Origin of the sequence: Mixta sp. Marseille-Q2659 (assembly GCF_940807255.1) — a bacterium.
Classification (GTDB): Bacteria; Pseudomonadota; Gammaproteobacteria; order Enterobacterales; family Enterobacteriaceae; genus Mixta.
The window spans coordinates 1-57,671 of sequence record NZ_CALNWY010000025.1 but is presented as its reverse complement, the minus strand read 5'-3'; the positions used below and the strand labels follow the sequence as shown (position 1 = coordinate 57,671).

43 protein-coding genes and 6 pseudogenes (1 of these 49 running past the window's edge) are annotated in these 57,671 nt (G+C 56.4%); 28 read left to right on the top strand and 21 right to left on the bottom strand.

Annotated elements, in window-relative coordinates; translation table 11 throughout:
• Positions 1–153, top strand: a pseudogene (gene pntB, locus P3C52_RS16015) (Re/Si-specific NAD(P)(+) transhydrogenase subunit beta); it begins 1,240 nt to the left of the window's first position.
• A 78-nt stretch (positions 154–231) separates the two neighbouring features.
• On the opposite strand, the gene uspE reads toward pntB, so the two are convergent.
• Together uspE and P3C52_RS16005 are read right to left on the bottom strand one after the other, a co-directional pair.
• Positions 232–1,182 carry a universal stress protein UspE gene (gene uspE, locus P3C52_RS16010; protein ID WP_275555946.1) on the bottom strand — a complete coding sequence of 317 codons (951 nt, stop codon included), beginning with the start codon at positions 1,180–1,182 and terminating at the stop codon, positions 232–234.
• Positions 1,183–1,300: 118 nt separating this feature from the next.
• Complete coding sequence (locus P3C52_RS16005; protein WP_275555945.1) at positions 1,301–2,053, bottom strand: FNR family transcription factor; 753 nt, start codon at positions 2,051–2,053, stop codon at positions 1,301–1,303.
• A 386-nt stretch (positions 2,054–2,439) separates the two neighbouring features.
• Between P3C52_RS16005 and smrA the strand changes: the two genes are divergently transcribed.
• Positions 2,440–3,003: a DNA endonuclease SmrA gene (smrA, locus tag P3C52_RS16000; protein WP_275555944.1), complete on the top strand. Its 564-nt coding sequence runs from the start codon at positions 2,440–2,442 to the stop codon at positions 3,001–3,003.
• 104 nt (positions 3,004–3,107) lie between these two features.
• Here smrA and P3C52_RS15995 read toward each other — a convergent pair whose 3' ends face one another.
• Complete coding sequence (locus P3C52_RS15995) at positions 3,108–4,031, bottom strand: LysR substrate-binding domain-containing protein (RefSeq protein WP_275555943.1); 924 nt, start codon at positions 4,029–4,031, stop codon at positions 3,108–3,110.
• Positions 4,032–4,355: 324 nt separating this feature from the next.
• Between P3C52_RS15995 and P3C52_RS15990 the strand changes: the two genes are divergently transcribed.
• The 5 genes from P3C52_RS15990 (at position 4,356) to P3C52_RS15970 (ending at position 10,834) form a co-directional block, all read left to right on the top strand.
• Positions 4,356–5,663, top strand: a complete 1,308-nt coding sequence (locus P3C52_RS15990) for an aromatic acid/H+ symport family MFS transporter (protein WP_275555954.1) — start codon at positions 4,356–4,358, stop codon at positions 5,661–5,663.
• A gap of 140 nt (positions 5,664–5,803) precedes the next feature.
• On the top strand, positions 5,804–7,138 hold the full coding sequence (locus P3C52_RS15985; protein WP_275555942.1) for a VOC family protein: 1,335 nt from the start codon (positions 5,804–5,806) through the stop codon (positions 7,136–7,138).
• A gap of 13 nt (positions 7,139–7,151) precedes the next feature.
• On the top strand, positions 7,152–7,424 hold the full coding sequence (locus P3C52_RS15980; RefSeq protein WP_275555941.1) for a hypothetical protein: 273 nt from the start codon (positions 7,152–7,154) through the stop codon (positions 7,422–7,424).
• The gene (locus tag P3C52_RS15975) at positions 7,414–8,931 is read left to right on the top strand and encodes a carboxylesterase/lipase family protein (protein ID WP_275555940.1); all 1,518 of its coding nucleotides are present in this window, start codon (positions 7,414–7,416) and stop codon (positions 8,929–8,931) included. The genes P3C52_RS15980 and P3C52_RS15975 overlap by 11 nt, the downstream gene beginning before the upstream one ends.
• Positions 8,932–9,169: 238 nt before the next feature.
• Complete coding sequence (locus P3C52_RS15970) at positions 9,170–10,834, top strand: methyl-accepting chemotaxis protein (RefSeq protein ID WP_275555939.1); 1,665 nt, start codon at positions 9,170–9,172, stop codon at positions 10,832–10,834.
• Positions 10,835–10,884: 50 nt separating this feature from the next.
• Here the strand turns inward: P3C52_RS15970 and P3C52_RS15965 are convergent, their stop codons facing one another.
• Positions 10,885–11,745, bottom strand: coding sequence for a LysR substrate-binding domain-containing protein (locus P3C52_RS15965; RefSeq protein WP_275555938.1), 861 nt, complete (start codon positions 11,743–11,745; stop codon positions 10,885–10,887).
• A 124-nt stretch (positions 11,746–11,869) separates the two neighbouring features.
• Here P3C52_RS15965 and P3C52_RS15960 point away from each other — a divergent pair, with 124 nt between their 5' ends.
• Positions 11,870–13,039: a methionine aminotransferase gene (locus tag P3C52_RS15960; RefSeq protein WP_275555937.1), complete on the top strand. Its 1,170-nt coding sequence runs from the start codon at positions 11,870–11,872 to the stop codon at positions 13,037–13,039.
• A gap of 18 nt (positions 13,040–13,057) precedes the next feature.
• Positions 13,058–13,840 carry a transporter substrate-binding domain-containing protein gene (locus P3C52_RS15955; RefSeq protein WP_275555936.1) on the top strand — a complete coding sequence of 261 codons (783 nt, stop codon included), beginning with the start codon at positions 13,058–13,060 and terminating at the stop codon, positions 13,838–13,840.
• Positions 13,841–13,870: 30 nt separating this feature from the next.
• On the opposite strand, the gene pepT is transcribed toward P3C52_RS15955, so the two are convergent.
• Complete coding sequence (pepT, locus tag P3C52_RS15950) at positions 13,871–15,097, bottom strand: peptidase T (protein WP_275555935.1); 1,227 nt, start codon at positions 15,095–15,097, stop codon at positions 13,871–13,873.
• 124 nt (positions 15,098–15,221) lie between these two features.
• Here pepT and P3C52_RS15945 point away from each other — a divergent pair.
• From P3C52_RS15945 to P3C52_RS15925, 5 genes and pseudogenes are all read left to right on the top strand, one after another.
• Positions 15,222–16,804: pseudogene (locus P3C52_RS15945) on the top strand (ABC transporter substrate-binding protein).
• A 174-nt stretch (positions 16,805–16,978) separates the two neighbouring features.
• Positions 16,979–17,299, top strand: a complete 321-nt coding sequence (locus P3C52_RS15940; RefSeq protein WP_275555934.1) for a PTS sugar transporter subunit IIB — start codon at positions 16,979–16,981, stop codon at positions 17,297–17,299.
• Positions 17,299–18,627, top strand: coding sequence for a PTS sugar transporter subunit IIC (locus tag P3C52_RS15935; RefSeq protein WP_275555953.1), 1,329 nt, complete (start codon positions 17,299–17,301; stop codon positions 18,625–18,627). Before P3C52_RS15940 ends, P3C52_RS15935 begins: the two co-directional genes overlap by 1 nt.
• A 12-nt stretch (positions 18,628–18,639) precedes the next feature.
• Positions 18,640–20,004 carry a glycoside hydrolase family 1 protein gene (locus tag P3C52_RS15930; protein ID WP_343252028.1) on the top strand — a complete coding sequence of 455 codons (1,365 nt, stop codon included), beginning with the start codon at positions 18,640–18,642 and terminating at the stop codon, positions 20,002–20,004.
• Between the two features lie 48 nt (positions 20,005–20,052).
• Positions 20,053–20,976 carry a LacI family DNA-binding transcriptional regulator gene (locus tag P3C52_RS15925; protein WP_275555933.1) on the top strand — a complete coding sequence of 308 codons (924 nt, stop codon included), beginning with the start codon at positions 20,053–20,055 and terminating at the stop codon, positions 20,974–20,976.
• Positions 20,977–21,062: 86 nt separating this feature from the next.
• Here P3C52_RS15925 and aldA read toward each other — a convergent pair whose 3' ends face one another.
• Positions 21,063–22,499 carry an aldehyde dehydrogenase gene (gene aldA / locus P3C52_RS15920; protein WP_275555932.1) on the bottom strand — a complete coding sequence of 479 codons (1,437 nt, stop codon included), beginning with the start codon at positions 22,497–22,499 and terminating at the stop codon, positions 21,063–21,065.
• Between the two features lie 397 nt (positions 22,500–22,896).
• On the opposite strand from aldA, the gene rhaT reads away from it, so the two are divergent.
• A complete protein-coding gene (gene rhaT / locus P3C52_RS15915) occupies positions 22,897–23,931 on the top strand; it encodes an L-rhamnose/proton symporter RhaT (protein ID WP_275555931.1) in 1,035 nt (344 codons plus the stop codon).
• A gap of 304 nt (positions 23,932–24,235) precedes the next feature.
• On the opposite strand, the gene rhaR is transcribed toward rhaT, so the two are convergent.
• Complete coding sequence (rhaR, locus tag P3C52_RS15910) at positions 24,236–25,108, bottom strand: HTH-type transcriptional activator RhaR (protein ID WP_275555930.1); 873 nt, start codon at positions 25,106–25,108, stop codon at positions 24,236–24,238.
• 12 nt (positions 25,109–25,120) lie between these two features.
• Positions 25,121–25,945 (bottom strand): HTH-type transcriptional activator RhaS, encoded by an 825-nt coding sequence (gene rhaS / locus P3C52_RS15905; protein ID WP_275555929.1) that lies wholly within the window; start codon positions 25,943–25,945, stop codon positions 25,121–25,123.
• 298 nt (positions 25,946–26,243) lie between these two features.
• Between rhaS and rhaB the strand changes: the two are divergent.
• From rhaB to rhaM, 4 genes and pseudogenes are all read left to right on the top strand, one after another.
• Positions 26,244–27,715 (top strand): annotated as a pseudogene (gene rhaB / locus P3C52_RS15900) (rhamnulokinase).
• A complete protein-coding gene (locus P3C52_RS15895; protein ID WP_275555927.1) occupies positions 27,712–28,968 on the top strand; it encodes an L-rhamnose isomerase in 1,257 nt (418 codons plus the stop codon). The pseudogene rhaB and the gene P3C52_RS15895 overlap by 4 nt, the downstream one beginning before the upstream one ends.
• A 10-nt stretch (positions 28,969–28,978) precedes the next feature.
• Entirely contained in the window at positions 28,979–29,821 is an 843-nt protein-coding gene (rhaD, locus tag P3C52_RS15890) for a rhamnulose-1-phosphate aldolase (protein ID WP_275555926.1), read from the top strand.
• Complete coding sequence (rhaM, locus tag P3C52_RS15885; RefSeq protein ID WP_275555952.1) at positions 29,811–30,125, top strand: L-rhamnose mutarotase; 315 nt, start codon at positions 29,811–29,813, stop codon at positions 30,123–30,125. The genes rhaD and rhaM overlap by 11 nt, the downstream gene beginning before the upstream one ends.
• A gap of 168 nt (positions 30,126–30,293) precedes the next feature.
• On the opposite strand, the gene P3C52_RS15880 is transcribed toward rhaM, so the two are convergent.
• The gene (locus P3C52_RS15880) at positions 30,294–31,475 is read right to left on the bottom strand and encodes a sugar transporter (protein WP_275555925.1); all 1,182 of its coding nucleotides are present in this window, start codon (positions 31,473–31,475) and stop codon (positions 30,294–30,296) included.
• Between the two features lie 233 nt (positions 31,476–31,708).
• Positions 31,709–31,966, bottom strand: a complete 258-nt coding sequence (locus P3C52_RS15875; RefSeq protein ID WP_275555924.1) for a hypothetical protein — start codon at positions 31,964–31,966, stop codon at positions 31,709–31,711.
• Positions 31,967–32,516: 550 nt separating this feature from the next.
• On the opposite strand from P3C52_RS15875, the pseudogene P3C52_RS15870 reads away from it, so the two are divergent.
• The 6 genes and pseudogenes from P3C52_RS15870 (at position 32,517) to P3C52_RS15845 (ending at position 37,453) form a co-directional block, all read left to right on the top strand.
• Positions 32,517–33,710: pseudogene (locus tag P3C52_RS15870) on the top strand (MFS transporter).
• Positions 33,711–33,881: 171 nt separating this feature from the next.
• Positions 33,882–34,367 carry an Rrf2 family transcriptional regulator gene (locus tag P3C52_RS15865; RefSeq protein ID WP_275555923.1) on the top strand — a complete coding sequence of 162 codons (486 nt, stop codon included), beginning with the start codon at positions 33,882–33,884 and terminating at the stop codon, positions 34,365–34,367.
• Between the two features lie 468 nt (positions 34,368–34,835).
• The gene (locus P3C52_RS15860; RefSeq protein WP_275555922.1) at positions 34,836–35,189 is read left to right on the top strand and encodes a helix-turn-helix domain-containing protein; all 354 of its coding nucleotides are present in this window, start codon (positions 34,836–34,838) and stop codon (positions 35,187–35,189) included.
• A gap of 137 nt (positions 35,190–35,326) precedes the next feature.
• A complete protein-coding gene (locus P3C52_RS15855; RefSeq protein ID WP_275555921.1) occupies positions 35,327–36,655 on the top strand; it encodes a glycoside hydrolase family 28 protein in 1,329 nt (442 codons plus the stop codon).
• Between the two features lie 64 nt (positions 36,656–36,719).
• Entirely contained in the window at positions 36,720–37,163 is a 444-nt protein-coding gene (locus tag P3C52_RS15850) for a ribonuclease domain-containing protein (RefSeq protein WP_275555920.1), read from the top strand.
• A gap of 14 nt (positions 37,164–37,177) precedes the next feature.
• Positions 37,178–37,453, top strand: coding sequence for a barstar family protein (locus tag P3C52_RS15845; protein ID WP_275555951.1), 276 nt, complete (start codon positions 37,178–37,180; stop codon positions 37,451–37,453).
• A 227-nt stretch (positions 37,454–37,680) separates the two neighbouring features.
• Here P3C52_RS15845 and P3C52_RS15840 read toward each other — a convergent pair whose 3' ends face one another.
• Genes P3C52_RS15840 through P3C52_RS15830 form a run of 4 tightly spaced genes read right to left on the bottom strand, consistent with a single transcriptional unit; the run spans position 37,681 to position 44,427 of the window.
• A complete protein-coding gene (locus tag P3C52_RS15840; RefSeq protein WP_275555919.1) occupies positions 37,681–40,083 on the bottom strand; it encodes a virulence factor SrfC family protein in 2,403 nt (800 codons plus the stop codon).
• Positions 40,084–40,088: 5 nt separating this feature from the next.
• Positions 40,089–43,064, bottom strand: coding sequence for a virulence factor SrfB (locus tag P3C52_RS15835; RefSeq protein ID WP_275555950.1), 2,976 nt, complete (start codon positions 43,062–43,064; stop codon positions 40,089–40,091).
• A 2-nt stretch (positions 43,065–43,066) separates the two neighbouring features.
• Positions 43,067–43,576 carry an SrfA family protein gene (locus tag P3C52_RS20955; RefSeq protein WP_343252027.1) on the bottom strand — a complete coding sequence of 170 codons (510 nt, stop codon included), beginning with the start codon at positions 43,574–43,576 and terminating at the stop codon, positions 43,067–43,069.
• Positions 43,510–44,427 carry an SrfA family protein gene (locus tag P3C52_RS15830; protein ID WP_343252026.1) on the bottom strand — a complete coding sequence of 306 codons (918 nt, stop codon included), beginning with the start codon at positions 44,425–44,427 and terminating at the stop codon, positions 43,510–43,512. Before P3C52_RS15830 ends, P3C52_RS20955 begins: the two co-directional genes overlap by 67 nt.
• A 666-nt stretch (positions 44,428–45,093) precedes the next feature.
• Between P3C52_RS15830 and P3C52_RS15825 the strand changes: the two genes are divergently transcribed.
• Complete coding sequence (locus tag P3C52_RS15825; protein WP_038626107.1) at positions 45,094–45,276, top strand: general stress protein; 183 nt, start codon at positions 45,094–45,096, stop codon at positions 45,274–45,276.
• 442 nt (positions 45,277–45,718) lie between these two features.
• On the opposite strand, the gene P3C52_RS15820 is transcribed toward P3C52_RS15825, so the two are convergent.
• The gene (locus P3C52_RS15820; RefSeq protein ID WP_275555918.1) at positions 45,719–46,909 is read right to left on the bottom strand and encodes a benzoate/H(+) symporter BenE family transporter; all 1,191 of its coding nucleotides are present in this window, start codon (positions 46,907–46,909) and stop codon (positions 45,719–45,721) included.
• A gap of 84 nt (positions 46,910–46,993) precedes the next feature.
• Here P3C52_RS15820 and P3C52_RS15815 point away from each other — a divergent pair, with 84 nt between their 5' ends.
• Complete coding sequence (locus P3C52_RS15815) at positions 46,994–47,572, top strand: XRE family transcriptional regulator (protein ID WP_275555917.1); 579 nt, start codon at positions 46,994–46,996, stop codon at positions 47,570–47,572.
• 78 nt (positions 47,573–47,650) lie between these two features.
• Here the strand turns inward: P3C52_RS15815 and pqqU are convergent, their stop codons facing one another.
• Complete coding sequence (gene pqqU, locus P3C52_RS15810; protein WP_275555916.1) at positions 47,651–49,795, bottom strand: TonB-dependent receptor PqqU; 2,145 nt, start codon at positions 49,793–49,795, stop codon at positions 47,651–47,653.
• 360 nt (positions 49,796–50,155) lie between these two features.
• Here pqqU and P3C52_RS15805 point away from each other — a divergent pair, with 360 nt between their 5' ends.
• Positions 50,156–51,025 carry an NAD(P)-dependent oxidoreductase gene (locus P3C52_RS15805; RefSeq protein ID WP_275555915.1) on the top strand — a complete coding sequence of 290 codons (870 nt, stop codon included), beginning with the start codon at positions 50,156–50,158 and terminating at the stop codon, positions 51,023–51,025.
• Between the two features lie 80 nt (positions 51,026–51,105).
• Here the strand turns inward: P3C52_RS15805 and P3C52_RS15800 are convergent, their stop codons facing one another.
• From P3C52_RS15800 to P3C52_RS15780, 5 genes and pseudogenes are all read right to left on the bottom strand, one after another.
• On the bottom strand, positions 51,106–51,450 hold the full coding sequence (locus P3C52_RS15800; protein WP_275555914.1) for a hypothetical protein: 345 nt from the start codon (positions 51,448–51,450) through the stop codon (positions 51,106–51,108).
• Positions 51,451–51,513: 63 nt separating this feature from the next.
• A pseudogene (locus tag P3C52_RS15795) lies at positions 51,514–53,723 on the bottom strand (sugar-binding domain-containing protein).
• A complete protein-coding gene (locus P3C52_RS15790) occupies positions 53,720–55,840 on the bottom strand; it encodes a response regulator (RefSeq protein WP_275555913.1) in 2,121 nt (706 codons plus the stop codon). Before P3C52_RS15790 ends, P3C52_RS15795 begins: the two are co-directional and overlap by 4 nt.
• Before the next feature lie 13 nt (positions 55,841–55,853).
• A pseudogene (locus tag P3C52_RS15785) lies at positions 55,854–56,414 on the bottom strand (PAS-domain containing protein); the annotation flags it as partial.
• A gap of 33 nt (positions 56,415–56,447) precedes the next feature.
• Positions 56,448–57,671: DUF3131 domain-containing protein (locus P3C52_RS15780; protein WP_275555912.1), on the bottom strand; the 1,224-nt coding region annotated here is incomplete at its 5' end.

Sequence of the window (57,671 nt, the reverse complement as noted above, 5' to 3'; positions counted from 1 at the left end):
GAAGTGTGGAAAGCGCAAAATGTGGTGGTGTTTAAGCGTTCCATGAACACCGGCTATGCGGGCGTTCAGAATCCGCTGTTCTTTAAAGAGAATACGCAGATGCTGTTCGGCGACGCAAAAGCGAGCGTGGAAGCTATTCTCAAAGCACTTTAAGCGCGTTAAAAAATAAAAGGCTGCCGACATATCGTCGGCAGCCTTTTTTACGCTCGCTCTTCAGATCAGCCTTCGTCGTTAATCATCCTCATCGTCATCCAGCTCAATCGCCGACGTGAAGTTATCGGGCTTGATCACCAGTAGATCGCAGCGCAGATGATCGATAACCTGCTCAGCGGTATTGCCCAGGAAAGCCGCCGACAGACCGGTACGCCCTATGGTGCCTAATACCACCACGCCCGCATTTAAATGCTCGGCTAAATCCGGGATAACCTCTTCCGGCAGGCCCTTGGCGACGTGGGTGAATTTCTCATCAATAGAAAATTTTTGCCGCAGCGCCTTCATGGCGACCAAATGCTGGCCGCGAATCGCATCGTTATACACGCTGGGATCGAAGTCAGGCAGTTCAATGGCGATATTGATGGGCGTCACCGGATAAGCGCCGACCAGATGCACTTCGGTATGATTCACCATGGCGGCCAGTTCGGTAGTTTCGCGGATTAGCTTCTGATTCAGCCCGTCATGATGCGGCTCCTCGCTGGCCAGGTTCACGGCAACTACCGCTTTACCTTGTTCCGGCCAGGGCTGATCTTTCACCATCCAGACCGGGCAGGGGCACTTGCGCAGCAGATGCCAGTCGGTTGGAGTGAAAATCACCGCTTCCAGCCGATCGTGCTGGTGCGCCATTTTCAACACCAGATCGTGTTGGCCTGCCAGAACTTCCTGAATAATCGCTTCAAAGGGTCGATTATGCCAGACCACTTTGATTTCAATATCCACGCCCGCTTCCAGATAAGCATGCGCCTGTTCGCGAATCCATTCTGTCCGTTGGCTGATCACCCCTTTGCGCATGGTCGTGCGTTCATCGGGTGAAAGAAGGGTAGTCATTTCGTAAGAAAAATCATAGATAGGCAAAAATGCCTTAATTTTCCCGCCGATACGCTGGTTGAGATAGACGGCCCGACGCAGCGCTGGCTGATCGTCTTGTTCAGGATCTATCGCGACCAGAATGTTTTGATACTTAACCATAACGGCATCTCCTAACACCAGAGCGTGTCAGCTAAAGATAGCCCATTAACAGGTCGGGAAAAAGGGGAGAAGTTCTAGCCGGATCAATAAAATAACAAATAGTGATCCGGCGTGCTTATCATGCGGCGCCGCGGCTTTGACCTGCCAGCTCGGCCAGCATCGAATGGTTTTCAATCGTAATGTATTTGCCTTTTACCGCCAGCATTCCGCTCTTCTGGAAGCGGCCCAGCAGACGGCTGATGGTTTCTACCGTCAGGCCCAGATAGTTACCAATATCACCACGCGTCATCGTCAGGCGGAACTCACGCTGGGAGAAGCCGCGCTGGCCGAAACGGCGCGCCAGATTCCAGATAAACGCCGCCAGGCGTTCTTCTGCATTTTTCTTCGACAACAGCAGAATCATATCCTGATCGCCTTTGATCTCGCCGCTCATCAGGCGCATCATCTGCTGGCGCAGGGCGGGCATTTTACCGGAAAGATCGTCCAGGGTTTCGAAAGGAATTTCACAGACCATCGAGGTTTCCAGCGCCTGAGCAAAGCTGGGATGATGGCCGGAGCCGATCGCATCAAAGCCGACCAGGTCACCCGCCAGATGAAAACCGGTGATCTGCTCATCGCCCTGTTCGGTGATGGTATAGCTCTTGATGGTACCGGAGCGAATAGCGTAGAGCGAACGCAACTCATCACCCGCTTTAAACAGAGCCTGGCTTTTCTGAATCGGCTTTTTACGCTCGATAATGTTGTCCAGCTGGTCCAGCTCATGTTCATTTAGCGTGAACGGGATACAAAGTTGACTGATGCTACAGTCCTGGCAGTGAATCGCGCATCCACCAGACTGAATACGACGAATGCTTCGTTTTTCCGGGATCATAATACATCCTCGACGATAATTGACTGAGGTCAATTTTAACATCCTTCATGCGCGAAATGGAATGCATTAGCGCACTTTTAACCGCATAAAAAACAGGGATGTTATCTATTAATAACATCAATGTAATTTTATGGGTAAATATTGCGCATTGTTTTGTTAATTAAGGGCGTTAAACAACTTTTCTTATTACCGATACACGGCGAATTATTTTTAACACTTAACTAACATGACAAAAATCAATCGCTAAGTTGAATGAAAAACAGGCAGTCACGGCTTGCGCATTTTGGCTTTTGGCAACGCCCGGCCAATCGGTTAAACTTGCCGGGACGTTCAGTCATTTTCTTCTTCGTGCATTGCCACGACATATCAGGCGTGAGGTAAGCCCCATGAACCTTGACGATAAAGATCTGTTTCGTGACGCCATGGAAGATGTCACCCCGCTGAAAAATTGCGCAAATATTCACTGGCTGAAAACGCCGACGCCCAAAGCGCCGCGCCAGCCGGCTAATGAGGAAATGGAAAACTTCCTTACTAAAGGCTACCTCGATATTGTTCCGCTCAGTGAACCGCTGGAATATAAAGCTGAAGGCATTCAACAAGGCGTGCTGGATAAGCTGCGTCTGGGTAAATATAAGCTGGATGCCAGCCTCAACCTGCTGCGCCAGCCGGTAGAAGTCTGCCGCCAGTCGCTTTTTGCCTTTATGATGGAGGCGCGCAAAGATAATTTGCGCAATCTGCTGATTGTTCACGGCAAGGGCCGGGAAGATGAATCGCACGCCAACATTGTGCGCAGTTATCTGGCACGCTGGCTTCAGCAGTTTGATGATGTACAGGCTTTTTGCATCGCTCAGCCGCAGCACGGCGGTAGCGGCGCAATCTATGTCGGGATGCGCAAAACGGAGCAGGCGCGCATGGATAACCGCGAGCGGCATGCAAAACGCAGTCGCTAATGGGTCATTTGAATCGGCAATAATATTTTCGGGCTGGCGTTTGCCAGCCCGTTCTTTTTTCACCTGCTAAATTATCTCAGACTTAAATGCGCTGCCACACCTTATTATCCTGAATGGCATTTACGAATAGTGGCGAGCAGAATTTCCGCGCTCAGACAGAGCGGATTACCGGAGCGGGTAATAATGCCCACCGGTTCGCCAGGGCCATGCGAAGCAATCGGCAGAGCCGCCAGCGAGCTGTGCAGCAGGTCTTCTTTGACGGCGCCGGAAGGCACAAACCAGACATAGTCGTAACGTAACGCCAGCTGACGCGCCAGCGAAGTAGAGGAGGTTTCTACGCAGCTTGGCGGCAGTTTGCATCCCTGTTCATCCATCATCGCCTGCGCAATGCGCCGCGGTGCCGTCCCTTCCGGCGAAATTACCACCGGCCACTGCAATGCGCGCGAAAGCGTGACGTTGTCACTTAAAAGCGGGTGTTCCGGCCTGACGACCAGCCTTAACGATTCCAGGAACAGCAGTTCATAAGTCAAACCGGACATCATTTCAGTATCGGCCATGCGGCCAATACCGATATCAAACTCGCCCGCCTTCAGGCCCGCCAGCAGTACATTATTATGCAGCGTTGCCACCTGAACCGTGGCCTGAGGCTGTTGCTGGTGAAAGCGATCGAGGATCTGAGGCAACATACCCATTGCGGCGGTCGTCAGCGCGCCGAGACGGATTACTACCGGGCGGTCGCCGACCGGATTCGCGAACGACTGTCCGGCATGATTTAGCGCATCCAGCACCTTTATCGCGTGCGTTAAAAACTGCTCACCGATGGTGGTCAGCTGCGCGCCGAGGCGTCCGCGTTCAAACAGGCGGACGCCGGTCAGCTCCTCCAGCTCATTCAGCGTTTTGGAAAGCGCCGGCTGGCTCAGGCTGAGCGTTTCCGCGGCACGGCCCAGCGTACCTTGCTGTGCGACCGCAACGAAAGTGTGGAGATGGCGCAAGCGGATGCGCTGATTAAACAGATAGTTTTTGTCCATGGGAAGAGAGTAGAAAGGCTGGCTGAATTAACGCAAGCGGCATGCTGTGATTTTGTTAACTTTATTGCAAAATAAATTTAACAATATTGCCTTTTGTTCAGGAAACAGGCGGCGTCAACGTCATCAGAAGTAATCAATGCTACCCGCAGCATAACTTTTCAGCATAGATCATGCTGGCTTGCTGAACGTCCGGCGCGTGGCCTGTTGAGAAAATTTCACTATAGCGCAAAGTCATAGCCGCAGCGCATAGCGTTTCGCTATGATAAAACCGCTTTTATGATTGCCGCGCTTATCCGTTGTTAACAGCCGCAGGGAGCTACTTTTCTGAACAGCATACAGGCCATTGACGTTCGCCAGCTTATTAACCAACACCGCTTAAGCGCCTTCCAGCGGCGTATTATTGCGCTCTGCTTTATTATTGTGGCGCTGGATGGCATGGACATCGCGATAATGGGATTTATTGCCCCAGCGCTGCGCAGCAGCTGGCTGATTTCAAGCCATCAGTTGGGCATGGCGATCGGCGCCGCGCTGGTCGGGCTGGCGCTGGGCGCGATGTTTGCCGGCCCGCTGGCCGATCGTTATGGGCGGCGCTGGATTATTATCAGCAGCGTATTCTTTTTCGGCGTGTGGACGCTGGCAACGGCGCTGGCGCAGAATATCGAACAGATGATGCTGTTTCGTCTGTTGACTGGCCTGGTTGGTGCCGCGATGCCGAATGTCGGCACGCTGGTTTCGGAATACGCGCCGGAGCGCCAGCGCGCTTTTCTGATTACCGTGGTGTTTTGCGGCTTTACCTTCGGCGCCGCCAGCGGTGGGTTCGCCGCCTCCTGGCTGATTCCCGCTTTCGGCTGGCATGCGGTGTTGCTGATGGGCGGCATCCTGCCGCTGCTGCTGCTACCATTGCTGTTGCGTTATCTGCCGGAGTCGGTGCGTTTTCTGCTGGCGCAGCAGGCGCCGTTCTGGCGTATTCGGGCTATCGTGGAAAAGATGTGGCCGGGTTCGACCACGCCGCACAGTACCTTTCTCTATCCTGCTTCGACGTCCGGGACGGGCGCGGTTAGCACCGTACTCTCCAGTCAATACCGCTTCGGCAGCCTGATGCTGTGGGGCGGCTACTTTATGGGCCTGTTCCTGGTTTACCTGATCGGCAGCTGGATGCCCGCCTTGATTGGCGATTTGGGGCTGAGCGTTACCGCTGCCGCGTTGATTACCGCCATGTATCAGGCGGGCGGAACGCTGGGCTCGTTGTTTGCCGGCTGGCTGATGGATCGGGTCAATGCCAATCTGGCGCTGGCGGCAATCTATTTCGGCGGCGCGCTGGCGACCATTCTGCTTGGCTGCGCGCCAGCTCAGCCTCTGCTGATGGCGACCATCGCCTTTTGTTGCGGTTTCTGCTTTAACGGCGCCAATACCGGCATGAATGCGCTGGCCGCCAGCTATTATCCGACTCAGGCGCGCGCCACCGGCTCCAGCTGGATGCACGGCGTTGGCCGCATCGGCGCGATTCTCAGCGCATTTGCCGGCGCGCAGATGCTGGCGCTCGGCTGGCCGTTCAGTCAGATATTTTTACTGCTGGCGCTGCCAGCGACATTAACCAGCCTGATGCTGCTGGCCAAACAGCGCTGGGGCTGAATCCGGCCCGTCTGTAAATACAACGTGCCAGCCTGCGCCGCGTCGCTTTCACCAACGCGATCACAAATTTAACACCTTTTTTCCGTCCGCCTGCGGCTTGCTCTACAGTGGCTGCAGAGTGGCGAAAAAAGGGTGGAATCATGCAAAAGTTTGTCAGCGCAGATGCGCTGCGGGAACAATTTTCTCAGGCGATGTCGGCGATGTATCAGCAGGAAGTGCCGCAATACGGCACGCTGTTGCAGCTGGTGGCAGAGGTCAATCAGCAGGTGCTGGCGCAGGATAAGGAACTTGCCGAACGGCTGGCAGCGGCTGATGAGCTGTCGCGCCTGAGCGTAGAACGCCATGGCGCCATTCGCGTCGGCAGCCCACAGGAGCTGAACACGCTGCGGCAGCTGTTCGCCATTATGGGCATGTATCCAGTGGGCTATTACGATTTGGCGCCAGCAGGCGTGCCGGTGCATTCCACGGCTTTCCGTCCGGTAGAAGGGGACGCGCTGCGCCGTAATCCGTTTCGGCTGTTTACCTCGCTGCTGCGGCTGGAGCTAATCGAAGATCGCGCCATGCGCCAGCGGGCTGAAGCCATTCTTGCTGCGCGCCAGATTTTTACCCCACGTTGTCTGGCGCTGATTGAACAGCATCAGCAGCAGGGCGGCTTTGATGACGCCACCGCCGCTGAGTTTGTTCGTGAGGCGCTGGAGACATTTCGCTGGCACCGACAAACCACCGTCGATCGCGCCACTTACGAAGCGTTGCACCAGCAGCATCGGCTGATTGCCGATGTCGTCTGTTTCCCCGGCTGCCATATTAATCACCTTACGCCGCGCACGCTGGATATCGATCGCGTTCAGGCGCTGATGCCGGAACATGGCATTACGCCCAAAGCAATCATCGAAGGGCCGCCGCGCCGGAACGTACCGATTTTGCTGCGTCAGACCAGCTTCAAAGCGCTGGAAGAGCCGGTCATTTTGCCGACGGCACGCCGCAGTCATACCGCACGCTTTGGTGAGATCGAACAGCGCGGCGTTGCGCTGACGCCAGCCGGACGACAGCGTTACGACAGCCTGTTGGCGCAGGCAGGCAGCGGCACCGATAACCAGCAACACCAGCAACATCTTACTGAGGTATTCCAGGCGTTTCCCGACAGTGAAAAAGCGTTACGCCAGCAGCAGCTCGCCTGGTTTGACTATCGCCTGACGGAAAAGGGCAAGCAGCAGGCGATCGCACCCGATGCCGATCGTGAAGCGCTGATTGCGCAGGGACTGCTGGTGGCCGATCCGCAGGTTTATGAAGATTTTCTGCCGGTCAGCGCCGCCGGTATTTTTCAATCCAATCTGGGCGAACAGGCGCCGGAAAAATTTTCTGCGTCGGCAAGCCGAACCCGTTTTGAAGAAGCGTTAGGCTGTGCCGTAACCGATGAGATGACGCTCTATGCGGCGCGTCAGGCGGCCAGTCTGCAACGCTGCGGCCTGAAATAAACAGCTAGCATTCATGCGGGCTGGTAAAGCCAGTCCGCATAAAACATTTCAGCTTCTTATCATTTTTATGCGCGCTTTTCCGTTGCTGGCGCGCCGCCGCACACGCTGTTTTCCCCTGAAAATACCCTTTTTACCCTCTGCAACGCCGTGTATTTATCCGAAAAGCCGTCAGAAAGGCCAATATCTCATCGGTATATTCTGCAAAATGGCCGCCACCATAGACAATAAAAGTGAGCCTGCGAATAATAAGCCCGTGCTTTACGATGGAAAATATAATGAAAAATGAACCTTTGAGAATACACACGGCAGAGGGTGCATTACGCGGCGCGATTGATGAAGGCATTTTTGTTTTCAAAGGTATTCCTTATGCAGCGCCGCCGGTTGGCGCATTGCGCTGGCGCACGCCAAAACCGGTCACGCCCTGGAAAGAGGTGCGTGATGCAACACATTGGGGCAACGCCAGCTGGCAACATCGTGAACAGTGCGTGCTGGCAGGTGGCGGCGATCCCGGTCATCTCAGCGAGGATTGTCTCTATCTCAATGTCTGGTCGCCGGAAATTCAGCCTTCGCGCCCGCTGCCGGTGATGGTCTGGATCCACGGCGGCGGATTTACCATCGGCGCGGGCAGCCTGCATCCTTACAACGGTAAGGCGCTGGCGGCACGCGGCGTGGTAGTGGTGACGCTGAACTATCGGCTGGGTCACCTCGGCTTTTTTGCGCACCCGGCGCTGGATGCGGAGTATCCGTCCGGCGAAGTGGTCAATAATTTCGCGCTGCTGGATCAGATTGCCGCCCTGCAATGGGTACAGCGCAACATCGCCTCCTTTGGCGGCGATCGGCGCAACGTGACCATTTTCGGCGAATCGTCCGGCGGCCGCAGCGTGCTGTCGCTGTTTGCCTCGCCGCTGGCGGCAGGCCTGTTTCATAAAGGTATCGTGCAGAGCGCCTACAGCCTGCCGGATAAAAAGCGGCAGGACGCGCTGGCCAGCGGTGTAGCGGTGGCGCACCATTTTGGGCTGGAAAACGCCAGCGCAGAGGAGTTGCGCGCGCTGCCTGCCGACAGCTTCTGGTCGCTGCCTGTGCGTCTCGGCAACGGCCCGGTCGCGATCGCGGGCGATCGGGTCTTGCCGAAACCGGTGGTGGAGGTGTTTGCCGCAGCGCGTCAGCATCGGTATCCGCTGATGATTGGCTACAACAGCGATGAAGCCAGCGTGCTGGAATATTTTGGCGTCGATCCCACCGCAACCATAACCACTTTACGCCAGCGACGTCCGCTGCTCCTGAAGCTGATTAAATCGCTCTACGATGAACATGACGATCATCGGCTGGGACGTAAAGTGGCGCGCGATATGGCCTTTGGCACGCTGACCTGGCTGGCGGTGCATGCGCAGCATCAGCGCGGCGTACCGGGCTGGCGCTACTACTTTGATTACGTCTCGGAAAACTCGCGCGATCTCTGTCGTTACGGCAGCTGGCATGGCAATGAAATTCCCTACGTGATGGATACGCTCACCGCGGAAAATGTGCAGATGGCGGATCGCCCCTTTACCGATAACGATCGCCAGTTTGCCCGTCGTATCAGCGAATACTGGTTGCGGTTTGCGCATGACGCCAGCGAGTTTTCTCATCAGCTGCAGGGTGAGGTCATCTGGCCCGCCTGGCATCCGGGCGCCGATGTCACGTTGCGCTTTGGTATCAAAGGCGAAGCGGCGATTGTTACGCAGCATCGATTTATGCGTTTACGCCTGCGACTGCTGCGTTTACTGATGCGCGCCATGGTAAAACTGAAATAATTGCTTTGGGGAATTGTTACATGGCGCGATAAATATCAGCATTATTTCACTATCTAAAAGTTGAAAAGCGTTGCGCGGGCAAGGACTTAGCCCGGCGCCCTTTCAGATAACCGTCTGAAAGGTAAGGATTACTGTTGCGATAAAACGGTATAACTTTCGCGAACGCTGCCGATAACAGACGATAAGCCCGCCAGCGACGGCGGAATATCCTGGGGTTATTGACCAAACTGAGGCAGCTATGCAGCTATTAAAAAACTTCACCATACGCGCCGTTATGCTTTCTATCCTTGGCCTGTTCTGTTTGCTCTGGTCAGCGGTGGGCATGTACAGCGTCCATTCGTTGAACGCCCTGAGCGAAGGTAACAACATCGATCGCCAGCTGGTATCGCAGATGGCCATTCTGAGCAAAGGCAACGATCAATATTTCCGCTTCGTCACGCGTCTGTCGCGGGTGATGGAAGTGCGCGCCTCAGGCGGCACGCCGGATGCGGCAGCCTTCGCCAGCGTACAGAAGGCACTTGACGGCATGACGCAACAGCTGGCGCAGTTTAAAGCCGCCGCGCCAGGGCCGATGGATGCGGCAATTTCCACCGCGGTGGAAGAGAGCTGGACAAAGCTGCTGGAGCAGGGCGTCAGACCGCAAATGCAGCTGGCGCAGCAGGCCTCGCTGGAAGAGTACCGTCGCCATGCTAACGGCGTCACGCCAGCCCTGAGCCGTGAATTTGGCGCGGTCGCGGAGAAATATAATGCGGCGGCGGGCGTGATGCTGGATCAAACCCGCGTTACCGTTGACAGCATTACCATTATTACGCGCGTGACCATTATCGCGGCGGTGATTTGCGGACTGCTGATCCTGCTGTTTACCGATCGTTATCTGGTCAGCATGCTGGTGCGCCCGCTGGAGCAGATCCGTGGCCACTTCCGTAAAATTGCCGAAGGCGATCTCAGCCAGCCGATTGAAGATCTGGGGCGCAACTGTGTTGGAAAACTGGTGCCGCTGCTGCGCGCCATGCAGGAAAGCCTGCGCGACGCGGTCAGCGCCATTCGCGGCGGTACCGAGAATATCTGGCGCGGCGCGGCAGAAATCTCTATGGGTAACAACGATCTCTCTTCGCGCACCGAGCAGCAGGCGGCGGCGCTGGAGCAGACCGCCGCCAGCATGGAGCAGCTTACCGCGACGGTAAAACTTAATGCGGATAATGCGCGTCAGGCCAGCGACCTGGCAGATAACGCCTCGCTGACCGCCGGACAGGGCGGCAAGCTGGTCAGTGACGTGGTGCAGACCATGTCCGGCATTTCCGACAGCTCGAAAAAAATCGCCGAAATCACCAGCGTGATTAACAGCATCGCCTTCCAGACCAATATCCTGGCGCTGAACGCGGCGGTAGAAGCGGCGCGTGCAGGCGAGCAAGGGCGCGGTTTTGCGGTAGTCGCCAGTGAAGTGCGTAATCTGGCGCAGCGCAGCGCCGGCGCAGCCAAAGAGATCGAATCATTAATTGGTGATTCTGTTGCCCGCGTAGAGAGTGGCTCGAAACTGGTTAGCGAAGCTGGCAGCACCATGAGCGCCATCGTGAAAGCGGTCAGCGACGTGACCGAAATCATGAAGCAGATCGCCGCCGCCTCTGAAGAGCAGAGCAAGGGCATTGAGCAGGTCGGCACCGCCGTGGCAGAAATGGACAGCGTCACCCAGCAAAACGCCTCGCTGGTGGAAGAAGTTTCCGCCGCGGCGACGGCGCTGGAGCGCCAGACAGAAGATTTACAGCGTTCGGTGGCGAAATTTCGTCTGGCGGCTGAAGATGAGCCACGCCCGGAGCCGGTAAAAACGCCGGTACTGAAAGGCGCACCGCGTCAGAAGAGCAGCCCGGCGGCCACCAGCGCCGCAGATGAATGGGTTTCCTTCTGAGTCAGTGTGGCAAAAGGGGCGACTCAGCGGCCATCTGCCGCTGAGTCGTCTTAGCAATGTGTTTCAGGCTGCGAGAGCCACGCCACCAGCGTCGTCAGATGCGGTGGCGCTTCTTTTTCCTCGCGGCTAATCAGGCTGTAAACCGCGCCGGTGGTGACGCTCTGTGCAAAAGGTGCCACCAGCCGCGCCGCTTCCAACTCGCTTTTCACCAGCGTCACATCCGCAACGGTCACGCCAAATCCTTGCATCGCCGCGCCAATCGCCAAATCCATCGTCGCAAAGTGCTGATTGCGCCGCATGGGCAGCGTAGCGTTCTGCGCTGCCAACCATAACTGCCAGTCGCGATCGTCATGGGACGGATGCAAAAAGGTAAAACGGGCGAGATCGGCTGGCGTCAGCGGCGTATCGCTCAGCAGGCTTCCAGCTAACACCGGCGTCAGCCGCTCCTCAAACAGCAGGACGCTGTCTGCCGGAGCGATGCCGTAAACAATTGCCGCATCAAAATTTTCCAGCTGCGGGTTATGGGCCAGCGTGGTGGTCAGCTGCACGTGCAGATCGGGATACTGCTGTTCCAGCTCCATCAGTTTTGGCAGCAGCCAGCGCATCGCGCAGGTCGGCGCACGCAGCCGCAGCGCATTATCAGGCTGTCGCGCCTGTTCTGTGGCGCTCAACATCAGCTCATAGCCCTGTTTCAGCTGCGGCAGCAGCGCAGCGCCGCGCGCCGTCAAATGCAGACCACGCGCGTGCCGATCAAACAGATGAAAGCCCAACCACTCCTCCAGCGCGGCGATTTTACGACTGACGGCGCCCTGCGTCAGACAAAGCTCATCGGCGGCGTGGGTGAGATTAAGATGGCGAGCGGCAACCAGAAAAGCATGCACGGCGTTAAGCGGCAGCGGCTGATGAACCATAGCGTATTTCCTGAGCGATGAATTTTTTGCATGGCTATTATGATAACAATTCGCTTGCCGCTGCAAGCCAGCTCCGTTTGAATGCTTATATAACAATTATGGATATTTATTCACTGGGGGCGAAATGAGCATGGCTTCAGCGGTAACGCGGCGTACAAAACTGCCGGATGTCGGCACCACCATTTTCAGCGTGATTGGGCAACTGGCCGCCCAACATAACGCCATTAACCTGGCGCAGGGCGCGCCCGGCTTTCCCTGCGATGCTGCGCTGATAGCGCGCGTAAATCAGGCGATGCGCGACGGACACAATCAATATGCGCCGATGACCGGCTATCTTCCGTTAAAAGAGGCGCTGGCGGAAAAGATAGCTAACCTTTACGGCCAGACCTACGATGTCGCCAGCGAGATCCTGATCACCGCCAGCGCCAGCGAAGGGTTGTACGCCGCGATCGCCGCGCTGGTTCACGCTGGCGACGAGGTGATTTTCTTTGAGCCCGCCTTTGACAGCTATGCGCCGGTTATTCGACTGCAGGGCGCAACACCGGTGGCGCTGAAGCTGAAGGTGCCGCAGTTTGCTATCGACTGGGATGAGGTGCGCGCCGCAATTACGCCGCGTACCCGCATGATCGTGATCAACACGCCGCATAATCCTTCCGGCCAGGCGTTGAGCGCCGAGGATCTGACGCAGCTCGCTGCTTTGACGCGGCACAGCGACATTATTGTGCTGTCCGATGAGGTTTATGAACATATCCTGTTTGATGGCCGCCGTCATCACGGTATGGCGACGCATCCTGAACTGGCGCAGCGTAGCGTGATTGTCTCTTCCTTCGGCAAAACCTTTCACGTTACCGGCTGGCGTGTCGGCTACTGCGTCGCGCCCGCAGACTTGATGGATGAAGTGGTAAAAGTGCATCAGTTTTTGATGTATGCCGCCGATACGCCGATGCAGGTCGCCTTTGCCGAATGGCTGCGCGAGCCGTCTCACTATCTTTCTCTATCGAATTTTTATCAACAAAAGCGCGATCTGCTGGCTTCACTGCTGCAGGAGTCGCCGTTCCAGCTGCTGCCAACTGCCGGCTCCTTTTTTATGCTGGCCAGCTATGATCATTTCAGTGATGAAAGTGACAGTGACATGGTGAAGCGGCTGATTACCGCGCATGGCGTCGCCGCCATCCCGCTGTCGGCGTTTTATACCGACGGCACCGATAACCGGCTGATCCGTCTCTCCTTTGCTAAAGATGAAGCGACTTTGCAGGCGGGCGCGCAGGCGCTCTGTCTGTTAAAGGCGCGCTAACCACCACGAGGAATAATAATGAAAAAACTAAGCATCTTTTGGCTGACGCTGGGACTGTTCGCTTCCGCACAGGCGCTGGCGCAGAATACGCTGCGCTACGGCGTGGAATCGCAATATCCGCCGTTTGAAAGCCGCAATGCGCAGGGCGAGCTGGAAGGATTCGATATTGAGCTGGGCAAAGCGATCTGTCAGGCAGGAAACCTCTCCTGTAGCTGGGTGGAAAGCAGCTTTGACGCCTTAATTCCCGGCCTGATGGCAAAGAAATTCGATGCGATTAATTCCGCCATGAATATCACCGAGGCGCGCATGCAAAGCATCGCCTTTACCCGGCCCATTTACCGTATTCCCAGCATGCTGGTGGGCAGGGCGAACAGCGGATTGCAGCCTGCTGCCGCTGGTCTGAAGGGGAAAAATATCGGCGTATTACAAGGCTCGATCCAGGAAACCTATGCAAAACAGCACTGGGAGCCGAACGGCGTTACCGTTACGTCTTATCAGGATCAAAACCAGGTTTACAACGATATGCTGGCCGGACGGTTGGACGGCACGCTGGTGATGTCCGCCGCCGGACAGTCCGGCTTCCTGAACAAGCCGCAGGGCAAGGGCTTCGCCTTTATTGGCAACGCGGTAGAGGATGACAAAATCCTCGGTTCCGGCATTGGCTTTGGCCTGCGTAAAGATGACGTGCAGCTGAAACAGACGCTGGATGCCGCCATCAGTAAAGTGCAGCAGGATGGTACGGTGCAAAAACTGGCGGAGAAATATTTCCCTGGTATTGATGTCAGGGTCAGCAAGCCCTGAGAAAAGGGTCACCTGTGGGTGACCCTTTTTTTATCGCGCCGCCAGATAACAGAGCTTTTCCGCAACCAGGTAGGATTTGACAAAAGAGGGCACCGGCAGGAATTCAAAGCGCGAATGAAAGTTATGTGCGCCGGTAAAGAAGTTCGGCGTCAGTAGCCCCTTCGCCGACAGCGCCGCGCCATCGGTGCCGCCGCGCATTGGCACCACCTTCGGCGTAATGTCCAGTTCAGCCAGCGCGGTAAAAATCAGATCGATGGCGCGGCGATCGTCACCGATGGCGTTGCTGATATTGCTGTAAATATCGCTGACCGTGACCGCCACCTTGCCGGTGGGATAGCGTGCGGCAATCTGCTGCACGACTTCCTGAATTTGCTGCTTGCGCTGATTGAAACTCGCCAGATCGAAATCGCGAATCGAGGCTTTCAGCCGCGCCTCGCTGGCGTTGGCGCTGATTTCATTAAACCAGATATAGCCTTCGCGTCCGGCGGTATGCTCCGGCGTCTGCTGGCGATCGAAGCAGGCAATAAAGTCGTGCGCCATCAAAAGCGGATTGACCAGCACGCCTTTTGCCGACATCGGATGCGCCGGTACGCCGGTAAAGAGAATTTCTGCCGCCGCGGCGTTAAAGTTTTCATAAACCACTTCGCCCAGCTCGCAACAGTCGATGGTCCAGGCAAAATCGACGTTAAAGCGCTTTTCCAGATCCAGCACCTTGGCGCCGCGCAGGCCGATCTCTTCATCCGGCACAAAGGCGACCACTACATCGCCATGATCGCCGCTGAGGTTTTCCATCAGCGTCATCACCACGCTGACCGCCGCCTTGTTGTCTGCACCCAGCACGCTGGTGCCGTCGCTGAAAATAATCTCTTGGCCTTTATAGGGCAGGATCTCAGGATGCTCGCTGACGCGCAGCCAAATATCCTGCTGCGCATTCAGGCAAATATCGTCGCCGTTAAAGGGCAGCGTTTGCGGATGAATATGCGGCGACAGGCCGACATCAACGGTATCGATATGGGTAATAAAGCCGATGCGCGGCGCGCCGGGCCGGTTGCCGGGCTTAACGGCGGTCACCGTGGCATGTTCGTCGATTTCCACATCGCGCAGCCCAAGTGCTTCCAGCTCTGACGCCAGCAGGCGCGCCATTTGATGCTGTTCCGGTGTGCTGGGCAAGGTGGTAGCGGCAGCGTTGCTTTGACTGCTTACGGCGAGATAGCGGTAAAAGCGGTCGGTTAACTGGCGGGCCAGCCTGTCGGTCATAGCGCTTCCTTATTAAGAGTTATTTATTGTTCAGTGGGGGCGGAAAAGATGTTATTTATTAACAAGATGTTAAATTGTTTTACACATCACCAGCGGATTAAGTCAACCAAAAGCGAGGACGGAGATGAAAAAACTAACGGGCGTAGCGCTAATGATGCTGTTCAGTACGGCGGCGGCGGCGAAAACGCTGGTTTATTGCGCCGAGGATCGCCGGAAAACTTTAACCCTCAACTCTACACTTCCGGCACCAGCGTTGACGCCAGCGCGGTGCCGATCTTTAACCGGCTGGTGGAGTTTAAAACCGGCACCACCGAGCTGGAGCCAAGCCTGGCGGAGCGTTGGGAGATCAGCGAAGACGGCACGGTCTATACCTTCTATCTGCGCCAGGGGGTTCATTTTCACAGCAACAAATATTTTAAGCCGACGCGCGATCTTAACGCCGACGACGTGATTTTTTCCTTTATGCGTCAGATGGATGAAAACAATCCTTACCATAAAATTTCCGGCGGCACCTATGCCAACTTCGAAAGCCTGGAATTCGGCAAACTGATTAAAAAAATCGAAAAAGTGGACGATCATACGGTGCGCTTTACGTTGGCTCATGCCGAAGCGCCGTTCCTCGCCGATCTCGCCTGGTATTTCGCCTCGATTCACTCCGCCGAATATGCCGACAAGATGCTGAAGGCGGGCACGCCGGAGCGTGTCGATCGCGATCCCATCGGCACCGGTCCGTTTCAGCTGATGCAGTATCAAAAAGACTCGCGCATTCTCTATAAGGCCTTCGCGGATTACTGGCAGGGCAAGGCGAAGCTGGATCGGCTGGTGTTTACCATCACGCCGGACGCCTCGGTGCGCTATGCCAAACTGGAAAAAAATGAGTGCCAGGTGATGCCTTTTCCCAATCCGGCCGATTTGCCGCGTATGCGGGAAAACCCGGATCTGGTGCTGATGCAAAAATCGGGGCTGAATACCGGATTTCTGGCCTTTAATACGCAAAAGCCGCCGCTGGATAATGTGAAGGTGCGTCAGGCGCTAACGATGGCGATCAATAAACCGGCGATTATTGAGGCGATATTTCACGGCACCGGCAGCGTAGCGAAAAATCTGCTGCCACCCGATGTCTGGAGCGCTGACGGTAAGCTGCAGGATTATTCGTGGGATCCGCAGCAGGCCAAACAGCTGTTGCAGCAGGCGGGCATTAAGCCAGGCACTACCATCGATCTCTGGGCGATGCCGGTGCAGCGGCCCTACAATCCCAATGCGCGCCGCATGGCAGAGATGATCCAGGCAGACTGGGCGAAAGTGGGCATTCAGGCACGTATTGTCAGCTATGAGTGGGGCGAATACCTGAAGCGGGTGAAAAACGGCGAGCATCAGGCGGCGTTAATGGGCTGGACTACCGCTACCGGCGATCCCGATAACTTCTTCAGCCCGCTGTTCAGCTGTACCTCGGCCAACGGCGGCTCGAACTCGGCAAAATGGTGCTACCAGCCGTTTGAAACGCTGATTAACCAGGCGCGCGTCGAACAGGATCATAACAAGCGCATCCAGCTTTATCAGCAGGCGCAGCAGATCATGCATGACCAGGCGCCGGCGGTAATGATCGCCCATTCCACGCTGTTTGAACCGGTGCGTAAGGAAGTGACCGGCTATCAAATCGATCCCTTTGGCAAACATATCTTTTATCAGGTCGATATTAAACGCTGATCCTCAGGGCGGCGCAGGTCGCCCGTTTGATTAATATTCGTGAACAATCTCACAGCCATCTCTTTTTCCTTCGTTCGATTCTTGAGCTTCCTCGCAATTTAGTTTGCCCGCTATGGAAACCGGTTTCCGTTTTGTTTCCTATAGGCAGGTCGAAACCGTGAGAAGGTAAAGGTCATGTATAAAATTATGCTTTGCTGTTCCGCCGGAATGTCCACCAGTATGCTGGTGAGAAAAATGCAGGATGAGGCGCAAAACCGTGGGATGGAGGCTGAGATAGCGGCTTTTAGCGCCACCGAGTTTGATGAGCGTTTCGCCCATTACGATGTGGTGCTGCTGGGGCCGCAGGTCAAATATATGCAGGAAACCCTGGCGGCAAAAACCGTTAATGAGGGGATTCCGGTCGCCACCATCAACATGATGGATTACGGCACCATGCGCGGCGATAAAGTGCTGGATTACGCCCTGCAACTGATCGAGCAGAAAGGGGTGGCATGATGGCTTCACTTTATCAGGGCTTAATTAATATCATTGAGCGCAAGATTACGCCGCTGGCCGGCGCCGTCGGTCAGCAGCGCCATGTGATCGCTATCCGTGACGGCTTTGTCGCGGCGCTGCCGTTTATGATCATCGGCTCCTTTATGCTGGTGTTTATCTTTCCGCCCTTTGCCGCCGACAGCCAGTGGGGCTTTGCACGCGGCTGGCTCGATTTCTCGCTGCGCCACCGCGAGCAGCTGATGCTGCCGTACTATCTCAGCATGGGGGTGATGACCTTTTTCATTTCGGTCGGCATCGGCGCCAGCCTCGGCCGTCATTACAAGCTCGATCCGGTGATGACCGGGCTGCTGGCCTTTATGGGCTTTCTGCTGGTGGCCGCGCCTTATCATGACGGGAAAATTTCCACCGACTACTTCTCCGGCCAGGGCATCTTCACCGCCATCCTCACCGCCATTTACACCAGCGAGATCTATGCGCTGCTGAAGCGGAAAAATATCACGATTCGCCTGCCGAAAGAGGTGCCGACCGGCGTGGCGCGCTCGTTTGAAATCTTGATCCCGGTAATTGTGATTGTCGCCACGCTGCATCCGCTGAATCTGCTGATCGCCTCCTGGACCGGGATGATCATTCCGCAGGCGATAATGCATCTGCTGCAGCCGCTGGTTTCCGCCTCGGACACCTTACCGGCGGTGCTGCTGTCGGTGCTGATTTGTCAGATTTTGTGGTTTGCCGGCATTCACGGTGCGCTGATCGTTACCGGCATCATGAACCCATTCTGGCTGACCAACCTGGCTGCCAACCAGGCGGCGCTGGAGGCGGGGCAGACGCTGCCGCACACCTACCTGATGGGCTTCTGGGATTTTTATCTGCTGATTGGTGGTGTGGGATCGACGCTGCCGCTGGCTTTCCTGCTGCTGAAAAGCCGGGCGGCGCACCTGCGTACCATCGGCAAAATGGGCATCGTGCCGAGTTGCTTTAATATCAACGAACCGATCCTGTTCGGCATGCCGATTATTATGAACCCGCTGTTTTTCCTGCCATTTATTCTGGTACCGATGATCAATGCGGTGTTCGCCTGGACGGCAACCAAACTGGGCTGGGTGGCGCAGGTGGTATCAATGGCGCCCTGGACCACGCCCGCGCCGATTGGCGCCTCCTGGGCGGCGAACTGGGCCTTTAGTCCGGTGGTGATGTGCCTGTTTTGTATGGTGCTATCGGCGTTGATGTACCTGCCGTTCGTCAAAGCCTGGGAGCGTAGCCTGTTACAGCAGGAAGCGCAGGCGAAAGAAACGTCTACGGTGCCTGGCGCCGGATTGCAAACCCCGTAAAGGAGCAGCAGCATGCACTACTCATTTCCCGCCGATTTCTGGTGGGGCAGCGCCAGCAGCGCGCCTCAAACCGAAGGCGAAAGCCTGAACTTTGGTAAAAGCGAAACCGTCTGGGATCGCTGGTTTGCCGAGTCGCCTAACCGTTTTCATCAGCAAATCGGGCCGGCGCACACCTCGACCTTTTATCAACACTGGCGCGACGATATTGCGCTGCTGAAACAGCTGCGGCACAACACCTTTCGCACCTCCATCTCCTGGGCGCGCTTGATCCCGGAAGGACGCGGCGCGGTTAACCCGGAAGCGGTGCGCTTTTATAACCAGGTTATCGATGAAATGCTGAAGCAGGGCATCACGCCCTTTATTAACCTGTTCCATTTCGATATGCCAATGGCGATGCAGAAACTGGGTGGCTGGGAGAGCCGCGAGGTGGTTGAAGCTTATGCGGCCTATGCGCAAACCTGTTTTCAGCTGTTCGGCGATCGGGTAACGCACTGGTTTACCTTTAACGAGCCGATTGTGCCGGTAGAGGGCGGCTACCTGTATGATTTCCACTATCCTAACGTAGTCGATTTTAAACGGGCGGCGACCGTGGCCTATCACACCATGCTGGCCCATGCGTGCGCCGTGCAGCTGTTCCGCGACGGTGAATATCCGGGGGAGATCGGTATTATTCTTAACCTGACGCCATCCTATCCGCGCTCGGCAAACCCGGTCGATGAGCAGGCGGCGCAGATTGCTGACCTCTTTTTTAACCGCAGTTTTCTCGATCCGGCGCTGCTCGGTCACTATCCGGCGGAGCTGGTGACGCTGCTGGAAACGCATCAGCAACTGCCAGAGCGTCAGCCTGGCGACAGCGCGCTGCTGGCTGCGGGGCGCGTCGATCTGCTTGGCATCAACTATTATCAACCGCGTCGGGTAAAATGCCGTGATGCGCAGGTGAATCCGCACAGTCCGTTTATGCCGGAGTGGTTTTTCGATCACTATGCGATGCCGGGACGTAAGATGAACCCGTATCGCGGCTGGGAAATTTATGAGAAGGGCATTTACGATATCCTCACTAACCTGCGCCAGCACTACGGCAATCCGCGCTGCTTTATCTCGGAAAACGGCATGGGCGTCGAGGATGAGCAGCGTTTTGCGCAGAATGGCCAGATTCAGGATGATTACCGCATCGACTTTGTGCGCGACCATTTAATCTGGCTGCATCGGGCATTGCAGGAGGGATCGCACTGTCTGGGGTATCATATGTGGACCTTTATTGATAACTGGTCATGGAGCAACGCCTACAAAAACCGTTATGGTTTTGTGCAGCTCGATCTCGACAGCCAACAGCGTCGGGTGAAAAAAAGCGGCGAATGGTTTGCGCGTGGCCAGTGAAAACGGATTTTCGTAAAACAGCGACAGAGCGGAGAGAAAAGCAATCCTATGGCGAGTATTAATGATGTTTCGCGCCTGGCTAACGTATCGAAAGCGACCGTTTCCCGCGTGCTGAGCGGCAGTCGCGGCGTTAAAGAAGAAAGCCGTGACGCCGTCCTGCGCGCCGTGGAGAAGCTGAACTATAAACCGAACGCGATCGCTCAGTCGTTAACGCGCCAGAAAACAAACTGTATCGGGGTGATTTGCGCGACCGAGCATGTCCAGCAGGCCACCGGTTATCTTCAGGCGTTGGAAAAGGCGCTCAGCCAGGATAGCAAACATCTTCTGCTGCGCTTTGCCAATAGCGCACCGGCAGTGGCGCAGGCGCTGGAAGAGCTGGGAGCGGGGCGCTGCGATGCGGTGATGGTGGTCGGAGCGCGTTTTGCGCTGCCGGAAGAGGCGAAGCAGGCGGTGCTGATCGATTGTCTTGACGGCGGCGAAGGACCGCAGCTGGCGATTGATTACCAGTTCGCCAGCCAGACTGCCTGTCATTACCTGTTTAGTCAGCAGCGCCGCAAAATCGTGCTGTTTAATTTCAGTCACGGCGAGGCGGCAGAGCAGGTGCTGGCGGGCTACTGCGATGCGCTGGAAAGCGCGGCGTTACCTTATAACCGTCAGCTGATTTGCGGACAGGAGGAGTCGGTCAGCGTGGCGCTGCAAACGCTTATTAATCGTCATATCGCGTTTGATGCGCTGCTGGTGACCGACTATATAAAAAGCCGTGAAGCGATGGCGCTGCTGCGGCGCTATCAGCGGCAAGTGCCGCAGGAGGTAATGGTATTCAGCCTGGACGGCGCCGTACCGGTGGTAGGCGCGCCGGAGATGCCGCAAATGGCATGGCCGCTGGATATGCTGGCGCAGCGGGCGCTCCAGCTTATCAGCGGCGAAAACAGCGATTTTCCTCCATTACGCGGCAGCCTGATTGCGCCCTGAACGCTTTGTAATGGTGACCACGTCACTTATTCAGGGCTGCGATCGCCCTGAATCGCGCTTATAGTGACGTTGTCACTTAGTCACGCTTAACCAAACTGCAAATAGGCTACATGGGTTTGCAGATATTCTTCTAATCCGTGGCGGCCATCGGCGCCGCCGACGCCTGATTTACGCCAGCCCGCATGAAAACCCTGCATCGCTTCGAAATTTTCACGGTTGATATAGGTTTCGCCAAATTTTAACTGGCGCAGGGCGATCATCGCAGTATTAAGATTTTGCGTATACAGCGAGGAGGTCAGGCCATATTCGCTGTCGTTAGCCAGTGCAAGCGCCTCATCCAGCGTGCGGAAGGTGGCAACCGGCAATACCGGCCCGAAAATCTCCTCCTGCATAATCGCCATCTCCTGCGTGACGCCGCTGAGAATGGTGGGCTGGAAAAAGTAGCCGGTGTCGCCTGCGCGTTTGCCGCCGGTCACCAGCTGCGCCCCCTGTTGCAGCGCCTGCGCCACCTTATCTTCCACGTGCTTCAGGGCGGCCGCATTAATCAGCGGACCCATATCAATCTGCTGTTGTTCCGCCGGGTTGCCCCAGCGGATAGCGCTGAAGGCCGTGGTCAGGCGCGCCATAAAGGCGTCGTAAATTTCTTCCTGCACATAAACGCGCTCTGCGCAGTTACAGACCTGACCGGAATTAATCATGCGCGAGCTGACAATGGCGTTGACCGCCAGATCGAGATCGGCATCCGCCATAACAATCGCTGGCGCTTTGCCCCCCAGCTCCAGCGACACTTTGGTGACGTTTTGCGCCGCTGCCGCCATAGTCTGAATCCCGGCGTTAACGCTGCCGGTCAGGCTGACCATGCCCACTTTCGGGTTGGCGGCCAGCTCCTGTCCTACCACCGGGCCATAGCCGAAAACAATATTAATGACGCCTTTCGGCAGGCCGACCTGCTGTAAAATTTCCGCAAAGATCACCGCATTGAGTGGCGTTACTTCACTGGGCTTCAGCACGATGGTGTTGCCGGTAATCAGTGCCGGTGCCGCTTTGCGCGCAATCAGAAAGAAAGGGAAGTTCCACGGCAGAATGCCGGTAGTGACGCCAATCGCCTTTTTAAACACGAAGATATTTTCATTAGGGCGATCGCTCTGGACGATCTCGCCTTCATAACGGCGCGCCCACTCGGCCATATAGTCGAGATAGTCAGCGGTAAACAGCACTTCAGTTTGCGCCAGGCTCTGCGTTTTACCGCCTTCGGCCACGATGGTGGCGGTCAGTTCCGCTTCCCGCTGGCGGATCGCGTTGGCGATTTTATGCAGCCAGATGCCGCGTTCTACCGCTGGTAGCGCTTCCCACTGCGGCTGCGCCGCTTCTGCCGCGTCGATAGCGCGGCGCGCATCCGCCACGCTGCCTTCCGGCACCTGCGCAATCACCGCTTCCGTCGCCGGGTTGATGACGTCAATCCATGCGCCCTGATGAGACTGAAATTCACCGTCGATATACATCTGTTTTTGATTGAGGGTCATGCGCCAGGTCTCCGTTATTAATTCTGCTTCTTATGGTTAATGAAAAGATATGGAATTGTTTAATGTTGTTACCTTGGCCTGGCAAAAATGGATTCACCTTCCTGTGGCTGCCAGGGCGGATGGCGCTTTGGCAAAAATACAAGGATTAGCCTGACCGGACAGGCATAACCGTAAAATACGCTTTAACAGCAACAAGTTAGCCGTTCAGACATGGCTGCCGTCGTTAAGCAAGCAATGTAATAGATTTGTGATCGTTATCGAGGTCATCTGCTCATTTTTGCCACAGACAGGCAGAGACGGGCAGCCAGCGAAAGGCTGGTGAGGAAATGAACTCTTTAGACTCGCGGTAACCGGGAGAGCGTTCTCCTGCAGGCCTCAACCTTACTAAGGAATAACGATGAACAACGCAATCCTTGCTGGTATTTTCTGGCATTTGGTCGGTGCCGCCAGCGCCGCCTGCTTTTATGCCCCCTTTAAACGGGTCAGACACTGGTCATGGGAAACGATGTGGTCAGTCGGCGGCATCATGTCATGGTTGATTTTGCCGTGGGCCGTGAGCGCGGTGCTGCTGCCCGATTTCTGGGGTTACTTTCAGCAGTTCAGCCTGTCCCAACTGCTGCCGGTCTTTCTGTTCGGCGCGATGTGGGGGATCGGCAACGTCAATTACGGGCTGACGATGCGCTACCTGGGCATGTCGATGGGCATCGGTATCGCCATTGGTATCACGCTGGTGGTCGGCACGCTGATGACGCCGCTGCTCCAGGGACGTTTTATGGTGCTGTTTAGTTCAGCAGGCGGACGGATGACGCTGCTGGGCGTGCTGATCGCGCTGATTGGCGTCATTATCGTTTCACGTGCCGGTTTCCTGAAAGAACGCGCGCTGGGCATCAGCGCCGAAGAGTTCAATCTGAAAAAAGGACTGGTGCTGGCGGTGCTGTGCGGAATTTTCTCTGCCGGTATGTCTTTTGCGATGGACGCGGCGAAACCCATGCATGAGGCCGCCGCTGCTGCGGGTATTAATCCGCTCTACGTGGCGCTGCCAAGCTATGTGGTGATTATGGGCGGCGGCGCGCTGGTTAACCTGGCCTACTGTTTTGTCCGTCTGGCGATCAAACCCTCGCTTTCGATCAAGGCGGATTTCTCGCTGGCGAAGCCCCTGCTGGGCGCAAATATCGCCTTTGCCATGCTCGGCGGGCTGATGTGGTATTTGCAGTTCTTCTTCTACGCCTGGGGACACGCCAATATTCCGGCGCAATATGACTTTGTCAGCTGGATGCTGCATATGAGTTTGTATGTGCTGTGTGGCGGCATTGTCGGACTGTTGATGAAAGAGTGGCATGCGGTCGGACGCCGTCCGGTGCGAGTGCTTTCGGTAGGTTGCCTGGTGATTATTCTGGCGGCGAATGTCGTCGGCATGGGAATGGCGGGTTAAGCAGCAGGGCACAGAATTTTACTAAAACGCCTGATAAGCAAAATAACAGCGGCCTGACTTTTATTGAGTCAGGCCGTTTTAGTTGGTTTGATTCCGCATAATCGGTACATATACCAGCGTTTCGACTGCGCAAGCATACTGCACAGGATACGCTGCATACCGCGAACTTTAAACATGCTAAAAATTGTGCAATTGGCTCTGTGCAGGCCACGAACCGGCTGCAGCAGAAAATGCAAGGAAGGTCTGCAGTTTATTCAGTCTGTCACGCTGTTTTGCCGTTCCGCATGAAGCCGGGTTTTTATGTTTACTCTTTTTGCTGTTCCGTCTGTGGCTGGCTTTTGCTGGCGCGTTCAAAGCGCTGACGCCAGGCGCTGGGCGTGAAGTGGGTTTCGCGGGTAAACACTGCCGAAAAATAGTTGCTGTCGTCAAAACCACAGCGGGCAGCCACTTCGCCAATCAGCAGCTCGGTATTGCGCAGCAGATACTTGGCCTGACAGAGCTGTAGCTGACGCAGGTAGTGACCAATCGTCATGCCGGTTTGCTGGCGAAACAGCTGCTTTAGCGCGCGCTCGCTCAGCCGGTTATGCTGGCAGAAGGCGGCAAGATCGAAGGGGCGGGCGGTGCTGGCCTGAATCGCCGACATCAGCAGATCGAGCTGCTCGCCCTCCGGCAATTCTCCGGCACGCTCAGCCACATAGCGGTGGCGACGCAGAATCAGCGCCAGCTGCAAAAACAGCGCTTCCGCCAGCTGCATAGAGAGCAGATCGGTTTTACGACTCTCCTGCTCCAGCTGTAAAATGACGCCGCGCGCCAGCGCCATGCCGCGCGTGGTCAGGCGCCAGTGGGCGCGATAGTCGGCATCATCCAGCGGCAATAGCTGCGACCAGTCCAGACCGAGACGAAAACGCTCCGGGCAGTAAAGGATATTATCCAGCACCAAATCGTTAACCGACTCATAGCTGTGACAGTCGCTGTGCTGGATATAAAACAGATCGCCGCAGGTCACCAGCCAGGGCCGATCGTTAAGCACATGCAGGCCGTTACCGCGCCAGACGATAACAATCTCGCTAAATTCATGGCGATGAGGCGGAAATGTAGGCTGCGGCGCCCGATCGGCAACCGCAACCGGCATCGCCTCAGAAGGGAAGTAGTCCGCTTTCGCCAGTATTAACGCCATGCTGTTCTCCTGTTACAACATCTGTTGCCGCTCCGCCCGCGGCGCGCAGCCAAATTCACGGCGAAACAGCGTTGAAAAATGATTGCTGTCGCCAAAACCACATTGAAAAGCAATATCCGTAATGCGCATTTCGCTGTGGCGCAGCAGATGACGCGCCTGAAGCAGCCGCAGCCGGTTCAGATAGCGCTGCGGCGTGCTGCCGGTCTGCTGCTTGAGCTGCCGGTGCAGCGTGCGCAGCGACAGCGAAAAACGATCGGCCAGCGCATCCCAGTCAACGTCTTCACTGTAGTGATCGTTCAGCCAGTCGAGTAGACGTAAGAGGCGCGCCTCCTGCGCATCGCTTTCCTGCTCGCGGCAGCCCTGACGCAGCAGCACCAGCAGCTGCATAAAGGTCAACTCCTGGCGCACGCGCTGTTCGGTGGCGTCGCAGCCGTCCGCTTCCTGAAGCTGTGCCACCAGCGTTTTGGCCTGCGCCATTACCCGATTGCTGATGCGCCAGTGGGACGGATAGCGGCCTTCCTGTTCCTGCGGCAATAAATCCTGCAGGCCGGTGAGAAAACGAAATGCCTGCGGGCCGCGCCACAGAACATTAGTCAGGTATAAATTTTCCGTTTGTTCATAGAGATGACGATCGTGATCGCGCACGAAGCAGACGCAGCCGCCGCACAGCGACTGAGGCTGGCCGTTAAAGATATGAATACCGGCACCCTGTTCCACCAGCACAATCTCATGAAAATCATGGTGATGTTCCGGGAAGACGCCCTGCGGCGCACGCGGTTCAATCGCCACCGGCAGATCGCCATTTGGGAAAAAATCAGCGCTATGTAATACGGTCATGATGCGTCCTCATTTACCTCAGTGCGACCGATACTAGCCAGCGCGGGCTTAACTTACCTTGAATTTTGCACCGCAAAACAGGCTTAAGCGGTTAATTTTTCAAGAAACAGCTGGAAATCTTCAGAATTGCGGCAAGTGTCACATCGTCAGAATGAAACAAGGAAACGCGGATTTGTGAGCTGCTTCACGTGCTTCTTGACGCCCCTGCCAGCCGGTTAAAAACAATGGCACTGTCAGTAAGGTGCAGAATTCGCGGAATTTTACACTGGTGAGCATGTTTCATCAGGAAGCGAATCTTATGACGCATCGCAATTTTGTTGCCATCGATCTTGGCGCCTCCAGCGGCCGCATTATGCTGGCACGCTACCAGCCGGAAACGCAGAGGCTCACGCTGGAGCAGATTAGCCGCTTCGCTAATCAGCGTCGCCAGCGTGAAGGCTATGACTGCTGGGATATTGACGCGCTGGAGCAGGCTATTCGCGACGGCCTTGAGCAGCTACTGGAGAGCGGCATCGTGCCGGATAGCATCGGCATCGATACCTGGGGCGTGGATATGATCATGCTGAACCAGGCGGGCGAACGCGTAGGGCTGCCGGTTTCCTATCGCGACAAGCGCACCCATGGCGTAATGGCGCAGGCGCAGCGCGAGCTGGGCCGCGACTTCATTTGGCAGCAGACCGGCATTCAGTTCCTGCCTTTTAATACGCTCTATCAGCTGCGCGCTTTTAGCCAGGCCCATCCTGAGCTGCTTGATGAGATAGCGCACGCCCTGATGATCCCGGACTATCTGCAATACCGTCTGACCGGCGTGCTGAACTGGGAGTACACCAACGCCAGCACCACCCAGTTGTTAAATCTCTCTACCGGCGAGTGGGACAGCGAGTTGCTGAGCTGGGCGGGGGCGCGGCCAGAATGGTTTGGCAAACCGCGCGCGCCGGGCACGCCGGTCGGCGAATGGCAGAGCCGCAGCGGCATCCGTATTCCGCTGGTGGCCGTAGCGACGCACGATACCGCCAGCGCGGTGCTGGCGACGCCGTTAACGGGTGCGGACGACGCTTATCTCTGTTCCGGCACCTGGTCGCTGCTGGGCTTCGAGAGCCGGACGCCGTTCAACAATAACGCCGCGCTGCACGCCAATATCACCAATGAAGGCGGCGCGGAAGGGCGCTATCGCGTACTGAAAAATATTATGGGGCTGTGGCTGTTGCAGCGTGTTTGCGATGAGCTGCAGATCGCCGATCTCTGCGCGCTGATTGATGAAGCGGCGAATTATCCCGCCTGTTTGTCGATTATCGATGCCAACGATGCGCGCTTTATTAATCCGGCCAGCATGGTGCGCGAAATACAGGACGCCTGCGTCGAACAAGCGATGCCGGTGCCCCACAGTCCGGTAGCGCTGGCGCGCTGCATTTTTGACAGCCTGGCGCTGCTTTACCGCCAGGTAACGGAAGAGCTTTCCACGCTGCGCGGCGGCGCTTTTAGCCGCCTGCACATCGTTGGCGGCGGCAGCCAGAATCCGTTGCTGAATCAGCTGTGCGCCAATGCCTGCCAGTTGCCGATCGGCATCGGCCCGGTTGAGGCTTCCACGCTGGGGAATATCGGCTGCCAGCTGATCGCCTGCGGCGAAATGGCCGATGTGAACGCGTTTCGTCGCTGCGTGGCGCAAAATTTTCCTCTCATCTTATTCAACCCATCTCAGACAGCGCGCTAACCGACGGCTGGTCGCGTTTTCAGGCGCTGAAACAACCGCGTAAGGAATTGTGCTTATGACCAGGCTTACAGAACAGGCTTTTGAACTGGCGAAACAGCGATATGCCGATAACGGCGTCGATGTCGAGGCCGCAATAGAACAACTGGATCGCATTCCGGTATCGATGCACTGCTGGCAGGGAGACGACGTACGCGGCTTCGAAAATCCACAGGGCGCGCTCACCGGCGGCATCCAGGCCACCGGCAACTATCCGGGCCGTGCGCGCAACGCTACCGAGCTTCGCGCCGACGTCGACCTGGCCTTAACGCTGATCCCAGGCCCGAAGCGTTTCAACCTGCATGCTATCTATCTGGAAAGCGATCGACCGGTAGATCGCAATGAAATCGAGCCGCAGCATTTTGCCAACTGGGTAAGCTGGGCCAAAGAACGCCAGCTGGGACTGGATTTCAATCCGACCTGTTTTTCCCATGCGCTGAGCGCCGACGGCTTTACGCTGTCGCACGCCGATCAGAGCATTCGTCAGTTCTGGATAGATCACTGTAAGGCGAGCCGTAAGATTTCCGCCTCGTTTGGCGAGCAGTTGGGCACGCCGTCGGTAATGAATATCTGGGTACCCGACGGCATGAAAGATCTGACGGTCGATCGTTTTGCGCCGCGTCAGCGGCTGATGCAGGCGCTGGATGAGATCATTAGCGAGAAACTGAATCCGGCGCACCATATCGACGCGGTGGAGAGCAAGCTGTTTGGTATCGGCGCAGAGAGCTATACCGTTGGCTCTAATGAGTTCTATCTCGGCTACGCCACCAGTCGCCAGACCGCACTAACGCTGGACGCTGGCCATTTCCATCCTACCGAAGTGATTTCCGACAAAATCTCTACCGTGATGCTCTACGTGCCGCGTCTGTTGCTGCACGTAAGCCGCCCGGTACGCTGGGACAGCGATCATGTGGTGCTGCTGGATGATGAAACCCAGGCCATCGCCCATGAAATCGTGCGGCAGAAACTGTTCGATAAAGTGCATATCGGCCTCGATTTCTTTGACGCTTCGATTAACCGCATCGCCGCCTGGGTTATCGGCACGCGCAATGCCAAAAAAGCGCTGCTGCGCGCGCTGCTGGAGCCGACCGACAAGCTGCGTGCGCTGGAAACCGCAGGCGACTACACCGCGCGCCTGGCGCAGCTGGAAGAGCAAAAATCGCTGCCGTGGCAGGCCGTCTGGGAAAGCTACTGTTTGCGCCACGATGTACCGGCGGATGCAGGCTGGCTGCGCAACGTACGTGATTATGAAGAACAGATCCTCAGTCAACGGTAAGGATGACACTATGCAATCAATTCTCTCTTCCTGGTTTGTACAGGGGATGGTGAAAGCCACCAGCGATATGTGGCTGAAGGGCTGGGACGAGCGCAACGGCGGCAACGTGACGATGCGCCTGCTGCCCGAAGAAGTGGCCGCGTTTGCGCACGATTTTGTCGCCGAGCCGCGCTGTATTGAACTGAGCCGTCCGGCACCGGGGCTGGCGAATGACTGGTTTATCGTTACCGGTTCCGGCAAGTTTTTCCGCAACGTACAGCTCGATCCGGCGGACTGCCTGGCGCTGCTGCAGGTGGATGAAAAGGGGCTCTCCTATAAAATTCACTGGGGGCTGGTGAATGGCGGCGTGCCGACGTCTGAACTGGCCTCGCATTTCCAGTCGCACAGCGTGCGCAAACAGCTGACTAACGGCGCCGACCGGGTGATTATGCACTGCCACGCCACCAATTTTATGTCGCTAAGCTATGTGGTAGAGCTGGATGCGGCGCGCTTTACCCGCCTGCTGTGGGAAGGCAGCACCGAATGCCTGGTGGTGTTCCCCGATGGCGTCGGCATCGTACCCTGGATGGTGCCCGGCACCGATGAAATCGGCGATGCCACTGCCCGGCAGATGCAGTCGCACAGTCTGGTGATGTGGCCTTTCCACGGCATTTTCGGCGCAGGCCCGACGCTGGATGAAACCTTTGGCCTTATTGATACCGCAGAAAAATCGTCGGAAGTGCTGGTGAAGGTGATTTCCATGGGCGGTATCCGCCAGAGCATTACCACCGAACAGCTGATTGCGCTGGGCAAACGCTTTAACGTTAACCCGTGGCAGGCAGCGCTGGATGTGGGACCAGCCAATGTTGCGTAAAGCCTTTGTAATGCAGGTTTACCCGCAGTGTCACGAAGCCTATCAGCAGCGCCATTCGCCCATCTGGCCGGAGCTGGAGCAGACGCTGAAGGCGCACGGCGCGCACCATTACAGCATCTTCCTTGATAAGCAGCGTAACCTGCTGTTTGCTTATGTGGAGATCGAATCGGAGGCGCGTTGGGACGCGGTTGCACAGATGGAGGTTTGCCAGCGTTGGTGGGCATCCATGCGCGAGCTGATGCCATCGAATTCCGATAACAGCCCGATCAGTGAGCCGCTGAAACCGGTCTTTTATCTGGAGTAGCGTCGCGGCCGTGCAGCAGTTAGCGGCGATGTCAGATGATGAAAGAACAGGGCGGATAAAGTTATCCGCCCTGTTTCTGTTGGCACGCGGCAAATGAGCAAAGGTAATTGAGGCTGTTCAGCTCAGCATAACAACGGCGCGGGGCTGAGAAACATGGCGTCCTGCCGGTTAACCGTTGCTGCGCAATTGCGGATAGCGACGGAAAATAAACACGCACCAGAACAGCGCCAGCAGGCCGAGGATCGCGCCGACATTGCCGACATCGGCCATTTTAAAATGCAGGCTGACCTGATTACCCAGCAGCGCGCCCGCACCAATGCCGATGTTATAAATACCGGAAAAGAGTGACATCGCCACGTCAGTGGCGTCCGGCGCCAGCGACAGCACGCGCACCTGCATCGCCAGGCCAATAGTCATCATTCCCATTCCCCACATCACGCACAGTACGGAAACCGCCACCGGATGGATCGCGGCGAACAGCAGCAGGCCCATGCAAAGCGTTATCAGGCCAATCGCGCACAGCAGCAGCGCGGAGGGGAATTTATTGCCCAGAATGCTAAAGATAATGCTGCCGACAATGCCAGCCGTACCAAAAATCAACAGCAGGAAGGTGGTGAAATTCTCGCCCTGCGAGGCAATAACCTGCATAAAAGGCTCAATGTAGCTGTACGCCGTGTAGTGCGCGGTGACCACCAGCGTCACCAGCAGATACATGCTGACTAACGCCGGACGGCGGAACAGCATCGGCACGCTGCTGAGCGAGCCGGTATGTTCGCTCGGCAGCTTAGGCAGCAGCTTAATCAGCATCAGCATCAGAACCAGCGCCGATGCGCCGATCATGCCAAAAGTAATACGCCAGCCCAGATATTGACCGATGATGCGACCAATCGGCACGCCTAAAACCATCGCCAGCGCGGTGCCAGTAGCCAACATGCTAAGCGCCTGCGTTTTCTTACCGGCAGGCGCGACGCGAATCGCCAGCGAGGCGGTTATCGACCAGAAAATAGCGTGCGCCAGCGCGATGCCGATGCGGGAAATCACCAGCACCCAGAAATTCCAGGCCATCAGCGAAAGAATATGGCTCAGAATAAACAGCAGGAAAATGGCACTCAGCAGCAGGCGACGCTCTACATTGCGCGTTGCCAGCATCAGCGGCAGTGACATCAACGCCACAACCCAGGCATAAATGGTCAACATGATACCGACTTCCGGCGTTTTCATGGAAAACGAGGCGGCAATGTCGGAAAGCAGGCCCACCGGCACAAATTCGGTAGTGTTAAAGATAAAGGCTGCCACGGCCAACAGGACAACGCGTAGCCAGGCCGTTTTACGAGAAACAGGTGTTTGCATGGGAATAAATGAATGCCAGAAGGATAAACAGTATTGATGCATCCATCACCAAAAGGTGACTTGCATCACATTTGTTCTCTATTGTGGTCGATTTATAGCAGGAGTGAAACAGGGGAGTAAAAAAATTATTCGCAGCGTCCTGTGGGAGCTTTCAGTAAGCAGGGCACCTCCGTTACAGCACGATGCTTGTAGAGGGGCTGTAACGGAAGGTTTTGGGTGCTGTGTAAAAAATATCAATAAATCAACTGTGCAGTGGCAGAAGTCTGCGTTTTACTGTTTTTGCGTTTTTTTAACGGCGTTGGACAGCAACGCTCGCAGCCTGTGGCCTGAGGGTGAAATTTTTTGGCCTGTTTGATGGCGTCAAGCGGTGCATAGAACGTACCCAGAAAAGTGCGATTTTCTAAGGCAGGAAGCAATGGACAGTCTCCCGTATGTACCAGCTGAATCCGTGATGAATTAGCGCTTTTATTAACATAATAAAACTTTCCCATACTATTCTCCTTCTATGTAATAAATTGCAACATAGCCATTTAATATAATGGATTTTGCAGGAAATCAAATCTTGAAAGAAGGTCTGTGGAAAGTATTAGCGCAGAAGAAAGATTATTTGGATATTATTTTATAAAATTATTTTTTAAATCAAAAAGTTAAAATAAATCAGTCTTTTCTGGAGAGTCAATAAATAGCGTTTACCATATGGAGAAGGGAAAATGTTCGTAATTTATTTTTTGCGAATCAAATTTGTTGAATAACATATGGTAATAACTTCAGTATTTATGATGCAGCCAGTAAAAACAGTAAGTCAGCTTAATTATCGCCAGGCGAAATAAAAATCAGCCATCACTGCTAAAAGTTAAAATAAATTTCTCATTTGCAGACGTGAGCAGGAGGCTGCGGCAAAATAAGGGCATTTGGCTGTCGTCACGCAATCGGCAAGCGGTGTACTGAGATGGCGTTTGCCCGCTGAACGACATTCCTGACGGTATCGCCAGCGCAACAGCGCGGCGTATCATTACTTTCTAACCCACTGAGAACAAAGGATTGCAACAGAAACTCCCTTATCCCGGCCTGCATGGCATCCTGTTATTAGGCATTGTACAAATCATTGCCTGGGGCGGATCTTTCTACATTATGGCGGTGCTGGCGGCGCCCGTGAGTCGTGAAACCGGTTGGTCGCAACAATGGATTTATGGCGCGCTTTCGCTGGCGATTCTGTTGTCAGGGCTATTAGCGCCGCTGGGCGGACGGATTATTGCCCGAACCGGCGGACGTACCATGCTGGCGGCCAGCGGCGGCGTGATCGCTGTTGGACTGACGCTGGTTGGGTTGAGCCATACGCTGTGGCTCTTTTTACTGGCATGGGCCATTATCGGCGTCGGCATGGCGATGGGGCTTTATGACGCGCTGTTCGCCACGCTGGGCACGTTATATGGCGCAACGGCCCGCCGCGCCATTACCAGCATTACGCTTATTTCTGGATTTTGTACCACGCTGGTATGGCCGTTTTGCGCGCTGTTAATTGAGTGGCTGGGCTGGCGTCATGCCTGTTTTGCCTATGCTGCACTGCTGCTGATAAGCGTTTATCCCGCCTGTTTGATTGCTTTACCGCCGGGCGGCGGACGAAAAAACACGTCTGTTAATAAAACGGTAGCTCATCAACAAAACGCGATACCGACGCCGCTTTTTTGGCTGCTGTGTGCCATTTTTACGCTGGCTTCGGTGATTATGACGGCGATTTCGGTTCAGCTAATTACGCTGTTGCAGCATCAGGGCTATACGCTGGCCGGCGCGCTGGCGATCAGCGCGGTATTAGGGCCTTGCCAGGTTGCTTCGCGCGTAGTGGATATGGCGTTTCGTCGCGGCCATCCGGTCTGGACGACCTTATTTTCCGTAGGGCTGGTTGCGATCGGGCTGGTGATGCTGGTGCTGTTTCCCCATATGGCGCTGCTGAGTATGTTGCTGTATGGCGCGGGCAATGGTCTGCGCGCCATCGTGCGCGGGACGCTACCACTGGCGCTGGTAAAGCCGGAGGATTACGCCGTTATTGCCGGACGTATGGCGCGACCGGCGCTGATTGGTTAGGCACTCACGCCGCTGGCCGGCGGCTGGGTTTTCCAGACTTTCGGTGCGCAGGCGACGTTGATCATACTGTGTGCGCTGGCGTTGATTAATGTACTGCTTACCCTGGTATTAAAAATGCGGCTGTCGCCACAGCCGGCGAGCCATCCTGAATAGCAGCGGTAGGGCAGGTGATCGCGCCGCCGAAGGGCGCGGAATTGTGAATATGTGCCTTGCGCCAGAGGTCATCTTCAAAGAGGCACCGGTGTTTGTTATATTATTGCGCATTGATTCTTCACAGCCGCGGTGCCAAAAAGAATAAGATTCACCGCAACTCAGGATGATGAAATGTTAGATTACCGCTTCCCGACAGCTTTGCAGATGGTCTTGAGCGTAGCGATGGCGGAGCAATCGGGCAAACGTTCCACCAGCGCCATTTTGGCATATGGTCTGGAAGCTAACCCAAGCTTTATTCGCAAGCTGATGGTTCCGCTGACGCGCGATGGCATCATTGTTTCGACTTTAGGCCGTACCGGTTCCATCCATCTTGGCCGTCCTGCCGATCAAATAACGTTACGTGATATTTATGTTTCGGTGATCGAGGATAAAAAAATCTGGGCATCGCGCCCTGAAGTGCCTGCGCGTTGCGTGGTTAGCGCAAATGCCTGCTGGTATTTTAAAGCGATTGCGCAGGAGGCCGAAGAAGCCTCGCTCAAGGTGCTGGCTAAACGTACCGTCGCCGATGCGCTGGAGGAGCTAAAAACCAGGGATACCAGCGGCTGTGAGGCCGTACCTGAACCCGAGCCGGAAGCACAGTGTAAAAAGAGCCGCTAAATGCGGCTTTTTTATGGCGGGGAAATAACGCATTTGACCCGTTACAGCATCCCTTATTAGTTACAACATACTTAAACGGTAATCAAAACTACAAACATCAACAAAGTGCAAAAGCTATGCAGGGAAGAGCGATCGGGGACCGGCCCGCCTGAAAGAGGATACGCAGGTTTTGTGCTTTTTTAGCGCACTAAATTTCTTTTATCTGGAAGCAGCGAGCGACCCTTTTTCTGACAGCTATGGCCTATCAGTGGTATTGGTAGAGATAAGGAATAACATCAGTCCAGGAGGTTATTTTATTTATTATCAATAATTTATGATGTGTTTTTCATAATAAAATCCTTCCCTGATGCGCAGTCTGCTGCATTTAATGTATCAATATAGTTTGCAATTTCCGGCAAATTCAGTCACCGTTAAAGTGTAACTGCAATTGATACTGATACCATTAGCGCTGGCGACGGGAGAGAGAAGATGAGAAGCGACGCGTTTATTCACGATCTGATTAACTGGATTGATAACAATATCGAAGGGCGACTGGATCTGGATACCGTTTCTGAGCGCGCTGGCTATTCGAAATGGCACCTTCAGCGCATGTTTAAAGAGCATACCGGCTATCCGCTGGGCGAATATATCCGTTCCCAAAAGCTGAAAAAATCAGCGGATCGCCTTACCAGCAGCAATGAGCCGATCCTGAATGTAGCTATCTCATTAGGGTTCGATTCCCAGCAGTCATTTAACCGCAGCTTCAAACGACAGTTTGGTAAAGCGCCGGGCGCATGGCGTCGCAGCGTAAGCCAACAGCACGTTAAGTCATTACAAAGCTGAGTGAGCGGCAGGGCCGGTTTTTCCGGCCCGCGTTGTGAAACATCTCACGTTTCACGCCTCTTTAGTCATTTCTGAAATAGCGTTTCAATATAATCTGTGTTGGGATTAGCGCATCGTTTTCTTGAGGAAATGCGCCGATGCTGATTTCAATGGACGATTACCATCCTCACGCCGATGGCACTACCGCCGACACTGCCTGTTTCCAGCGCGCGCTGGATGCCATTGCCGCACGCGGCGGCGGCACGCTTTACATTCCTCCCGCCCCTTATCTGATTGGCTCGCTGCTTTTGCCAGAGAACTTAACGCTGCATCTGGCCGCTGGCGCAACCCTGATCGCCAGCAGTCAGCCGGAGGATTACCTCACAGAGGCGCAAAGTCAGGCGGAATGCTCCTCGCGCGTGCTGCTTTATGCATCCGGCAAGAAAAACATCACCATCGAAGGAAAAGGGCGCATTGATGGTAATGCCAGTGCCTGGTTCGCCGCTGAAGCGGATGAGATGGGTTATCGGCTGCCGTTACCGCAACGGCCGCGCATGCTGGTATTGGAGAACTGTCGTCAGGTCACGCTGCAGGACTTTACCATTGAGCAGGCGCCGATGTGGACGGTGCATCTGGTTAACTGCGAGCAGGTCAGAATCAGCCGTCTCTGTATTGATAACGATCTCTCCATGGCGAACACCGACGCGCTGGACATTGACAGCTGTCGCTATGTCCACGTCAGCGACAGTTATTTTAGCGCGGCAGATGATGGCATCTGTATTAAAACCACGCGCAAGCCGCTGGCGCTGCGTGGTCGGGCCGCTCATATCACCATTACCGGCACCATTCTGCGTTCTAACAGCTGCGCGCTAAAAATCGGTACCGAAACCCATGATGATATTGAAGATGTGGTGGTGACCGGCTGCACCATCCTCGATTCGAACCGGGGAATCGGTCTGCTGAGCCGCGATGGCGGGAATTTTCGTCGGCTATCTTTCAGTCATATCACTTTTAACTGTATCTATGCGCCGCCGGTCCACTGGGGCAAAGCGGATCCGGTATTTATCTCTGTGCGCCCGCGTCACCCCGAAATCACGCCGGGCGAAATTGCCTGGGTGCAATTCAGCCATCTTACCGGCACAACCCAGGGCGCGATTAATCTGCATTGTGAAATTCCCGGCGCGCTGCATCATATTAGCTTCGATCATCTGTTAATTGATCAGCTTGCCAGCGCGCATCCTGAGCAGGGCTGGTACGATATTCGCCCGCCCTGTAATCCGGCAAATCCCGGCGGAATGGGGCTGGATAATGCTTATGCTATTAATCCGGCCACGGAGCGTCCCTGGGGTGTAGAGCGCTGGCCGGACGGCATGCCAGGCCTTTTTGCTCAAGGCGTCACGGCGCTATCGCTCAGTCAGGTACAGATTAACCGCCCCGATCCGCTGCCGCCGGGATGGGCTTCACAACCTGTTATCGAACGTCCTTAACCTCGGTTCCGCTCCGGCGGCGAGGCTGATATAGTGGCCCACCGAGGTTAATTAACTGAAAACGATGTCTAAGAAACTCTGGATTGGCCTGCTCTTTGTACTGGTTGTCGCCTTTATTGGTCTGCGGCCTCATTTTCAGCAGTGGCCATCCACTTCTGCGGTTGCGACGGATGAGATAAGCGTACGCACCGCTGACCGACAGGTCGCCAGCTATCTTCAGCAGCATCGGCGTTTGCCAGATTTTTATCTCACCAAGGCGCAGGCGCGCCGCGAAGGATGGACGCCTTCAAAGGGCAATCTGTGTCAGGTATTACCCGGCCGCGCCATTGGCGGCGATCGTTTTGCAAATCGCGAAGGAAAGTTGCCCGTCGATGCAGAAAGGCAGTGGTATGAGGCGGACGTCAACTATCATTGTGGACGACGCAGCACCGACCGGCTGCTTTATTCTAACGATGGGTTAATTTATCTGACGACCGATCATTACCGCAGTTTTCAACGCGTGGAGTAACGTCTGTGCTGGAAATGCATTTCGATTTTTTAGCCATCCGCAGCCGCGAGGATTTCTACCGTTGCTTTGTCGAGCAGAGCGGCATAGCAAACACTTTCGGCGAGAATCTTGATGCGCTATGGGATGTCCTGACGGGCGAGCTGCGCCTGCCGGCGCGTGCCTGGCTTTATCATCTCCCGGCGGCGCAACCGTACGCCGAGCTGACGGCGATTATCGATCTGCTGGAAGAGGCGCAGCGTGAATTACAGGGCGAATTTATTCTGCAGCGGGTGCAGGTTTGCGGAAAATAAAGTAGTAGCATCAGCATCATAAAAAAAGCGCCAGACGGCGCTTTTTTACTGGCTAATGTTTTCAGCAAGCGGACGTTTTTGCCTGCGGTTACAGCCCGGAGGAAGTCCATGCGGGCCTGTTTCGCCTTACTCACGATAAACTGGCGACATGCCTTGTAGAATCTCACCCTGTCTGTTTTGGCGTTCGTGGTCTGGACGCTTATCGCTTCCGGTCGTCACGGAAATCCTTAACCGCGCATCAGCCTCAGCGCCTGCTGTAGCGGCAGGCGCGCGCTGTCGGCGATTTCGCTGCCGCCCGCATAGCCGCTGTTCTCGACAATCAGCGTATTCAGCCCAACCAGCCAGTCATAAATATAAAAGGCGGTAGTGTTGGCTGGCGCGGCGGAAAGGCGCGTCAGGCGCTGTGCGCTGCCAAAGGTTACGGCAGGCGTTTGCGGCTGGGCGAAGATCTTCTGGCCGCGATTAACACGGCTGTCAGGCCGCTCCGCCACATCGCGCTTCAGGAAGCCCAGCCAGGCGACAAAATCGCCCAATACGGTCAGCGCCCGTGACACCTGACGATCGACTTTGCCTTCGCGCGCAGCGTTGACCGCTTCATGTTCGGTCAGCGTACGTAACAGGCTTCCGGCGATATCGAGGCGGAAACTGGCGGTAATCAGCTCCTCAACCAGCATCTGCAAGGTGCTTTTGCTGACGCCCAGCAGCGAGAGCAGGCCATCGTTATCGGGCAGGCTGCGCAAATGATGGATCCAGTAACGCTGCACGTTATAGGCAAACAGGCTGTCGCTATCCAGCACTGTTTCATCGCTTTCGCCCGCCAGCGTCGGCTCCGGCTGATTGCTGAACAGATCGAACTCGAAGCCGATGCCAAAATGGCTGCCCGGCAGTTTAGGCGCGGCGGGCGTGGCGTGCGCGCTTGCGCTGGCTTGCTGCTGCGGTAGCAAATAGAGCGCGCGCAGCTGTTCGCGTGAAGGCTGAAGCCGTTCCAGCAGCTCGCCGTGCAGCCCGGTGCGCGTTTGCAGCGCCTTTAACAGGTTGTCGGCAATCTGCTGCTTCTGTTGCACATCGTTCACCGGCTGCGCCCAGTCGGCCAGCAGCCGATCGGTCAGTTCATTACGCAGGCGCTGCAGACGCTCCTGCAAGCGCAGACGCCGGTCGTCAGGTTTGATTTCCGCCTGCAGCCAGCCCGCCATACGCTCAATGCCGCCCGCATCTTGCGCCAGCATCGAGCCCCAGTCGCTGCCGGCAATGCCGGTTTGCCGCTGTACCGCTTCGTCAATATTCGCCGTTTGTACATAGCGACCGTCGTAGCGGGTTACCGCCCAAATCAGCACCGGCTTTTGCACGCGCTGATTTTCAGTATCGCCGCGCTGCATGGTCTTCAGCCACTGCGTCAGCATGCGTCCAACCTGGCTGGCATCCTGACGTTCGCTGGCGGCGGTGCAAACCAGCAGTCTGTCCAGTTGCTGGCGCTCGCCATAAAATTCCAGAAACAGCGCGCGGCGCGCGCGCATCAAACGGGCAAACAGCGGGAAACGCGAGGCGGCCAGCGCCTGCTCCTGACGCGCATCTTCATCCAGCGCGGTGCCGAAGCCAGGAATATCTACTGCCTCAACCCGATCGAACAGCGCCTGGCGCGGCGGGGTTGAAAGGGGAATAACCACTTCCAGCGTCAGCAGCTGCAGTTCCGCCAGCGACAACGAAACCGGGCTGGCGGAACGGTCGGCCAGGCGCGGGACAACCTCTACCGGACGCGCCGTATTGTTTGGCGCTGTCGCCGCTGTGCTGAATAACAGCTCCGCGGGCAACAGCGACTCATCCACTAACAGCGAAAGCGGCGCCAGCACGTGCGGCGCATGCAGCAGCGCATGCAGCGTGTGCGCCAGCTGGCGCCACAGCGCGGTCAGCGCTTCTTCATCATTCCACAGCAGTGCAAAGAGTTGAGCGCGGTCGTCAACGCTAAGATGCGGCGCCAGTTCACAGGCCTGCGGCCAGAAATGGCGATTCAACAGCGCGGCGCGTTCGGCATCATGCCGACGGCTAAAATCCCACAGCGCAACCAGCTCATCGCTGGTCAGGCCGGGAACGGGCTGCGGCTGGCGCAGGCGCTGCAAATGCTCAAGGCGCGCCTCCAGCTTTTTCGCCTCCAGTTCGCCCTGCGGCTGTTGTAACGCGGCTTTTAGCACTACGCGCGTCATCTCAGCTTCGCTCAGCAAGGCTAAGGTCAACGGCCTGCTGGCATCGTCGATCTCGCGACAATGGCTGAAACGCGTCGCCAGACCATAATCCTGATGGCCGGGATTGATGTGCGTCAGATAGTTCAGCGCCTTGCCGCCAAAGGTAGCGGTTAAATGCCCCTGAACATCGCCCACCAGCGCCTGCAACAGCGACGCTTTGCCCGCCTGCGACAGGCCGTAAAAGCCGATAGTGTTTTCGTCCGGCTGCGTCGTTCGCATCTGGCGCAGCTGATATTTGCCCCGGCGCAGAGCGAGCGTCAGGCCATCGGCTTCCATATCCAGGCGCGGCGACTGCACGCGCTGGGTCTCAATCCAGGCGAGCGCCCGATCGATGCCTTCGTTCATTTCCGCTAACTGCTGGCTGAACGGAGAGGCCTGTTGTTTCAGCGTCACGGCTGTCATTTCTTAAATACGCTCCCGCTGTCAATCCAGTATTGGGCATTGGCATTGCCGCTGGCGGACAATGTATTCAGTTTCAGGCTGAGCTGCGTGAGCGGCACGCGCGTACCGTCATCCAGACGCGCGTCGGCCAGCACAAAGCGTTCCGGCGAGCCGGATTGCGCGCCAGGCTCCACCGCCAGCTTCACGCGCAGCACGCTGTCGCCAGCAACCTTGCGCGCCAGTTGCGCATCGTTAATCGTCAGGCTGTAAAGCGGCGACGCCAGCCAGCGATCGTTATCCAGCTGGCGGAAGCCCAGGCAAACGTTGCCACGGATCTGGAAACTGCTTTTGCGGTCCGGCGTCCAGCCGGCATCGTCCAGATCGATTTCACTGTAGCAGACGTTATCGCTGGTCAATGCGCCGCTGTCGTCCAACATGCCGAGATAGCGAATGGTGGAATAGGGCTGGAAATCGCCCGCTTTAAACCAGAAGCTCGACAGACGTAAATCGAGCGCCAGCAGGCAAAGCATCGCGCCAACCGCGGCGGTCGATTTCGGGTTATCGATGCGGCCCATTTTGTTAAACGGATACCAGTCGCTGGTGTGATAGCCCTCCAGCGACAGAATGCGGCTGCCCGGCAGCGGCTGCAGGTGACGGAACAGCGCCTGCACGCCAGGAAAGCGCGACGGACGACCGGTCAGCAGCAGTACATCGCAGCTGTAAAGCGAGACCACTTCCGCCATTGAACGCAGCGCGGGAACAATCGCCATGCGGTGCGACAAAAATTCGCCGTGCAGCTTGCTGAGGCTGACGACCATCGGCACCTGCAAAATATCAAACGCCAGCTGGCCGCCAAGCGCGCGCTGCGCCTCGCCGTTGATATAATCCAGCACTGCCGCGCCGGGACGCTGCGTCAACAGCTCGCCATAGAGCGCTTCGATTTCGGCGCTGGTATCCAGCGGATCGTAGCTTTCGTAGCGCTCCAGGATCGCCTGCGCCAGCGGAATAAACAGCTGCAGCGTCGCCTGCTGGCGCAGCGTCGAAAAGCCATCCATGCGTCCGTCATAGCCGAACAGCTTATCCAGCAAAATATCGGGATTCGCCAGGCCAGCCTGCTTCAGCGCGCCATGCAGCGCGGGCAGCACATACAGCTGAATCACATCCAGCAAAATATCATCACCGGCGACCTTAAAGCCTTCGCGGAACAGCAGGCGCGGGTTGATTTTCACGTTGTTGCCCTGGCCATCGTCCAGCGCGTAGTGCGTGATCGCCAGATCGGTGGTGCCGCCGCCAATATCGATCGAGGCGATACGTAATGTTTTGCCGGCAGGCTCGTTGGCATCGCGCAGACGATCGGGGCGCGCCATGCTGGCGAAGAACGCTTCCGCGCGTCCGGCGAAATTCACCTGGGTTTCATTGAACAGATAAACCATCTGGCCGCAGGTGGCCTCATCCCATTCCATCTGCACATCAGGCACCGGACGGCTGCTCTGCGCCTTATCGCTGGCGCTGTCAAAGGCGGCATCGGCCGGATGCCAGCCCATCGCCTTCCACACCAGGCCAATCGCATCCTGCATGCGGCAGCGGAAAATTTCGCGCTCCGGCTTCGGCATCGCCGAGGGCAGGGTAAGAATAATATGACGCAGCTGCCGCGGCGCGTAGCTGTGCGGCATTTTCTGGCGCTGCGCCGCGCTGTTCATCTGCATCATCGCCTGCGCCAGCAGTTCGCCGAGCATAAAGGTCATCAGCGAGCTGCGGCTGTAGTGGGCGGAAAAGACCGGCAGACGCTCATCTTCCGCGACCTGCCACAGCGGTTCGCCTTCATCATTAATCAGCGTCATCAGCGGTTCAGCAATCGCCTGCGGCTCGGCGGCGGCGCGATCGGCGCGGTTAAACCGCCAGCCAGCGGCGTAGCGCGCCTCGTCCCATAAATAGCGGCGTGGACTGGAAATGCCGGTGGTGCCTTCGGTGCCGGCGCGCTGGAGCGCCATGCGGCTCGCTTCACGGCCGACGCGCGTCATCGATGGCCAGACAAAGGCGTCTTCGCGGCCGCTTTCCACGGAAAAGTTCTTTTTGCCAAAACGGGCTTCGGCAAACTCAACCCGGCTGTCGAACATCTCGTTATAAACCCGATGCGGCTGAGAGAGATCGCGCAACTGCAGCTCATAGGTTTGCTTCAGACCGTTAACTTCATCCGGATGATCTTCCACCAGAATGCCGCAGGTATGGGAGTTGCCAACGTCGAGGATCAGATCGACATTAACCACCGGCTCCTGCAGGGTGGCGGTCAGCACGCGAATATCGGTCAGCGCCAGCTGGGTGCCGAGCAGCTCCAGCAGGTTCAGATAGTGCGCCTGATACTCAAACTCGCGCAGCGCCATTTTAATATCGCTGTCGTGACGCGCTTCCAGCTCCCCGGCGCGCTGGGAAAATACTTCGCGCAGCCAGCCGTCAACCCACGTCAGATCGAGAAAATTGCCCAGTTCATAGTTTTGCCAGGCAAGCGCAAAGCCGACGCCGTTATTGGCATCAGAGGGCGTTAAGGCTAACAGAGCCTGATCGCTGTCATCGGGTGCCGTCTGGGTATCAAACGCCAGCACCACGCGATGGGTATGGCCTTCCGCATCGGGACGATCCAGCGCCACCACCTGCATACGTGCCCAGTTTTCCGGGCCGCCGATAAACTGACGCGGCGGCGCGCAGCGTAAAATGGGCAGCGGCAGCCAGATACCGTTCAGCAGTGCCAGCGACTGCTGCTGAGTGGTGCTGCATTCCGGCTTTACCACCTCCGGTGCGGCGCCATCTTCCAGCGGCAGCAAAAAGCGGCCGCTGGCGGCATCATGAGTAACGCGCAGCAGCGGGCCGTTGGCCGTTTGCCGCACAAATTTGCGCGGCTGGCTGTCACTCATGGCAATGGCGAAATCGAGGAACTGAATGCCGCTTTCCGCGATCAGGGTAATTTTTTGTTTAAAGTCGGTGATGGGCGCCAGCATCATTATTTACTCTCACGCTTGATCGATGTTGGATAGACGACATCACTGCCAAATTGTGCTTCACACACGGCGGCGCCATCTCCCTGCTTACAAACCAGCTGCGGCATTTTATAGCGCGTGCCGTTTGCGCAGCGGGCGGTAAAGCGACTGTTGATAATCAAATTGCCGGAACTCATCAGGCCTGCGGTGGTTTCCGCTTTACAGCGCGTGCCGTCGCCCTGAACGATCGTGGCGGTGCCTTTGCCGTCACGGAGCTGATAACGCAGGCTGGGCGCTTTAAAGCCGCGCAGGTTGCCGATCTGAATCGACGCGCGCCAGTTGCCGTCGAGGAACTTAACTGAACCGACGCGTACCGCATCGGGTGGCATCACCAGCGCATCTTTCGCGACCGGCGCTGCAGCGGATGCCGGGGCAGGCGGCGATACAGGGGCCGCCTCCGGCGGCGTCAACACCGCTGCGTTGCTGAGCGGCAGCGTTGCGGAGAGCGCCAGCGTTTTGGCCTGCGTCGCCACCGGATCACCACATGCGGCTTAACTTCCGGCAATTTTTCCGGCTGTTTTTCTGGTGCGGCGGCAACCGGCGCAGGCGCAGGCTGGCGCGGCCAGAAACTCACCGCCAGCCCGGCGGCAACGGCCAGCACTAACGGCGGCACGATCCACAGCAGGCGGCGAGAACCTTTCTTCGGCGCCTTTTGCGGCTCGACGGCAGGCTCGTCACTTAATTCATTAATTGTCTGGTAGGCATTAACCGACGCCGAGGTGACCGCCATCTGCGGCGTGGGCGGCGGGTTTTCTGGCGCGGGCGCGGGCGTGGGCGCGATAACGGGCAACGGCTCCGGTGCGCTAATCAAAGGCTCATCGTTAAGTATCGGCTCCGGCTGCAGCGAAGCGCGCAGGCAATCAAGCGCATCGCTGCGCGAGCGTTTGTCGAGATCGACAAAACCCCAGAACGTCAGCACCGGGCGGCCGCCGACCAGATAAACATATTGGCGATCGGGAAACTGAAAGGCTTTGCTCAGCAGGGCGCCGAACAGTTTTAACGCGGGTTTATCAGCATTCATTGCGCGCTGGCTCATGGCGGCCAACGTTTGTTGATAGCTTTCCAGTTCAGCCAGCGCCTGGCGGCGTTCGCTTTCGCTGGCGGTCAGCCAGGATTTTACCCGGCCATTAAAGGGAGCATACCAGTCGAGACGATCGCCTCGCTCGTTAGCCTGCGGAATGGCCAGGCAGTCAGCGAGTTTTTGCTGCTTGCGCAGGCGTAGCGTCTCGCGTAACTGATGTGCAGAAAGGTAAACCGGCTGCCCGTTTTCGCCTAAAGCCAGGACGGCATCCAGATTTCCGCTGCGTAAAAATGTTTTTGCCACCAGTGAGGGCCCTTATGTGACGCTGCCAGAGGCAGAAAATCATGTGGTATCAGCTATTCGGATGATTTTATCGTTGCATGAGGCAAATCAAACGCCAGAAAAGAGCGCGTATTTGATTGATATTCACCTGACACGGCACATTCCCGGCGCAAGGGAGACAGGTAACTGTTTAGCAAGGCGTTATGGTGCATCAGTATAGCGGAAAAAACGGACATTTCGTCTGAGCCACATCCGCGAGCGTAATAAGGTGCGTCCATCATCAAGCAGTAAAAAAACCGCATTACCGATAATAAAGGGAACGAATTTTCTTTGGTGGCACACCTTTTCCGAGCGGAACCATTTAATCGTCATGATCCACCCCATCCATGAGTAACTATGCATAAGTGTTAACAACAAGGAGATTATCGAAAAAAAAGGGCGCTGCATCTTAATTTTCATAATTTTAAGATTAATCCTAATGAGACAAATGGCATTTGTTTATGGGGATTAATTATTAATTAAAACAACCATGGCATGCGTTTGTACAGGTTCATACAGGGAAATCAGATCCATTAAAAATAGTTGCACTTCGTTATTCAGCTTCTACATTTAATAACGTTGTTACGCTTACTTATCTTTCATGAAAGATAAGTTGACTGCTTGAATGTTAAAAAAAGAGGAATTGTTATGACTCAATATCGTGGTGGTGCAGGTAATTTTGCAAACGATCGGCAGCGCGCATCTGAAGCGGGTAAAAAGGGCGGACAGCGCAGCGGAGGAAACTTCAAAAACAATCCGCAGAAAGCTTCAGAAGCCGGGCGCAAAGGCGGCCAGAACAGCCATGGCGGAGGACGGAAGCCCGCAGAATAAATTCTGACAGCAATTCCATTTTTTAACGCCTTTCACTCCGGCATAATCTGCGTAAATTATGCCGGAGTGATTTTATTATCTTATTTAAGATTGGATATTTATCTTACCGCTCTTTAGCGCTAATTAAATTAGTCACGTCAGAAATAATATCTCATCTAAAAAATCCCCTTCACGGTTTTAATTTCCACTGGATGGCCTGTTAATACATAACGCGCGCCTTCAATAATATATCTGTACAGTGGATGGCAAACTTGTACAATTAATTTTTCCCTCAATTTTGTCCATTTTAAAATAAGCTATTGTTCTGATTAGCGAAGCCGGAGCATCAGCAAAAAGTACGATTTTTCCCTGCCGCCGCAATCTATGGTCAGACGAGTGACAAAGGTGACATTCACGTTGTCTCAGGCCAGGCTCGAAGTCAGCCTGGCTTCAGGCGTAAATATTACGAAACCGCCGAATGCGCTTTCCGCGGCATTAATATCAGCCACGCCACGATACCTGCAATTAATCCCCAAAACGGCGCGCCAACGCCTGCCAGCGAAATACCGGAAGCCGTAACCAAAAAAGTTATTACGGCAGCATCGCGCGTTTCAGCCTGTTGCAGGGCGCGCTGAATACTGCCGGTCAGGGTAGCGAGCAGCGCCAGCCCCGCCAGCGTATGAATCAGCACCGGCGGCAGCGCGGTTAACAGCAGCCCGACGGCGCCGCCAGAGACGCCAGCCAGCAGATAAAACAGGCCAGCAATAGCCGATGCTATCCAGCGCTGGCTGCGATCGGGATGCACCTCATCGCCCATACAGATCGCTGCAGTAATGGCGGCGATACAGACAGAAAAGCCGCCGAACGGCGACAGCAGCAGGGCAAGGAAACCGCTCCAGCCGATCAAAGCCGAAACCGGCGCGTTATAACCCTGTGCCTGAAGCGTAGCTATGCCCGGCGCGTTTTGTGACGCCATCGTCACCAGAAAGAAGGGCAGCCCAACGCCCAGCAGCGCCGGAAGCGAAAAGGCGGGCATGACAAATTGCGGCCAGCTCAGCGCCATAAGCGGCTGGGTAAAATGCAAATCGCCGCGCATCAGCGTCAGCAGCAGCCCCGCCAGCAGCGTAATAATGATCGCATAACGCGGCAGCAGGCGACGCGCCAGTAGCCAGCTTAAACACATGATGCCGCACAGCGGCAGATCAACCTGCAACGCGCCAAAGGCCTCCAGGCCGAAACGCAACAGGATCCCCGCCAGCATCGCTGCCGTAATCGCCTGAGGAATAACTTTCATTAAGCGGGCAAACAGACCGGTCATTCCGCACAGCACGATTAACGCATTGCTAAAGATAAAAATGCCGATGGTTTGCGCCAGCGTTACGCCATCAAGGCTGGTTGCCAACATTGCAGCGCCGGGCGTAGACCAGGCAGTCAGGATCGGCTGGCGATACCAGAGCGAAAAGCCCAGTGAGCTAATGCCCATCGCCAGCCCCAACGCGGTTAACCAGCCGCCGATTTGCTCGACGGACGCGCCAGCTGCTGTCGCGGCCTGATAGATAATGGCGGCGGAACTGGCATAGCCGATAAGCGTGGCGATAAAACCAGCGATAATCATGGGAAAACGGATCTGAAGTACAAACGAGCCTGCTGGCATAGTATTCTCCTGTGCGTTATAGCGCTCATTCTGGCATTGTGCGTTATAACGCACAAGATAACCGACAGCGAAAAGGAGGCGACAGTGGAAACATTGGCGCAGCATCTGGCAGAAACGTTAAAGGCGCTACGGGCGCAGCGTAAATGGAGCCTGACGCAGGCGGCGGAGCAGAGCGGCGTCAGTAAAGCGATGCTGGGGCAGATTGAACGCGGCGAATCCAGCCCGACGGTGGCGACGTTATGGAAAATCGCCACCGGCTTTGCGGTGCCGTTTTCGCTGTTTATTACGCCGCCCTCGCGGTCACCGGCGGTTACGCATTTTCGCGAAGGGGAGCGGCCACCGTTTCGTCAGCAAAATGCGCAAATGCGCGTGACGCCGCTGGCTGATTTCGATCCGCTGCTGGGTTTCGATTTGCTGGCGATAGAATTTAGCGCCGGTGCGTTTAGCGAATCATCGCCGCATGCGCCAGGCGTGACGGAACATGTAGTGGTCATCAGTGGCGCGCTGGAGGTACAGGTTGCGCAGCGCTGGTATTCACTGCGCAGCGGCGAAGTGCTGCGTTTTAACGCTGACGTGCCGCACGCTTATCGCAACAACAGCAGCGAACCCGTGCTGATCCACGATCTTATTCACTATCCGCGCGCGGACGAAACGGCGTGCTGAAAGGGACGGGCCGCCTGCGAAATAACGCGCTGGCTTTTCGTTCGGCGGCCGCGCCGTCATTAGAATTAAGCGTTACCTTTACTGAAATTCCCAGCTAAGCGCAGCGCCCACACCATAATTACGGCCTGGCGCCGGTTCGAAGTAGCGGCCGTTGCCTTCATTAACAATCACCGATCCGACATAGCTGCGGTCAAACAGATTATCCACCCGACCAAATAGATCCAGCACCCAGTTACCAGAGCGGAATTTATAGCCGCCGTTCAGCGCCGTCACCGCATAGGCGGGCGCCTGTTCGCTGTTGCGATCGTTGGTCTGAATTTGGCTCATATAGCGCAGCTCGGCACCGCCATACCAGCCCGCTTCCGGCGCATATTCCAGCGCGGCGAAGGCCATATTGCGCGCAATGCCCGGCAGACGGTTGCCGCGCGATACCTGCTTGTCGGCGCTACAGCTGCTGTCGCCGCACAGGCTGTCGCGATAGGTGGCATCCAGCAGCGTCCATGACATTCGCAGCCGCCAGTCCATTGCGAACTGCTGATCGAGCGCCAGTTCCAGCCCGCGCCGCCGCGTCTGTCCGGCATTTTTATAGCTGCTGCGACCGCCTTCGCTGTTGGCGACCACGATTTCATTTTTCGTATCGGTCTGGAACAGCGCCGCGCTGAATAAGCCGTTGCCGATACGGGCTTTGCTGCCGATCTCCAGCGTATCGCTGGTTGAAGGCTGCAGGTCATTATTCAGACCGCCCTGGTCGTCATTGCGATAGGAAAGCTCGGTAATGGTCGGCGTTTCAAACCCGCGTCCGGCGGAGGCATAAACATTCCACGCATCAGTCACGGCATATTTCAATGCTGCCGCCGGTAGCCAGCGATGATAGCGCGTGGAGCCGCTGCCATCGTCGTTATTGGCGGTAACGTAGTAATCATCATCATCAAAGTTCACGGTACTGAAGCGCACGCCGGCATCCAGCGACAGCTTTGAGGTGAGCTGCCAGGAAGTCTGTAAATAGGGATCGAGGTTCCACATCACGTTGCGTTCGTTACGGCGCAGATTGCCTTTATGACCATATTCCGGCTCGCCGTTTTGCAGAACAAAATTTTCAAATCCTTTACGCCGCTCGGTCATGGTTTCGTAATCAAGGCCGCTGGTCAGCGTAACCGGCACCGTGCCCAGCGCGCCACGGTGCGTCCAGCGCGCGTCAATGCCCTGATAATGACGGGAGAGATCGATCACGCCGCCCGCATGGGTCGGCTTCAGCTGCGGCGCGCGCGGAATCGACTGGTACTGCACCGTTTCGCGTTCGCCCGCCCAGGCCATCAGGCTGAGATCGTCGTTTTCGCTCATCTGCCGCTGATAGCGCAGGCCAGCCTGCGTCTGCTTAATGGTTTTGCGCGTGTTGTACTGCTCACCGCGCGGCGACTGCTGCGGATTATCGTGCCACTCCTCGTCAGTCAGCCCGCCCGCATCCTGTGCTTTAATATCCACGCTGTTAAACAGCAGCGTCAGGGTGCTGACATCGTCGATACGCACGCCCAGCCGGGCATTGCCAAGATTTTTCTGCGCACTGCTGTGATCTCGATAGCCATGCGTACTGAAGCGGGTGCCGGAAACCGTATAGTTAACATCGCCCGGTTGGCTGCCGTCGCCGGTCGCGCCCTGCGCCTTTAAGCCGTAGCGCCAGCTGCCGAAACTGCCATAGTAGCTGCTGGCCTCAACACTGGCGGGCTGTTGGCCTGACTGGGTATCAATATTAATCACGCCGCCGGAGGCGTTGCCGTAAAGAGCGGAGAAGGGGCCGCGCAACACTTCAACGCGATCGACAGAGTTAAGATCGATATTAGAGGTTTGTCCTTGTCCGTCCGGCATGGTCGCCGGAATGCCATCAACATAAATACGCATACCGCGCACGCCGTAGGTGGAGCGCGATCCAAAGCCGCGCACGGAGATTTGTAGATCCTGCGCATAGTTCTGGCGGTTCTGAATCTGCACGCCTGGCAGGCCGGACAAATTTTCCGACAGATTAACGCGCGGCGCGGCCTGACGAATATCATCGCCATTCACCACGCTCACGGCGGCGGGCGTGTCCAGCTCAGAAAGGCCGCCTGCCGAGGCGCTGACGACCATTGTCTCATCACCGGCGGCCCAGGCGTGGGCGCAGCATAGCGCGAGCAGAGTCGGTACAGCCACCAAACGGGCAGGCGAGGCGATAACAGGGGAAATTTTCATAAAAGCGGCATCCTGCGTAAAAGTAATAACTAACCTTCCGTTACATCTGCGCATAATCCTGGCAGGTCTGACATATTTTGCAAAAAATCCTGTACCCGGTTGGACTGTACTGGCCGTTGAGGTGACACAAATGGTTTATGAGGCGACGGGACGTGACAACCGGTCAGGGAAAACTAAATGTCCTTACATGAAGATACATAAATCAGGCCATCCTGTTGAAACCGGTAAATGATCCTCTGGATGACTTATGTAAACATGCCGTTTTCAACGCCGGTCAGCGTCTGTTTTTGCCTGCGGCGTGACGTAACGGCAAAATAGGCCAAAATTAACTGACCTTTCCTGTAAAGAAGGATTTGCATAATGAATCTACATCCCTCGGTGGCTGTATTGGGATTAGGCGCGATGGGTCATGCTTTCGCTGCCAACCTGGTAAAAAATCAGTTTCAGGTGGCGGGCTGGAATCGCACCCGCACGCGCGGCGAGGATCTGGCCGCCAGCGGCATGACGCTGTGCGATACGCCACAGCAGGCGGCGGAGCAGGCGGACGTGGTGCTGGCGATGCTGTCCGACGGTGCGACCACTGAAAGCGTCCTGGCACAAATTATTCCGGCGCTCCGGCAAAACGCTATTTTCTGTCAGATGGGCACCATTGGCGTTGAGGCAACCGATCGGCTGATTGCCCAACTGGCTGAGGCGCGGCCAGACGTGGTGTATATTGATGCGCCGGTTTCCGGCACCAAAGCCCCGGCGGAAAACGCACAAATTCTGATTCTGGCCAGCGGCGAGCAGCAGCGTGCTGAGAAGCTGGAGCCGGTTTTCGCCGCCATCAGCAAAGGCGCACGCTGGCTGGGCGCGGCGGGCGCCGGTTCGCGTATGAAACTGGTGGTTAACGCCTGGCTGATCGCCATGATGCAGGGGCTGGCGGAAAGTACCAGTCTGGCGCAGCAGTTTGGTTTCTCCGCGGAGGATCTCTGGTCGGTACTGGAAGGCGGGCCACTGGCGGCCCCGTACGCCAAAGTGAAGCTGGATACCATCAAGAGCGGCGATTATACGCCGCAAATGCAGCTGGTCTGGGCGTTGAAAGATGCGCAGCTGGCGCTGGACGCTGCCGAGGAACATTCCATGCCGGGGCTGCAAAATATCGCCCAGCTCTGGCAGCGGGCAGTTGAAGCAGGCTATGGCGAGCGGGATCTGGCGGTGATTTACCGCTTTCTGACCGGCAAAGAGTAAAGATAATAACGGCAGATAACGGAAAGTGCGGGCATCAGGAAGTAAAAACAAAAGCGGGCATCAGCCCGCTTTTTACTGCGCTATTCAGCTTTCTGATACTGCTCCAGCGTCACTTTTTTACAGGCTTCGGCGTCACGGTTTTTCTGTTTCACCTCGTCAGGCAGGCTGTTATAAGCCTTTGCCACTTTTTCCGCTTCGTCCTGGTTAAATTCGGGCTTATCCATTGCGTAAGGCGAAGCGCCACGTGCGCTCATCTGTTTCAGTTTTTGCACCAGCGCCTCCTGCGATTGCCCCGTTGCAGGTTGATCCGCAGTCAGGGCGCAAAGTCCTGCAATATAGGTCTGCGCTTCATTACTCGCATCGGTCGCTGCCTGTGCGGTGCCACAGCCTGCTATTAATAACATTACTGCCAGTCGCTTCTTCATTACTGCTCCTTTTGCTCGTACTGCCTCATAAAATCATCCGTTAAGCATAGTCGAGACAAGCGCTTATGGGGCGGCAGCCGGACGCAGGATGAGATGGTTTTTCGCTTTTGTCTGGCCCTGGGCATCATTAATCCAGCTTTTTACTTTCAGCGGCTCCGCCGTGCGCGGCGTCACCGTCAGATCGACCTGCTTCACGCCAGAGTCGGCGGCAATGTCCACCTGACGGCTGCCTTTCTCCAGGGTTTGCGTGCCCTGGCTGACCGTCCAGTTCAGCGTTGCGCCGGGCACGGCCTGCCAGCGATCGTTGACTGTCCACAGGCGTATCTGTCCCGGCTGGCCGGGTTGCCATTTCAGCGTAACTGGTTCGATCGACGGCAACAGCGGCTGATAAGCACGCTGCATCGCGTAATAACCCGCCTTCGGCTGACGCAAATAATCCACCACGCCCCAGTTTATCGACGGCCAGGTTTCCACAAACATAAACTGGAACAGGGCGGTAACCGGCTGAAAGCGCTGACGGCGATAGCTTTCCGCCGCCATTGCCACCAGATCGGCCTGATAGCGCTGCGTGTTGGCAATAAAGGCTTCCATGGTGTCGCCGCGCGAGATTTTGGCAAACTGAAAAGTCTGGATCGGCTGAAAGTTATGATATTTCCAGCTGACCCAGTGCGGGTCGCCCGGCGCGGTGCTGGCTGGCCACCAGTCTTTGCGTGGGATAATGGTTTTGAGCGTGGAGAGACGCGGCAGCGCCTGTGCGCCAAACTCAGTGATAATGCCGGTTTTGGCGGGCTGAAGGACATCGGTCGCCACGCCAAAATACCAACCCTGCCAGTAATGCTCTTCTACGGAAGAGAAGGGATGGACGATGCGCGACTTATCTTCTGCCAGCGTATCCGCCACCTTTTGCATCAAATGACGGTTCAGATTTTTATGCCAGTCGGGAAAACGTTTCTCCATCCACGGCGAGTTAAAGGGCGGTTCATTTTGCCCACCCCAAACCACAATTGATGGTGAATTGCCAAACTGCTCGACCATCTGGCGCGTCTGGCGCGCGGCATTATCGGCAAAGGCCTCGCTGTCGTTATAACCCCATTGCAGCGGCACATCCTGCCAGATCATCATGCCCATCTCATCAGCCTGACGATAAAGCGCGCGTCCGGCGACATGGCCGTGAACGCGAATAGCGTTGCCATTCATGCGCTCCACCAGTGTCAAATCGCGGTGATACTTCTCATCGTTCATGGTGCCGAGCCAGGGCGATCCAATATAGTTGGTGCCGCGCAGGTAGATGCGCTTGCCATTCAGCAGCCAGCCGCGATTCTCCGGCTGTTCCTCTATTTTGCGCAGGCCGGTGCGGCTGCTGAGCCGATCCATTATCCCTTGCTCATCGCTGAGCGTGGCGGTAATGCGGTAAAGGTGTGGCTGACCATAGCCCACTGCCCACCACAGTCTGGCATCCGGCATCGGCAGGGTAAGCGTCAGGCGCTGGCTGCCGTCGCGCTGTGGTGACAACGTCACTTGCTGGCTCTGCTCATAGCGCTGGCCATTAAAGTTATCCGGCGTCGCCCGAACTTTCAGCGTGGCGTTTTTCGCCTGTAAAGCACGCGTAACAATCTCAACTTTCAGCTGTGGATGATCCAAACCCTGCGACCAGTCTGGCCGCAAAATAAGATTATCCATCGTGGCACCACGGCTGAGATGCAGCCGTACCGGTGCCCAAATGCCGCCGGAGTTGGCATCCTGCCCCTGCGGTAACCAGGCGCCGCCTGGCCGCGTATCATGCTGATTCAGAATACCTTTCATTAAGTTTTTGCGCAGCGGCCAGTTCTTCTTCGGATCCTCAAACGGCTGTCCACCCGTACCGCCAGTCGGTTATATTTAGTGACGTTGTCACTAATATCCACTGCAAAGCGTTGAAAGTAACCTTCATGCTGCGCCAGCCGCTGACGGTTAAACCACACTTCCGACTGGTAATCGACGCCATCAAAGATTAGTGTCGTCATCGCATCGTCGGGCAACGGCGGTAAGGAAAACTCGGTGCGATACCAGAGTGCGCCCTGATGATCCCAGCCGGCGCTGTACCAGTTGGCCGGTATGCGCAGTTTGCGCCAGCTGGCATCGCTGCCGCGCCAGCCTGCAAAACTGGGATCGTTGGCATCGTGAGCGCGCCACTGGCCCGCCAGCGACAGGCTTACCGGTGGCTGAACGGGCGGAGGTGCGGCCTGAGCAGTACAACTCAGGCTGAATAACAGAGCGAGCCAGCGTGTTTTCATGATGTCTCCTGTAGCCTGTGTAGCGCCGCCAGAATCTGTTCGCGCTGCGTATCAAGCTGAAGAATGGTCGCTTTGTCATCAAGAGGCTGATTATGGCTGGCTGCCTGTTCCACCTCCTGCAACAGCGTAACAAAAGCGGTAAAGCCGAAGGTCGCCGCCTCGCCGCGCAGCTTATGCGCTACGCGGCGAATCTGCTCCTGATTGTGTTCGCGCAACGCCTGCTGCAGCTCACTTACCAGCCGCGGCACTTCGTTCGCAAACAGGGAGAGCAGCTCTTTAAGCAGATCGGTATCGACGCCCAGCCGGGCGCGCAGGGTTTCCAGCTCCGGCGGCGCTTCTGTTATTAGCTGCGAGGGCGTCTCGGCATTGACGACACGGGCAATTTCGCTCTGTAACGTATCAGGCGAAACCGGCTTGGCGATATAACCGTCAAAACCATGCTGCAAACAAAACTCGCGGTCGCCCTGCATGGCATGGGCGGTCATGGCGATGATTTTCTGCCGTGGCAGCTGTGGATTGCGCGCCTCACGCTCACGAATAAGGGTGGTCGCGCGTTCGCCATCCATTTCCGGCATCTGTAAATCCATCAGGATCAGATCCCAGCGCTGCTGGTCGAGTTTTTCCAGCGCTTCGATGCCGTTACCGACAATTTCAAAGCGATGTCCCATCTTTTGCAGCAGAAAGCCCGCCAGCTTCTGGTTCACCAGATTATCTTCCGCCAGTAAAATAGTGAGCGTGGCATCGTCGGGTTTGATTGCGGGCTCCACGGGCACCACGCGCGCGGGCGCGCTGCTGTCCGGTACGGCCAGCGTCGCCAGCAGCGCATCCTGCAGCTCTTTCTGATCGACCGGCTTACTCAGAAAATGGGTGACGCCGATTTTTTTCAGCTCAGCGGCATCCATAAAGCGGCTCATTGAACTGAGCATAATAATTTTGCTGCCGCTTAATTCGGGGTTGGCCATCAGCTCTTGCGCCAGCGACATGCCATCTTTTTCCGGCATCTGCGCATCCAACAGAATCAGCGGAAAATCGTGGTTTTCCGCCAGCAACGCCAGCGTTTCCGCCGCGCTGCTGGTGGTCATCGGCCGCAGCCCCATATTGCGCAGCATATCGCGCATCAGACGACGGTTGGTGGCGTTATCATCCACCACCAGTACATTCAGGCCGCTGAGTAACGGCGAAGCATGGAAGGGTTCGCTCGGCTGTGCCTGCTCAGGCAGCGGCAGGGAGAAGCTGAACACGCTGCCTTTGCCCGGCTCGCTGTTCACTGTTAACGTGCCGCCCATCATTTCCACCAGCCGCGATGAAATGGTTAGCCCTAAGCCGGTGCCGCCGTAGCGGCGGGTAGTGGAGGCATCGGCCTGACTAAAGGATTCAAAAATCAGCTGCTGTTTTTCCGGCGGAATGCCGATGCCGGTATCGCGCACTTCAATCAGCAGGCGATGCTCCGGCTCGTGCCGCTGCAGCCGCAGCTCAACTTCGCCATGCGGGGTAAATTTCAGCGCATTGCTGACCAGATTAGTCAACACCTGGCGCAGACGCACGCTGTCGCCGCTGATGCTGTGCGGCACCTCCTCGGCGATATTCACCAGCAGTTCGACCGATTTTTCACTGGCGGCGGGCATCAGCGGACGCACGATAGACTGGATAAACGGGCGCAGCTCGAACACTTCTTCGTCGAACTCCATCTTGCCCGCTTCGATTTTTGAAAAGTCGAGAATGTCGTTGATGATGCGCAGCAGCGATTTTGCCGAATGCAGCACCAGCGTCATATAGTCGCGCTGTTCATCGGTCAGCGAGGTATCCAGGCAGAGCTGCGTCATACCGAGAATGCCGTTCATTGGCGTGCGGATTTCATGGCTCATATTGGCGAGAAAGGCGCTTTTCGCCTCGTTAGCCGCCTGTGCGGCGGCGGCGGCCTGCTGCGACAGCCGCTCCGCCTCTTTCCGTTTGGTAATGTCCTGCAGCGTGCCGATGGCACGCTCCATATCGCCGCTGATATTCAGGCTGATTACCTGGCCCGACAGCAACATCCAGCGATAGTCGCCGCTCTGATGCAGCAGGCGGATTTCGCAATCGAAAACCGGCACGCTGTCGTTGCTGGCGCGCTGCAGCATCGAGCGTACGCGCGCGATCGTCCGGGTGCAGCAGCGTTTCAAGAAAGGTGGCGTTGTAATGCCAGGTTTCACGCGGATAGCCGAGCATGGTCAGCAGCGCATCGTTGACCTGCAGAATGTCGGCGCTGACCTGCCAGTCCCAGATGCCGATATGGGTCGATTCCGCCGCCAGCAGAAAATCTTCGTGCAGCTGCTGACGCGATTCGCTGGCCAGGTCGAAATCGGTGAGATCGGTATGCAGCGCGACAATGCCGCCTTCCGGCGTGCGGTTGTGCTGAATAAATATTTTGCGATCGACCAACTGACGCAGTTCGTTGTGGTTATCGATCCGGCTGCGGTTAATCAGGCTGGCGGCGAACTCCGCCTTACTGCGCACATTGTCCGACATATAGGTGGCGTCGGTAAAATCCTCCGCCAGCTCGGTCAGGGTAATGCCGAGGCGCAGCTTATCTCGAATCGATGGATAAAACCGGCTGACCTGCTGATTCCAGCCGACCAGCCGCTCTCTGGCGTCAAAAACAAAAATGGCGGCGCGCAGATAATCAAGTTCGTTGGGCAGTTGACGCTGCGTCATAAGGGCTCCTTGTTACCGGGCCGGTGCAGGATTTCAGGGAACATCTGGCCGCTCCGTAGGTTTTCTGTCCACAGGGAAGCACTGCTGAGGACGGTTAAAGACATCGGAAAGACGCTGCGCGAAATAACTGTTGTCGGTGAGCTGACCGTTGGGCAGCAGCGGCCCCATATTGGCCTTATAGAGCAGCGCCTCCAGCACCGTGGCGTTGGTGGAAAGGGTAATGGCACGGTTGTAGTCGCCGGTCGCCTCGGTGCGGCCTTCATACCAGCCGCGCTGTTCATCATATTGCAGGCGCGTCATGCGCATTAGCGCATCGGTAAAATCGGTATCCCACAGCGCCCATAGTCCGAAAACCGCGCGGGTGGAGACCTGTGCCAGGCGCGGATAATAGTTGCCGTCGTCGCCGAGCGTATTCCAGGCGTAGCCGTTGGCATACAGCGTATCGTTAACGTGCCAGGGGGCGGCGGACAGGTTGAAATCGCTGCGGGCGGTGAGGATTTTTTCACGCAGCCAGCGCTGCTCCTGTGCCTGATAGACCAGGCTGGCGCGCTGGCGCAGCAGCTTGCCGGTTTCGCGCCCGGCGCCCGGCAGATCCCAGCCATACTCCAGACCGCTCAGGGCGTAAGGCATGGTGGTGATGGCGGAAGGCGTCCAGGTGGTGCGCGGATCGCGCGCGTCAATATCGAGCGCCATGCCATAGATAATCACGTGCTGCGCGGGCGGGCGCAGCGACATTTGATTGGGGAATCCCCACAGCCCAAAACCGGCGGCGCTGTATTCGCTGTCGCCCAGCCGGCCTTCCTGACGGGTAATCAACTGGCCGTTTTGCAGTAAACCGGCATACAGCTGTCCTTTATCATCCACGATGCGGCAGAAATTCCAGCGCAGCACCACGCGCTCCAGATATTCGCTCCAGGCGGGATGGCGCACGGCGACAATGCGCAGCGCCATCATCAGCCGCGCAATATCCTGCGACGACCAGCCGATGCTTTTCGGCTGGTTGCTGTAGTCCACCATGGTGTTGTTGCGGGTGTTGTAGAGTCGGTTCGGCAGTCCGGCGCCGGACAGCGGCAGACGATTCAGCGTGCCAATGATGCGCGTCAGCCGTCGCTCAAACTCCGCTTCTTCAATCAGCTTCAGTTCGCGCGCGGCGGTCAGCGCAATCAGGGTATCGCCGATTTGCCAGACGCTGGTAACAGGGCGCTTATCGCTGCCGTTGATCAGGCCGGTTTCCGGTTGGGTATTGTTGTCAAAATC

Bases quoted from the DNA above. Each gene is read 5' to 3' on its own strand.
- P3C52_RS15970 (WP_275555939.1), top strand. From the start codon at position 9,170: ATGCAGCTATTAAAAAACTTCACCATACGCGCCGTTATGCTTTCTATC.
- rhaD (WP_275555926.1), top strand. From the start codon at position 28,979: ATGCAATCAATTCTCTCTTCCTGGTTTGTACAGGGGATGGTGAAAGCC.
- P3C52_RS15835 (WP_275555950.1), bottom strand. From the start codon at position 43,064: ATGCTGGCGCCCATCACCGACTTTAAACAAAAAATTACCCTGATCGCG.
- P3C52_RS15880 (WP_275555925.1), bottom strand. From the start codon at position 31,475: ATGCAAACACCTGTTTCTCGTAAAACGGCCTGGCTACGCGTTGTCCTG.
- rhaM (WP_275555952.1), top strand. From the start codon at position 29,811: ATGTTGCGTAAAGCCTTTGTAATGCAGGTTTACCCGCAGTGTCACGAA.
- aldA (WP_275555932.1), bottom strand. From the start codon at position 22,499: ATGACCCTCAATCAAAAACAGATGTATATCGACGGTGAATTTCAGTCT.
- P3C52_RS15790 (WP_275555913.1), bottom strand. From the start codon at position 55,840: ATGCTGCAGCGCGCCAGCAACGACAGCGTGCCGGTTTTCGATTGCGAA.
- P3C52_RS15985 (WP_275555942.1), top strand. From the start codon at position 5,804: ATGCAAAAGTTTGTCAGCGCAGATGCGCTGCGGGAACAATTTTCTCAG.
- P3C52_RS15850 (WP_275555920.1), top strand. From the start codon at position 36,720: ATGTCTAAGAAACTCTGGATTGGCCTGCTCTTTGTACTGGTTGTCGCC.
- P3C52_RS15975 (WP_275555940.1), top strand. From the start codon at position 7,414: ATGAAAAATGAACCTTTGAGAATACACACGGCAGAGGGTGCATTACGC.
- P3C52_RS15940 (WP_275555934.1), top strand. From the start codon at position 16,979: ATGTATAAAATTATGCTTTGCTGTTCCGCCGGAATGTCCACCAGTATG.
- P3C52_RS15825 (WP_038626107.1), top strand. From the start codon at position 45,094: ATGACTCAATATCGTGGTGGTGCAGGTAATTTTGCAAACGATCGGCAG.
- P3C52_RS15865 (WP_275555923.1), top strand. From the start codon at position 33,882: ATGTTAGATTACCGCTTCCCGACAGCTTTGCAGATGGTCTTGAGCGTA.
- P3C52_RS15980 (WP_275555941.1), top strand. From the start codon at position 7,152: ATGCGGGCTGGTAAAGCCAGTCCGCATAAAACATTTCAGCTTCTTATC.
- P3C52_RS15895 (WP_275555927.1), top strand. From the start codon at position 27,712: ATGACCAGGCTTACAGAACAGGCTTTTGAACTGGCGAAACAGCGATAT.
- uspE (WP_275555946.1), bottom strand. From the start codon at position 1,182: ATGGTTAAGTATCAAAACATTCTGGTCGCGATAGATCCTGAACAAGAC.
- P3C52_RS15965 (WP_275555938.1), bottom strand. From the start codon at position 11,745: ATGGTTCATCAGCCGCTGCCGCTTAACGCCGTGCATGCTTTTCTGGTT.
- P3C52_RS15930 (WP_343252028.1), top strand. From the start codon at position 18,640: ATGCACTACTCATTTCCCGCCGATTTCTGGTGGGGCAGCGCCAGCAGC.
- pepT (WP_275555935.1), bottom strand. From the start codon at position 15,097: ATGACCGACAGGCTGGCCCGCCAGTTAACCGACCGCTTTTACCGCTAT.
- rhaR (WP_275555930.1), bottom strand. From the start codon at position 25,108: ATGGCGTTAATACTGGCGAAAGCGGACTACTTCCCTTCTGAGGCGATG.
- P3C52_RS15845 (WP_275555951.1), top strand. From the start codon at position 37,178: ATGCATTTCGATTTTTTAGCCATCCGCAGCCGCGAGGATTTCTACCGT.
- P3C52_RS15800 (WP_275555914.1), bottom strand. From the start codon at position 51,450: ATGAAGAAGCGACTGGCAGTAATGTTATTAATAGCAGGCTGTGGCACC.
- P3C52_RS15860 (WP_275555922.1), top strand. From the start codon at position 34,836: ATGAGAAGCGACGCGTTTATTCACGATCTGATTAACTGGATTGATAAC.
- P3C52_RS16005 (WP_275555945.1), bottom strand. From the start codon at position 2,053: ATGATCCCGGAAAAACGAAGCATTCGTCGTATTCAGTCTGGTGGATGC.
- P3C52_RS15805 (WP_275555915.1), top strand. From the start codon at position 50,156: ATGAATCTACATCCCTCGGTGGCTGTATTGGGATTAGGCGCGATGGGT.
- P3C52_RS15875 (WP_275555924.1), bottom strand. From the start codon at position 31,966: ATGGGAAAGTTTTATTATGTTAATAAAAGCGCTAATTCATCACGGATT.
- P3C52_RS15960 (WP_275555937.1), top strand. From the start codon at position 11,870: ATGAGCATGGCTTCAGCGGTAACGCGGCGTACAAAACTGCCGGATGTC.
- P3C52_RS15925 (WP_275555933.1), top strand. From the start codon at position 20,053: ATGGCGAGTATTAATGATGTTTCGCGCCTGGCTAACGTATCGAAAGCG.
- P3C52_RS15820 (WP_275555918.1), bottom strand. From the start codon at position 46,909: ATGCCAGCAGGCTCGTTTGTACTTCAGATCCGTTTTCCCATGATTATC.
- pqqU (WP_275555916.1), bottom strand. From the start codon at position 49,795: ATGAAAATTTCCCCTGTTATCGCCTCGCCTGCCCGTTTGGTGGCTGTA.
- smrA (WP_275555944.1), top strand. From the start codon at position 2,440: ATGAACCTTGACGATAAAGATCTGTTTCGTGACGCCATGGAAGATGTC.
- rhaS (WP_275555929.1), bottom strand. From the start codon at position 25,945: ATGACCGTATTACATAGCGCTGATTTTTTCCCAAATGGCGATCTGCCG.
- P3C52_RS15955 (WP_275555936.1), top strand. From the start codon at position 13,058: ATGAAAAAACTAAGCATCTTTTGGCTGACGCTGGGACTGTTCGCTTCC.
- rhaT (WP_275555931.1), top strand. From the start codon at position 22,897: ATGAACAACGCAATCCTTGCTGGTATTTTCTGGCATTTGGTCGGTGCC.
- P3C52_RS15935 (WP_275555953.1), top strand. From the start codon at position 17,299: ATGGCTTCACTTTATCAGGGCTTAATTAATATCATTGAGCGCAAGATT.
- P3C52_RS15995 (WP_275555943.1), bottom strand. From the start codon at position 4,031: ATGGACAAAAACTATCTGTTTAATCAGCGCATCCGCTTGCGCCATCTC.
- P3C52_RS15855 (WP_275555921.1), top strand. From the start codon at position 35,327: ATGCTGATTTCAATGGACGATTACCATCCTCACGCCGATGGCACTACC.